This is a genomic window from Affinundibacterium seohonense (genome assembly GCF_014284305.1).
In the GTDB taxonomy this organism is placed as follows: Bacteria; Pseudomonadota; Gammaproteobacteria; order Burkholderiales; family Burkholderiaceae_D; genus Undibacterium; species Undibacterium seohonense.
Map to the genome: position 1 here is coordinate 173,014 of NZ_JACOFW010000001.1, position 57,671 is coordinate 230,684.

51 protein-coding genes and 1 other RNA gene (2 of these 52 only partly in view) are annotated in these 57,671 nt (G+C 45.9%); 38 read left to right on the forward strand and 14 right to left on the reverse strand.

Annotated features, from left to right (window positions below; genetic code table 11):
* A protein-coding gene (locus tag H8K52_RS00740) for an ABC transporter ATP-binding protein/permease (protein ID WP_246464173.1) crosses the window boundary here: on the reverse strand, positions 1–1,297 show its 5' portion. Its footprint begins 599 nt before the window's first position; the window shows 1,297 of its 1,896 coding nt (coding positions 1–1,297); it begins with the start codon at positions 1,295–1,297; its stop codon lies off the left edge, out of view.
* A gap of 504 nt (positions 1,298–1,801) precedes the next feature.
* Between H8K52_RS00740 and H8K52_RS21770 the strand changes: the two genes are divergently transcribed.
* Together H8K52_RS21770 and H8K52_RS00750 are read left to right on the forward strand one after the other, a co-directional pair.
* Positions 1,802–2,920, forward strand: coding sequence for a histidine kinase (locus H8K52_RS21770; protein ID WP_186920601.1), 1,119 nt, complete (start codon positions 1,802–1,804; stop codon positions 2,918–2,920).
* On the forward strand, positions 2,917–3,702 hold the full coding sequence (locus H8K52_RS00750) for a LytR/AlgR family response regulator transcription factor (RefSeq protein ID WP_186920602.1): 786 nt from the start codon (positions 2,917–2,919) through the stop codon (positions 3,700–3,702). The genes H8K52_RS21770 and H8K52_RS00750 overlap by 4 nt, the downstream gene beginning before the upstream one ends.
* A gap of 116 nt (positions 3,703–3,818) precedes the next feature.
* Here the strand turns inward: H8K52_RS00750 and H8K52_RS00755 are convergent, their stop codons facing one another.
* Positions 3,819–4,559, reverse strand: coding sequence for a M24B family metallopeptidase (locus H8K52_RS00755; protein ID WP_186920603.1), 741 nt, complete (start codon positions 4,557–4,559; stop codon positions 3,819–3,821).
* Positions 4,556–5,227 carry an aminopeptidase P N-terminal domain-containing protein gene (locus tag H8K52_RS00760; RefSeq protein ID WP_186920604.1) on the reverse strand — a complete coding sequence of 224 codons (672 nt, stop codon included), beginning with the start codon at positions 5,225–5,227 and terminating at the stop codon, positions 4,556–4,558. Before H8K52_RS00760 ends, H8K52_RS00755 begins: the two co-directional genes overlap by 4 nt.
* Positions 5,228–5,661: 434 nt before the next feature.
* On the opposite strand from H8K52_RS00760, the gene H8K52_RS00765 reads away from it, so the two are divergent.
* From H8K52_RS00765 to H8K52_RS00775, 3 genes are read left to right on the forward strand one after another with little or no spacing between them, the layout of a single operon-like run.
* Positions 5,662–6,669: a tetratricopeptide repeat protein gene (locus H8K52_RS00765; RefSeq protein ID WP_186920605.1), complete on the forward strand. Its 1,008-nt coding sequence runs from the start codon at positions 5,662–5,664 to the stop codon at positions 6,667–6,669.
* Between the two features lie 43 nt (positions 6,670–6,712).
* Positions 6,713–7,153 carry a hypothetical protein gene (locus tag H8K52_RS00770; protein WP_186920606.1) on the forward strand — a complete coding sequence of 147 codons (441 nt, stop codon included), beginning with the start codon at positions 6,713–6,715 and terminating at the stop codon, positions 7,151–7,153.
* A 52-nt stretch (positions 7,154–7,205) separates the two neighbouring features.
* On the forward strand, positions 7,206–8,198 hold the full coding sequence (locus H8K52_RS00775; RefSeq protein ID WP_186920607.1) for a CE1 family esterase: 993 nt from the start codon (positions 7,206–7,208) through the stop codon (positions 8,196–8,198).
* Between the two features lie 200 nt (positions 8,199–8,398).
* Here H8K52_RS00775 and H8K52_RS00780 read toward each other — a convergent pair whose 3' ends face one another.
* From H8K52_RS00780 to wrbA, 4 genes are read right to left on the reverse strand one after another with little or no spacing between them, the layout of a single operon-like run.
* A complete protein-coding gene (locus H8K52_RS00780; protein ID WP_186920608.1) occupies positions 8,399–8,842 on the reverse strand; it encodes a DUF4124 domain-containing protein in 444 nt (147 codons plus the stop codon).
* An 8-nt stretch (positions 8,843–8,850) separates the two neighbouring features.
* The gene (locus H8K52_RS00785) at positions 8,851–10,257 is read right to left on the reverse strand and encodes an FAD-binding oxidoreductase (RefSeq protein WP_186920609.1); all 1,407 of its coding nucleotides are present in this window, start codon (positions 10,255–10,257) and stop codon (positions 8,851–8,853) included.
* A gap of 8 nt (positions 10,258–10,265) precedes the next feature.
* On the reverse strand, positions 10,266–10,667 hold the full coding sequence (locus H8K52_RS00790; protein WP_186920610.1) for a DUF2069 domain-containing protein: 402 nt from the start codon (positions 10,665–10,667) through the stop codon (positions 10,266–10,268).
* Entirely contained in the window at positions 10,664–11,272 is a 609-nt protein-coding gene (gene wrbA, locus H8K52_RS00795; protein ID WP_186920611.1) for an NAD(P)H:quinone oxidoreductase, read from the reverse strand. The genes H8K52_RS00790 and wrbA overlap by 4 nt, the downstream gene beginning before the upstream one ends.
* Before the next feature lie 207 nt (positions 11,273–11,479).
* Here wrbA and H8K52_RS00800 point away from each other — a divergent pair, with 207 nt between their 5' ends.
* The 13 genes from H8K52_RS00800 to H8K52_RS00860 all read left to right on the forward strand — a co-directional run bounded on the left by H8K52_RS00800 (position 11,480) and on the right by H8K52_RS00860 (position 28,090).
* A complete protein-coding gene (locus H8K52_RS00800) occupies positions 11,480–12,733 on the forward strand; it encodes a YihY family inner membrane protein (protein WP_246464177.1) in 1,254 nt (417 codons plus the stop codon).
* 304 nt (positions 12,734–13,037) lie between these two features.
* Positions 13,038–14,345 (forward strand): isocitrate lyase, encoded by a 1,308-nt coding sequence (gene aceA / locus H8K52_RS00805; RefSeq protein ID WP_186920613.1) that lies wholly within the window; start codon positions 13,038–13,040, stop codon positions 14,343–14,345.
* Between the two features lie 155 nt (positions 14,346–14,500).
* Complete coding sequence (locus H8K52_RS00810; RefSeq protein WP_425507518.1) at positions 14,501–15,184, forward strand: phosphoribosylanthranilate isomerase; 684 nt, start codon at positions 14,501–14,503, stop codon at positions 15,182–15,184.
* 17 nt (positions 15,185–15,201) lie between these two features.
* Positions 15,202–16,482 carry a tryptophan synthase subunit beta gene (gene trpB / locus H8K52_RS00815; RefSeq protein ID WP_186920614.1) on the forward strand — a complete coding sequence of 427 codons (1,281 nt, stop codon included), beginning with the start codon at positions 15,202–15,204 and terminating at the stop codon, positions 16,480–16,482.
* Positions 16,483–16,593: 111 nt separating this feature from the next.
* Entirely contained in the window at positions 16,594–17,391 is a 798-nt protein-coding gene (trpA, locus tag H8K52_RS00820; protein WP_186920615.1) for a tryptophan synthase subunit alpha, read from the forward strand.
* Positions 17,392–17,558: 167 nt separating this feature from the next.
* Positions 17,559–18,431, forward strand: coding sequence for an acetyl-CoA carboxylase, carboxyltransferase subunit beta (accD, locus tag H8K52_RS00825; protein ID WP_186920616.1), 873 nt, complete (start codon positions 17,559–17,561; stop codon positions 18,429–18,431).
* 104 nt (positions 18,432–18,535) lie between these two features.
* Entirely contained in the window at positions 18,536–19,837 is a 1,302-nt protein-coding gene (folC, locus tag H8K52_RS00830) for a bifunctional tetrahydrofolate synthase/dihydrofolate synthase (RefSeq protein WP_186920617.1), read from the forward strand.
* 28 nt (positions 19,838–19,865) lie between these two features.
* Complete coding sequence (locus tag H8K52_RS00835; protein WP_186920618.1) at positions 19,866–20,948, forward strand: SPOR domain-containing protein; 1,083 nt, start codon at positions 19,866–19,868, stop codon at positions 20,946–20,948.
* 19 nt (positions 20,949–20,967) lie between these two features.
* Positions 20,968–21,456 carry a CvpA family protein gene (locus tag H8K52_RS00840; RefSeq protein ID WP_186920619.1) on the forward strand — a complete coding sequence of 163 codons (489 nt, stop codon included), beginning with the start codon at positions 20,968–20,970 and terminating at the stop codon, positions 21,454–21,456.
* A gap of 55 nt (positions 21,457–21,511) precedes the next feature.
* Positions 21,512–23,032, forward strand: a complete 1,521-nt coding sequence (purF, locus tag H8K52_RS00845) for an amidophosphoribosyltransferase (protein ID WP_186920620.1) — start codon at positions 21,512–21,514, stop codon at positions 23,030–23,032.
* A gap of 200 nt (positions 23,033–23,232) precedes the next feature.
* Positions 23,233–24,180: an ABC transporter ATP-binding protein gene (locus H8K52_RS00850; protein WP_186920621.1), complete on the forward strand. Its 948-nt coding sequence runs from the start codon at positions 23,233–23,235 to the stop codon at positions 24,178–24,180.
* Positions 24,181–24,242: 62 nt separating this feature from the next.
* Positions 24,243–25,565, forward strand: coding sequence for an ABC transporter permease (locus H8K52_RS00855; RefSeq protein ID WP_186920622.1), 1,323 nt, complete (start codon positions 24,243–24,245; stop codon positions 25,563–25,565).
* Positions 25,566–25,765: 200 nt separating this feature from the next.
* Positions 25,766–28,090: a TonB-dependent receptor plug domain-containing protein gene (locus H8K52_RS00860; RefSeq protein ID WP_343044112.1), complete on the forward strand. Its 2,325-nt coding sequence runs from the start codon at positions 25,766–25,768 to the stop codon at positions 28,088–28,090.
* A 22-nt stretch (positions 28,091–28,112) separates the two neighbouring features.
* Here the strand turns inward: H8K52_RS00860 and H8K52_RS00865 are convergent, their stop codons facing one another.
* The 3 genes from H8K52_RS00865 to H8K52_RS00875 all read right to left on the reverse strand — a co-directional run bounded on the left by H8K52_RS00865 (position 28,113) and on the right by H8K52_RS00875 (position 33,751).
* Positions 28,113–30,899 carry a diguanylate cyclase gene (locus tag H8K52_RS00865; protein ID WP_186920623.1) on the reverse strand — a complete coding sequence of 929 codons (2,787 nt, stop codon included), beginning with the start codon at positions 30,897–30,899 and terminating at the stop codon, positions 28,113–28,115.
* A gap of 184 nt (positions 30,900–31,083) precedes the next feature.
* The gene (gene tfpB, locus H8K52_RS00870) at positions 31,084–32,868 is read right to left on the reverse strand and encodes a type IV pilus assembly ATPase TfpB (protein ID WP_186920624.1); all 1,785 of its coding nucleotides are present in this window, start codon (positions 32,866–32,868) and stop codon (positions 31,084–31,086) included.
* 70 nt (positions 32,869–32,938) lie between these two features.
* Positions 32,939–33,751 carry a spermine/spermidine synthase domain-containing protein gene (locus H8K52_RS00875; protein ID WP_186920625.1) on the reverse strand — a complete coding sequence of 271 codons (813 nt, stop codon included), beginning with the start codon at positions 33,749–33,751 and terminating at the stop codon, positions 32,939–32,941.
* 240 nt (positions 33,752–33,991) lie between these two features.
* On the opposite strand from H8K52_RS00875, the gene H8K52_RS00880 reads away from it, so the two are divergent.
* Entirely contained in the window at positions 33,992–34,450 is a 459-nt protein-coding gene (locus H8K52_RS00880) for an outer membrane lipoprotein (protein WP_246464178.1), read from the forward strand.
* Positions 34,451–34,535: 85 nt separating this feature from the next.
* Here the strand turns inward: H8K52_RS00880 and htpG are convergent, their stop codons facing one another.
* The gene (htpG, locus tag H8K52_RS00885) at positions 34,536–36,449 is read right to left on the reverse strand and encodes a molecular chaperone HtpG (RefSeq protein WP_186920626.1); all 1,914 of its coding nucleotides are present in this window, start codon (positions 36,447–36,449) and stop codon (positions 34,536–34,538) included.
* 335 nt (positions 36,450–36,784) lie between these two features.
* On the opposite strand from htpG, the gene typA reads away from it, so the two are divergent.
* From typA to nusB, 6 genes are all read left to right on the forward strand, one after another.
* The gene (gene typA, locus H8K52_RS00890; protein WP_186920627.1) at positions 36,785–38,620 is read left to right on the forward strand and encodes a translational GTPase TypA; all 1,836 of its coding nucleotides are present in this window, start codon (positions 36,785–36,787) and stop codon (positions 38,618–38,620) included.
* A gap of 145 nt (positions 38,621–38,765) precedes the next feature.
* Entirely contained in the window at positions 38,766–39,656 is an 891-nt protein-coding gene (locus H8K52_RS00895; RefSeq protein WP_222613635.1) for a DMT family transporter, read from the forward strand.
* A gap of 124 nt (positions 39,657–39,780) precedes the next feature.
* Positions 39,781–41,166: a prephenate-dependent tRNA uridine(34) hydroxylase TrhP gene (gene trhP, locus H8K52_RS00900; RefSeq protein ID WP_186920628.1), complete on the forward strand. Its 1,386-nt coding sequence runs from the start codon at positions 39,781–39,783 to the stop codon at positions 41,164–41,166.
* 73 nt (positions 41,167–41,239) lie between these two features.
* Complete coding sequence (gene ribBA, locus H8K52_RS00905; RefSeq protein WP_186920629.1) at positions 41,240–42,361, forward strand: bifunctional 3,4-dihydroxy-2-butanone-4-phosphate synthase/GTP cyclohydrolase II; 1,122 nt, start codon at positions 41,240–41,242, stop codon at positions 42,359–42,361.
* A 79-nt stretch (positions 42,362–42,440) separates the two neighbouring features.
* A complete protein-coding gene (gene ribH, locus H8K52_RS00910; protein ID WP_186920630.1) occupies positions 42,441–42,941 on the forward strand; it encodes a 6,7-dimethyl-8-ribityllumazine synthase in 501 nt (166 codons plus the stop codon).
* Positions 42,942–43,036: 95 nt separating this feature from the next.
* Positions 43,037–43,501: a transcription antitermination factor NusB gene (gene nusB, locus H8K52_RS00915; RefSeq protein ID WP_186920631.1), complete on the forward strand. Its 465-nt coding sequence runs from the start codon at positions 43,037–43,039 to the stop codon at positions 43,499–43,501.
* Positions 43,502–43,663: 162 nt separating this feature from the next.
* Here nusB and H8K52_RS00920 read toward each other — a convergent pair whose 3' ends face one another.
* The gene (locus H8K52_RS00920) at positions 43,664–44,017 is read right to left on the reverse strand and encodes a DUF3224 domain-containing protein (protein ID WP_186920632.1); all 354 of its coding nucleotides are present in this window, start codon (positions 44,015–44,017) and stop codon (positions 43,664–43,666) included.
* Positions 44,018–44,288: 271 nt separating this feature from the next.
* Here H8K52_RS00920 and H8K52_RS00925 point away from each other — a divergent pair, with 271 nt between their 5' ends.
* Complete coding sequence (locus H8K52_RS00925; protein ID WP_343044113.1) at positions 44,289–45,227, forward strand: LysR substrate-binding domain-containing protein; 939 nt, start codon at positions 44,289–44,291, stop codon at positions 45,225–45,227.
* Positions 45,228–45,297: 70 nt separating this feature from the next.
* Here H8K52_RS00925 and H8K52_RS00930 read toward each other — a convergent pair whose 3' ends face one another.
* Positions 45,298–46,248 carry a lytic transglycosylase domain-containing protein gene (locus tag H8K52_RS00930; RefSeq protein ID WP_186920634.1) on the reverse strand — a complete coding sequence of 317 codons (951 nt, stop codon included), beginning with the start codon at positions 46,246–46,248 and terminating at the stop codon, positions 45,298–45,300.
* A 505-nt stretch (positions 46,249–46,753) separates the two neighbouring features.
* Between H8K52_RS00930 and ubiD the strand changes: the two genes are divergently transcribed.
* From ubiD to H8K52_RS00960, 6 genes are all read left to right on the forward strand, one after another.
* Positions 46,754–48,238 (forward strand): 4-hydroxy-3-polyprenylbenzoate decarboxylase, encoded by a 1,485-nt coding sequence (ubiD, locus tag H8K52_RS00935; RefSeq protein WP_186920635.1) that lies wholly within the window; start codon positions 46,754–46,756, stop codon positions 48,236–48,238.
* A 67-nt stretch (positions 48,239–48,305) separates the two neighbouring features.
* Positions 48,306–48,404: signal recognition particle sRNA small type (gene ffs / locus H8K52_RS00940), an RNA gene on the forward strand.
* Positions 48,405–48,722: 318 nt separating this feature from the next.
* On the forward strand, positions 48,723–51,095 hold the full coding sequence (locus tag H8K52_RS00945) for a DNA polymerase III subunit gamma/tau (RefSeq protein WP_186920636.1): 2,373 nt from the start codon (positions 48,723–48,725) through the stop codon (positions 51,093–51,095).
* Positions 51,096–51,175: 80 nt separating this feature from the next.
* Entirely contained in the window at positions 51,176–51,502 is a 327-nt protein-coding gene (locus H8K52_RS00950) for a YbaB/EbfC family nucleoid-associated protein (RefSeq protein WP_186889702.1), read from the forward strand.
* Positions 51,503–51,589: 87 nt separating this feature from the next.
* Positions 51,590–52,186, forward strand: a complete 597-nt coding sequence (gene recR, locus H8K52_RS00955; RefSeq protein ID WP_186920637.1) for a recombination mediator RecR — start codon at positions 51,590–51,592, stop codon at positions 52,184–52,186.
* The gene (locus H8K52_RS00960) at positions 52,186–53,439 is read left to right on the forward strand and encodes a CaiB/BaiF CoA transferase family protein (protein WP_246464181.1); all 1,254 of its coding nucleotides are present in this window, start codon (positions 52,186–52,188) and stop codon (positions 53,437–53,439) included. Before recR ends, H8K52_RS00960 begins: the two co-directional genes overlap by 1 nt.
* 26 nt (positions 53,440–53,465) lie before the next feature.
* Here the strand turns inward: H8K52_RS00960 and H8K52_RS00965 are convergent, their stop codons facing one another.
* A complete protein-coding gene (locus tag H8K52_RS00965; RefSeq protein WP_186920638.1) occupies positions 53,466–54,065 on the reverse strand; it encodes a MarC family protein in 600 nt (199 codons plus the stop codon).
* A 178-nt stretch (positions 54,066–54,243) separates the two neighbouring features.
* On the opposite strand from H8K52_RS00965, the gene H8K52_RS00970 reads away from it, so the two are divergent.
* The 6 genes from H8K52_RS00970 to gspK form a co-directional block, all read left to right on the forward strand.
* Positions 54,244–54,426, forward strand: coding sequence for a DUF1289 domain-containing protein (locus tag H8K52_RS00970; RefSeq protein WP_186920639.1), 183 nt, complete (start codon positions 54,244–54,246; stop codon positions 54,424–54,426).
* Between the two features lie 236 nt (positions 54,427–54,662).
* Positions 54,663–55,124: a type II secretion system major pseudopilin GspG gene (gene gspG, locus H8K52_RS00975; protein WP_186920640.1), complete on the forward strand. Its 462-nt coding sequence runs from the start codon at positions 54,663–54,665 to the stop codon at positions 55,122–55,124.
* Positions 55,112–55,633 carry a GspH/FimT family pseudopilin gene (locus H8K52_RS00980; RefSeq protein WP_315469086.1) on the forward strand — a complete coding sequence of 174 codons (522 nt, stop codon included), beginning with the start codon at positions 55,112–55,114 and terminating at the stop codon, positions 55,631–55,633. Before gspG ends, H8K52_RS00980 begins: the two co-directional genes overlap by 13 nt.
* Before the next feature lie 7 nt (positions 55,634–55,640).
* Entirely contained in the window at positions 55,641–56,036 is a 396-nt protein-coding gene (gene gspI, locus H8K52_RS00985; RefSeq protein WP_246464183.1) for a type II secretion system minor pseudopilin GspI, read from the forward strand.
* Positions 56,026–56,691 (forward strand): PulJ/GspJ family protein, encoded by a 666-nt coding sequence (locus H8K52_RS00990; protein WP_186920641.1) that lies wholly within the window; start codon positions 56,026–56,028, stop codon positions 56,689–56,691. The genes gspI and H8K52_RS00990 overlap by 11 nt, the downstream gene beginning before the upstream one ends.
* Positions 56,688–57,671 carry the 5' portion of a type II secretion system minor pseudopilin GspK gene (gene gspK, locus H8K52_RS00995; RefSeq protein ID WP_186920642.1) on the forward strand. Its footprint extends 93 nt past the window's final position, so the window shows 984 of its 1,077 coding nt (coding positions 1–984); the start codon lies at positions 56,688–56,690; its stop codon lies off the right edge, out of view. Before H8K52_RS00990 ends, gspK begins: the two co-directional genes overlap by 4 nt.

A 57,671-nucleotide genomic window follows, 5' to 3' on the forward strand; every position in this document is an offset into this window, starting at 1 on the left:
CTTCACCTCGTCGCAAGACGAGGCTCAGGTCTTTAATAAGCACACGCTGAGATTGTGGCGGACTTAAGGTGACTGATTCTAATGTGAGCTCAGTACCGGGGCGTAGTTGAATTCGCGCGGATTCAATTTTAGTTGCCGACGCGGGTGTTAGCTTTGGCAATACTAGGTCAGACAAAGCCTGCAGGCGACCAACGCCAGCCACGAAACGGCTCAGGCTCTCAAAGTTTTCCACTATCATCCCTACCGCCCCAAGAACGGCTGTAAATGCGCCGACCGCCTGTGTTGCTCGACCTACCTCAAGCTCGCCCGATAAGACTTGCTGGGCAAGTATCACGACTGGCAACACCAATGTGAGTTGACTGAACGTGCGCTGGTACAAATTGAGTGAACGCTGCTTCTTGATTAGTTTGTCGTAGTTTTGGATGACCCGGCGAAGCTTGCTGTCGATGTGTGTGCGTTCCTGCGCCTCGCCGCGGTAGAACGCAATCGACTCGGCATTTTCGCGTACACGCATCAAGCTGTAACGGAAGTCTGCCTCGCGCCGAAGTTGCCAAAAATTGAGGTGAATCAATGGGTTGCCGTAAGCATAAAGTGCGGTGCCGGTACCGATGAGGGCATACATCACTAATACGCCGACAAGCAAATGGGAAATTGACCATAGCACAGCGCTGAACGCTACTAGTTGCATGGCAGATCCCAAAAAAATAAGCAGGAAGTTGATGGACCTACCAGTAAAAGTATTAATGTCTTCGCTGATGCGCTGGTCTGGATTATCCAAGTTGCGGTTTGCGCTAAGTGCGTAGTATCGACGATTTGTTAGATAGCCGTCGAGAAAACGCCCGCTGAGCCAGAGCCGCCATCGGTTCGCGAATAGGTCGCGCATATAATAGTAGAAAGCGTAGGTCGGCACTGCAAATACCAGCACAATCAGACAGGTTCGCACGGAGGCCCAAAAGCGCACGCCATCTTTTGCCGCCAGTGCCGAGGTCATTTCTCCGGCCTGATCGTTCAGCATCACGGCGAACTTGGTTTCAAATAGCATTAAAAGGATGAGCAGCACCAAGAGGGTCCAAGCTGTCTTCCATTCTCCACCCAGCCAGTATGGTTTGGCGACAGCAATGAATTGTTGCCACGCATGCAGTGACAAGAACGCGGTACGGCGCTTCTTAGGTGGTGGCACACCATCGGGTTCCACATTGGGGCGCATGTCGCTTAAGATAGTCATGGTCAGATTCTGTGGATGGTTCTTCTTCAGTATCGGATCTGGCGTGATATCGTTCTGTGCGGAACCGGACATAGTCCTGCTTAGCCGGATAAAAAAACTGAGCGATTAACGATAAAATTTCGGCACCTCTTATGTCTCTACAAAGCGGAGTGCAGTGACTCCAAAAACATGTTTGTGCACGGCCAAAACCATCGACCACTATCGGACAATCCTGTCGGGTTAGAAACGGTTCCATTGATGCGATACACCATAGATGTAGGTCGATACGCATCCAAGTCAACATGATGCGATTGCTGTTATCCGCCAATATTTGCAAGTAGAATTCGGAATACGGCTGTTACGTAACAATCGATGTTTTAGCTTTAGTGGAAATGGTCTCACAACCGAATCGCGTGCTGATCAGCTCGCTGTCATTCGTCACTGCATAGCGCAATTTGATCAGCGTAAAACGTGACCGGTCAGAGGGAGATAACATTGCCCAAACTAGTCCTATAAGCTGCATCTATACTTTGTTTATTTATCGATTTGGCTTTTGTCTGCATGCCAAATTCTCCTTTGCCTTGAAAAGATACGACCGTGAATAATTCTGATTCATTACCTTTACCACCAATCCAGCCACCCTTATTTGGTTGGCGCCGTGTAAGGGTCGTTTTGTTGGTGAGCCTGATTCTGAGCATCATGATGAAATTCACCTGGGCGGCGTGGTGGATTACGATATTTACGCGTCTAGCCTTAATCGGCATGGTTCAATTGACCGTCTTTGGTGTCTTTGAGCGTTGGCCAAAACGCTTGCCTCGGTGGGTTGCGAGGTGGGTACTTCAAGTTGCAGCAGTGGCGATTGTCGTACCATTTGCGGCTGTACTAGCCTACATACTAACAACCCTTGGTGATGCGACACCGTGGTACGAGAATAAGAATAAATTATCTGGATTTGGTGAAATGATAGGCGCTGGCTTGCTATTTTCACCTTGGATTGCGATGTCGGCGCTGTATCGTCATATCAATGGTCAGGCTCAGAGTCAGGCTCTGTCGTTCGAATTGGAGCGTAGTGAGTTTGCTCGTAATGCACTTGATTCGCGCTTGCGCTTGTTGCAGGCGCAGGTTGAGCCGCATTTTTTGTTCAATACTTTGGCGAATGTTCGAGAATTGGTCGATTCTGGTTCTTCTCAGGCTTCGGCAGTGTTGAATAGCTTGATCGCCTACTTACGCGCTGCTGTTCCGAATCTGAACAATGCGGCCACCACACTGAGACAGGAGCTAGAATTGGTACGTGCCTATCTTGAGTTGATGCACATGCGAATGCCAGACCGATTGCAGTTTTTTATCCATGTAGATGAGGCTGCGTTAAAGATTCAATGCCCACCGATGAGCTTGCTGACTTTAGTGGAAAACGCCGTGCGCCACGGCATTGATCCCAGTGAGGAGGGCGGGCAAATTGATGTGACGGTGCGTCTACATGAGGGGCGCTGCCTCGCGAAAGTCAGCGATACCGGTGTCGGTATGGTGCAAAATGCTCAAGGTGAGCATGGGAGCAAAGGTCTAGGTACTGGCTTGGCAAACTTGCGTGAACGCTTGCAATTGGTTTATGCCGGCGATGCGCAGTTACGCTTGACTGGGCTTGTCCCCCACGGTTTTTGTGCGGAACTCAATTTTCCGATTGCCAACGCATTTTTAGATTCAGGGAGTTCCAAATGAACGCTACACGTCCTACTGCCTTAATCGCTGACGATGAGCCTTTGTTGCGTAGTTCTTTGACGCGTATGCTTGCGCAAGCTTGGCCTGAATTAGACATTGTGGCGCAGGCGCGAAATGGTCGGGAAGCGGTTGAAATGTATGAGACACACAAGCCGACTGTTTGTTTTCTCGACGTTCATATGCCGGGCATAAGCGGCGTAGAAGCGGCACGTCAAATTGGTCGCGGTGCGCACCTAGTATTTGTGACTGCTTATAGCGAATATGCGGTTGAGGCTTTTGCGCAAGGTGCCTTGGACTATCTGGTAAAACCAGTTGATCCAACGCGCTTGGCAGATACCGTAATGCGCCTGCGAGAACGCTTGGGTGCAGCTCAGGAGGCACCCAATATCGAAACTTTACTCGATAAACTAGAGGCGCGTCTGCAAAAAAAGGCAGTGCCAGAGCCTTTGCGTTGGCTTAAAGCTCAGGTGGGACAATCATTACGTATGATCCCAGTCGAGGATATTGACTATTTGCGTTCGGATGAAAAGTATACCTTGATTGCCTGGCGTGACGATGATGGTAAGGCCGGGGAGGCACTGATACGCTCTTCGCTAAAAGAGCTACTTGATCAACTCGATGGCACTTACTTCATACAAGTGCATCGTTCGGTTGTGGTGAATATGAATAGCGTCAGCCATGTCACACGCGGTGAAAATGAAACGGCGACAATCTATATGAAAGGGCGGGATGAAAAATTGCCTGTTAGTCGCAGCTACTTACACCACTTTAAGCAGATGTAATTTTGTTTTAATTCTGACTAGGTTGGATAGCGTTTCCTAATATTTTTTGAAAACTGCTATCCATGCCTTGAACGTCACGTCAGCGATATGGCGTGATGACTAGGTGCTCTACGATATTAATCGCGTTGATTTAATACTGCTTCTAAGCTTTCAACCGTACGTGGCAGTTTGTCACTCAGATTGCGATTTCCATCTGGTGTGACTAACAGAACGTCTTCGATACGGACACCGATACCGCGCCATTTTGCATCGATATCGCGAGCATCTTTCGGAATATAGATTCCTGGTTCTACCGTTAATGCCATCCCCGCTTCAAGAACGCGACTGCCTCCACGCTTACCAGGTTCTTGTTGATAGTTGCCCGTATCATGCACGTCGAGTCCTATCCAATGACTGATGCCGTGCATACTAAAGCGGCTATAGGCAGCACTCTTGTAGACGCTCTCTTTATCGCCAGTAAGAATGCCAAGATCGACTAGGCCATCGCTTAAAACTCGCATCGCGGCATCATAGCCTTCATGATGTTTGCGACCAGGCTTGACTAAATCGATCGCGGCATTTTGTGCTTTCAATACCAAATCGTAGATTGCTTTCTGCTCTTTGGAAAACTTGCCAGAGACCGGCCAGGTGCGTGTCACATCAGCTGTGTAGTAGCCGACTTCGGCGCCCGCATCTAGCAACATTACCGAGCCTTTTTCGATATCGTGATCGTTCGTCAGATAGTGCAGGACGCAGCTATTTGTTCCAGCACCGGCAATGGTGTCATAACCCGTAAAACGAGCACCTAAACGACGCACCGTACCTTGGAAAGCCGCGGCGACTTCCCCTTCGTTGTTCGCCTTAGTGGAAGCCTTCATTGCCGCCAGATGGCCATTTCAGCAGATTGTTTGATCAGGCGCATTTCCGCTGCGAGATTGCGGCCATCGACCAATATGCGTTTATGGGACGCATGATTATTGTCGCTGCCAAAAGGGTAGACCCAATCAAGGACCTTTCGGCGAAACTCTTCATCGAAATTGGATATCAACACGACCCGTTGCGCTTTGTTGACGGCGAGTTTCAATTGCTCTTCAGCAGCGGGAAATGACTCCGCTTTATTCGCGCCGAGTTTTAGTGCGCCTTCAACGCCAAGTCGCACGCCATCATAAGCCTCCCGACGTGGGTCCCGTTTCCTCACATACAGGGAGTACCCCTCGTTACTGTCAGCATCCAAAACCGCAACGGCTTCGGCTTCTTCAACACCGGTGAGATAGTAAAAATCGGAGTCTTGACGGTACATGTGTGTGCTATCACCGTTGCGGTTTTGCTCGGGCATCGATTTAATCACCGCGATTGTGCCAGGGCCCATCTTCTTGAGCTCAGCTAATAGACGAGCGCGGTTTCCTGCAAAAAAACTGGCTGGTAAACGCTTGGCATGGAAACTCTGCTTGGCGACTTCGATTGGTGCGGCCAGGCTGTTCGTGCCAAACGGCGCAAACAACGCGAACATGAAGGCAGACAGAGTGAGTAAGCGGGAATTGGTCATGTAGTCTCCATTTTTTTTGGGGTAGTGCACACATTGATTTAGCTGGTTTGGACATAAAGATGCCAAGGTAGTTTCCCTATCCTACGACAAAAATGGCGATTCATACAAGAAACGCACTCTAGAGGATGAATTTTGCCAAGTGTGTCACGAGACTCTAACATTCAAGAGGTTCGCTAAAGCTGCTTCAATTCCCTCATTAGTCAGCTTTTTCAGCTGTATTTCGATCTAAGTTTACCGCCACTCATGGCTGCTAGACCGTGAGTGATCTCTTTTTGATTGATCCCACTCATGATAAAAATAGACACTTCTTCATCGGCAGCAAGTGAGCAAGAACAAAACAATCTCTAGGTCTTTGTTTCGATGTGCTGAATACAAATTCGTACTTTAAACAGTGTCATTTGCGCTAACTAATCTATTTTTACAAGGAAGTCCCTATGAATAAATTTTCTACCCAATCGCACTTTGTCGGGCGGTCTACGATGATTGCGCTATTTTTTATCTCGATGTTCGGCATGCAGGCGGCAGAAGGGCATGAATACAGCGTCCAAATCAAAGCGAAAAAGTACGTGGAAGTCGAACGTGCGATTAGTGCGAAACTGGCAGTTGATCCTAGCCATGTCGATGCTCTGCTTGCTCAGGTGGATTTGATTTTAATTGAGTCTAAAGTTAGCCGTCTGGATGAGGGCGTCAAAATTGCCGAACAATGTATCGCCAGTCATCCTAAAAATTCGGAGTGCCATGAAGCGCTTGGGAATGTACTTGGGATCAAGGCACAAAAGGGCGGCATGATGTCTGGAATCAGTTCGCTCGGGAGGATTCGTGATTCATTCAAAAAAGCGATTGAATTAGATCCAAAAAATTACAGTGCTGCGCACTCACTCATGACGTTCTATTTGGAGGTGCCCGGCCTGATGGGCGGTAGTAATTCAAAAGCCAAAGAGGTGATTGCCGAAACCCAAAAAGTAAGCCCAGCGGCGGCAAGTCTACTGCAGGCAAAATTTGATCTGAAAGACGATAAGTTTGAGAGCGCGCGAACCACTGCGTTGGCAGCTAATGGGAATACAGTTCCAGCAATAGCACAGTTGCAAAATGATGTTTTGCTGGAGATCGGCCAAACCTTGGTAAAAGAAAATAAGTTGTTGGATGCTGAAAAAATGTTTCGCGAAGTGATTCAGCGCTTTCCCGATTCCTCAGTTGCCTATCTTGGTCTTGGGAGGTCCTTACAAGAATTGGGTAAACCAAAAGAGGCGTTACCACATTTGGAAAAATCCCTTAGTCTTGAGGCGAGTGCGGGCGTGTTTTATCGACTCGGAAAAACTTGGCAAGCACTAGGCGATAAGGCAAAAGCCATTTCTTCGTATGAGAAGTCGCTGGCTTTCGTACCCGAGCTGGGGAAAAAGACGCGTGCTGACGCTGAAGATCAGTTAAAGGTGCTGAAGTAATTCTATCTTGGAAAATCTCAGTCAACAATTTGGAGTAAATGAAATGATTAACACAGTCAACAATACCGATGAAGTTTCGGTGACTCGTTTGTATGTACTACGTGCCATGTACGTGTTGGTCGTAATTGGACTTGGGATTACCTTAATGCCCTATGTATTCTTCCCTAAAAAGCCATTAGCGACTTGGGAATTTTTTCGCGGTGTCGAAACTTGCATGATGGTCGCCTTCTGGTTGCTTTGTGCGCTTGGTATCCGTTATCCTTTGCAGCTACTGCCCGTGCTGATGTGGGAATTGATTTGGAAGACAATCTGGTTACTTGCCGTACCTTTGCCACTCTGGTTGAATGGCACGCTTGATGAAAAATTACTGCCCAATGTATTTGCTATTGGCGCTGTTGTCCTTGTGTATATCGCCATGCCTTGGTCTTATGTTTATCGCCACTACGTAAAGAAACAGGGGAATCAGTGGCGCAATAACACATGATGTGAAACTTTGATCCGCATCTCTTAACATAAACTCAAGCTAAATCTTAATCATGAAAAAAGCGCTGCGATTTTTACGTTACCTCCTATTTTGTTTGCTTGGTTTAATACTGATGATAGGCGGATTGTTCGCTTATTTCATCTATACGCCAGATCCCCAAATACCTGAGTTATCTGGCGCGTTGACGAAAGCAACTATGCAGGTGGACGGACTGACACGAACTTTTCGCACTTATTTGCCGAAGGGATTAGCGAAAGGCGCTCCTTTGCTTTTGGTACTGCATGGCTCGGGGCAAAACGGAGCACAAATTCGACTAGAAACTGGCTATGAATTTGATCGCTTAGCCGACCAGTATGGCTTTGCGGTGGTCTATCCCAATGCCAAGTCTTTTGATTGGAATGATTGTAGTAAGGTGGGCGACTTTAGTGCTGATGGGCGCGAAGTGGATGACGTTAAATTTTTGGAAGTCTTGGTCGACAGCTTGATTGCTGAACATGGATTTGATCAGAGTCGTGTCTTTGCGACAGGCGTCTCTTCCGGCGGCTTTATGTCAATGCGTTTGGCATTGGAATCTTCTAAGCGATTTCGTGCTGTAGCGGCGGTGTCGGCCAACGTGCCCGTAACAGATAACTTTAAATGCAAACCCGCAAACTTGACGACTTCAGTCTTGATTATGAACGGCACGAAAGACCCGCTAGTTCCTTACGCAGGTGGTGATTCTAGTTTGTTCGGTTTGTTTTATAAAGGCGGTCATGTCCGATCGTCGCTGGATTCGGCCATATTTTTTGCTGAGATGAACAAAATTTCGAACGCACCAGCAATGGATTCGACACCGATGACTACGCAAAATAAACAGCAATTCGAGCGTCGGCTTTGGAAAAACGATAGCGTGTTGGAGGTGGAGCTTGTTTCCATATTTGATGGCGGACATGGTATGCCGCAGCCTTACTGGAAACGTCCACGCTTACTTGGCCCGTCTCCGATGGCACCAAATGGACCAGCCATCATTTGGGATTTCTTTGCGCGGCAACGGCCTTTTCTGTGATGACATTGACGGACTCAATCAAGAAAATCAAGCTATTTAAAAAATTAGTGTCGTCGGAAATGTCGATGAAGGATTTGCGATTGACTATTTGGGCGATGATTTTGGCGTTGAGATTTCAATAAAAGGGGCATTCTGCAAGGTATTGCATCAAACTACTCGTGTGCTGATCGATCCATGCAGAATGGCTGTGCCGAAATGTCCTACGATTGTTTGCAAACAAAATCCGCGCGCTCTTGCGCACGTTTGAGTTTTTGTTGTGCTTTCATTTCGCCTTTAGGCTGAGTATTTTTCAGATCTTCTTTAGCCCATTTTGTTTGCAGTTGCTGTGCATCGCAGCGTCTTTTTGCAGCCGCAGCTTGAACGGCGGCTCTACGATTAATAGCATCTTGTTTGGCTTCATCACGTTCCCGCACTTTTTCTAATTTTCGAATCGCAGTGAGTCTTTGGGCATGTTGATGCTGTGCCGCGAGTTGCTCACCTGCGGTTGGTGCGGTCGTTTTGATCCCTACCGCCGTTGATGTTCCAGTCTTGCAAGGATGTTGGCTGAAAATGGTTCTGCCATTGTCTTGGCATTTGTAGGCGTAAGTTTCAGCGAAACTGAGCGTAGTGCAAAGACTGAGCCAAAACAGTACTAGGAATTTCATAAGTTCTCCTACAAAATTTTTCCGGGATTCATGATGTTGTGTGGATCCATCGCACGTTTGATGGTGTGCATAAGCTGTAGTTCCACCGAAGATTTGTAACGGGTCAATTCTTCTTTCTTAAGTGTTCCGATACCATGTTCAGCTGAAATGGAACCGCCATATTGGTGCGTTTTGTCGTGGACGATGCGATTGATCTGGGCTTGATGAGTCAAAAAAAACTCATGCACATCGCCTATTGGCGGCGAAACATTAAAGTGTAAATTGCCGTCGCCAAGATGCCCAAAAGTGACCATGCGGCACCCTGGAAATGCTTGTTCTAAGCATTGTCCTGCGTCGTCAACAAAATCAGCAACGACGGAGATCGGCAGTGAAATATCGTGTTTGATATTTTTACCTTCTTTCGCTTGGGCTGAGGAGATTGACTCGCGTAGCGCCCAACAATTTTTTGCTTGCGCGATTGAATTGGCAATAACTGCATCAGTGATGAATTCAGCCTCAAACGCTGCGGTGATGAGTTGCTCTAGCTGCTGGTATGCTTTTTCTTCCGATTCGTAACTGGATAGCTCTAGCAGCACATAAAATTGGCTCGTATGCTGAAAAATTCTTTGATACTGAGGAAAGTGCTGGTGAACTAATTCTAAACTTACACTGTTAATCAGCTCAAAGCCTGTTAGGTTGGCGTGGCAATGTTGCTTAGCCAAAGTCAGTAATTTGACAGCATGCCCTATGCTAGTGAGACTGATAAATGCGGTGCCATAGCTTCGTGGTTTGGGAAAAAGTTTGAGCACTACACCGGTTATGATGCCTAGAGTTCCTTCAGCACCGATGAATAAGTCTCGCAGGTCATAGCCAGTATTATCTTTGCGTAGTCCGCGTAGTCCATTCCAAATCTCAGCATTCGCCGTAACGACTTCTAATCCTAGGCATAATTCACGGGCATTACCATAGCGGAGAACCGCGGTACCGCCAGCATTAGTCGATAAATTGCCACCGATACTGCAACTGCCTTCAGAGGCTAGTGACAGTGGAAAAAGCATGTCGACTTGCTCAGCTTCGGCTTGAATGTTTTGCAGTAAACAACCGGCGTCTACTGTGATGGTGTTGTTGGCGACATCAATCTGACGTATCTTGTTTAATCGTTGCAGTGATATGACGACAGCCTTGCCGGAGTGATCGGGAATGCTGCCAAACACTAAGCCGGTGTTGCCACCCTGTGGAACGATGGGCACAGCATAATCGATGCAAAGTTGTACCAGTTTAGCGACTTGCTCGGTTGATGCTGGTCTTAGTATGGCTAAGGCTTTACCAACTTCGCGTTGCCGCCAGTCCTGCAAATAGGGCGCTTGTTGTTGAGCATCGAGCAAAACGTTTTCTTCACCAATTGTGGATTTGCAGAGATTTAGAAAGTTTTGCATGCATTCATCTATGAAGTTGATTTGGCTTGATCTGCTTCAGCTTGTTTCTTAGCCGCTTTGGCGATTTGTTTAAAAGGTTTGACGTAATAAATGGTACTCAGAAAAAATACGACGCTAAGGACAATTTCGGCACCCGCAAGCATCCTTGAGATTGGATCTGCATCACTCATGGCACGAACGACGCCCTCGATGAAATAAAACATAATGAACATCGATGCCCATTGCATCGTATAAATATTTTTTTGCAATATTCCGCGTAGGGGGAATAATAATGGTAAAACTTTAATTACCCAAATAGATCCACCTGGTTTGTAGGGGGCAAGCCACATTTCCCATGCAAAGCAAAGCAAAATCAGCATAATTAAGCTTGCTGAGGCGAATCGATACCATAGTGTTTGATGCGTATTCATAGTTTTTGTAATTGCAATGCAGTTTCAGCCAAACGCTTGCCAAGGGCAATTGCCAGTGTGCGTGTTTCTTCGGTGAGCGGTAATTTTCCGTCGAGTCCAGACCAGTGAGTCGCGCCATAGGGACTGCCACCAGATTTTGTACTCATCAACTCTGGATGTGTGTATGGCAATCCTAGAATCATCATGCCGTGATGCATGAGTGGCAGCATCATGGAGAGCAATGTCGACTCTTGACCACCGTGTAGGCTCCCGGTCGACGTGAATACGCAAGCTGGTTTACCACATAGGGTGCCGGATACCCAGTCGGCAGCCGTGCCATCCCAAAAATATTTCATCGCAGATGCCATATTGCCAAAGCGAGTTGGTGAACCAAGCGCTAGACCAGCACACTCTTTGAAGTCGCTCAATTCGACATATGGCGCCCCATCTAGTGGTATCGATGATTCGGTGCTTTCGATAACGGTAGACACTGCTGGCACGGTTCGGACTCTGGCTTCACATCCGGTGACGCTATCGATTCCCTGCGCAATGAGCTGAGCTAATTGGCGGGTACTGCCGTGACGCGAATAATATAAAACGAGGAGGGGAATAGTTTTTGTGCTCATGAAACGAATTATAAAGAACTTCGTGAGTGCGCGCGACTTACCTTTCAGTCATCACTGATTTACTCGACGTACTGGAAGAAATTACTTCGATTACTTTTCTCAACTCTAGGTAAAATGAAGAGCTTCGTGGTCTCTCGAGTTTGGACTGGTTAAAACAAGCGAATGACTAGAGGCCAGAATTGAAAAATGTGAATAATAAGGATGAGAATGAGTGGGTTTATGCGTGGCTTAAGTTGGGCGCAATTAAAGAATTTGTTTCAATTTGCAAATCGTCGTTTGCAAGAGGTGCGTTTGCCGCAGGTGGCTGGCAGTTTAACCTTTACGACAGTGCTGGCCCTAGTGCCGATTTTGACGATCGGTTTGGCAATTTTGACAGCCTTTCCTTTGTTCACCGACTTTAAGGTATCGCTCGAGGCTTACTTTACCCAAAGTCTGATGCCGAAGCAGATCTCGTCTACGGTAATGGGATATTTGACCCAGTTTGCGACTAAAGCCACTCGTCTGTCTGCTGTCGGTGGCGTGGTCTTAATGGTGACCGCACTAGCCACCATGGCAATGATTGATAAAACCTTTAATCAAATCTGGCAAGTGAAACGCTCGCGTCCCTTAGTGCAACGTGTTGTGGTGTACTGGGCAATTGTAACTTTAGGGCCGTTGTTAATCGGTATCTCGATGAGCGCAACCTCGAGCCTATTCACTGCGACTAGTGGGCTGATGAAAACAGTGCCTTTGCTGGGGACGATTTTTTATACCCTAGTGTCCATTGCCTTCACAACCGGGGCATATACGCTTTTGTATTTGACTGTTCCCAATCGTCCTATCGATTGGCGTGACGCTGCTTGGGGTGGTGTTTTTGCGGCGATTGCCTTTGAGATTGCTAAACGATTATTTGCTGTTTTCATTAAGCAGTTTCCAACCTACACCGTGATTTATGGTGCTTTGGCTGCAGTTCCCATTTTTCTGATTTGGATTTATTTGTCCTGGCTTATTACGTTGATCGGCGCGGTTATCGCTGCCTCTCTGCCAGTGGTTAAGTTTGAACGCTGGTGGCATGTGCCTGAGCAGGGTAGTGCCTTCGAGGACGCCATGTCAGTGCTGCGTGTTTTGGCAGAAGCTCGAAGCGCGAGTACCGATGCCGCTGTTGGTGTTTTGCAGATACGCAGTAAAACCCGATTTGGTGTTGATGAAATCGAAGGCTTATTAGAAAAAATGTTGGAAGTGGGGTGGGTTGCCAGACTAGCTAATGATGGCCCTGTGAAAGTTCGTTCATGGTGGCATAAGCACGATGCAGGCGCTGAACGTTGGGTTTTGATTATGAATCCGGCAGCGTTTTGTTTGGCGGATGTGTACAGGCTTTTCGTATTTGATACTAAAGTCAACTCACCGTTGGCAAATCAAGTTCATAAAGTCATAGGTGAAGGCATGTCTGAAAGCCTATTTGAGTATTTTGGGCTGAGTTAATTTAATTTGGCAAAAGCTTGAAAAATGACTTTTAATTCGGAATATCTTGCATTGTGAAAACCTATTTTCACAATGTGAAATCTTCTGGTGTGCTGCATCATGAAATCATTTCATTTTGAGGAAAGTTATTTTGCATCATGAAATTAAAATCATAAGTGATTGATTTATAAGTAAAAAATATTTCTCCTATGTCTTATACAAGACATTGTTGCGGTGCAAGGTTTGTCCTACTATAGATCTCAAGGACGAACACTTTTCTAAGCACTTATTTAAAAACCGCATCAATCACAACAGGAGAAATACCATGACGCAGAAACTCACTCGCGAACAGCAAATTGAAGAAATCCAAAAAGACTGGGATACCAATCCACGCTGGATAGGCATCAAACGTAATTACACCGCAGAAGACGTGGTTCGTTTGCGCGGCTCTTTGCAAGTTGAACATACCATCGCCAAAACGGGCGCATTGAAACTGTGGGATTTGGTCAATAACGAGCCATTCGTCAACGCACTCGGCGCTTTGACCGGCAATCAAGCGATGCAACAAGTTAAAGCAGGCTTGAAAGCGATTTACCTCTCTGGTTGGCAAGTAGCAGGCGATGCAAACGTTGCTGGCGAAATGTATCCAGATCAATCTTTATATCCAGCCAATTCAGTACCATTGGTCGTTAAACGCATTAACAATACTTTGACCCGTGCAGATCAGATTCAATGGTCTGAAGGCTCTGGTGATGTTGATTTCTTCGCGCCAATTGTTGCTGACGCAGAAGCTGGTTTTGGTGGCGTTTTGAATGCTTTTGAATTGATGAAAGCCATGATTGAAGCGGGTGCGTCTGGCGTTCACTTTGAAGATCAATTGGCGTCTGTCAAGAAATGCGGTCACATGGGTGGCAAAGTCTTGGTGCCAACTCGTGAAGCCGTAGAAAAATTGAACGCAGCACGTTTAGCTGCCGACGTCATGGGTACTCATACAGTCTTGTTGGCACGTACTGATGCCGAAGCGGCTGATTTGATTACGTCAGATATCGATGACAACGACAAGCCATTCTTGACCGGTGAGCGCACGGTTGAAGGCTTCTACAAAACGCATCCAGGTTTGCAACAATCCATCTCTCGTGGTTTAGCTTACGCAGAGTATGCCGATATGATCTGGTGTGAAACAGGCAAACCGGATCTGGCTTTTGCTAAAGCATTTGCTGATGCGATTCACGCCAAGTTCCCAGGCAAATTGTTGGCCTATAACTGCTCACCAAGCTTTAACTGGAAAAAGAATTTGGACGACGCAACGATCGCAAAATTCCAAAAAGAATTGGGCGCAATGGGTTACAAATTCCAGTTCATTACCTTGGCCGGTTTCCATGCTTTGAATTACGGGATGTTCAATCTCGCACACGGCTACGCACGCCGTCAAATGTCAGCTTTCGTTGAATTGCAAGAAGCAGAATTCGCAGCAGCAGAGAAGGGTTTTACTGCAGTCAAACATCAACGTGAAGTGGGTACAGGCTACTTCGATGCGGTGACTCAGGTAATTCAGCAAGGTCAGTCTTCAACGACGGCTTTGCATGGTTCTACTGAGGATGAGCAATTTTTCGATGCTAAGAAAGTGGCTTAAATTTCGTTAGCATTGGTTTTCAATTAGAGCGGCAGCATCGAAAGATGCCGCCGCTTTTTTTATTAATGATGGTATTTGGGGGCGAAAAAAGGTTTGATAGGTTAGTATTTCGACTGAAGAATAATTGACAGTAAATCTTTTAAAGAATGTGCTTTATGCTTTTGCCAAATAAAACTCGAACAAAAATTTGCGGAATTACGCGACTAGAAGATTTGCGTGCTGTGGTCGATGCTGGTGCCGATGCCCTCGGTTTTGTATTCTACCCACCAAGCCCGCGTTCCCTGACGCCTGAAGCTGCGGCGCCTTTGATTGCCGCGATGCCACCATTCGTGACCTCGGTCGGCTTGTTTGTGAACGCGAGTCTTGAAGAGCTACAAGCCGTCATCAAACTAGCACCTATACAATTATTGCAATTCCATGGCGATGAATCCGCACAAGAGTGCCATCGTCTCGCCAGTGCAGTGAACCGGCCTTTTATCCGCGCTTTTCGGGTAAAACCTGACACAAGCGCGGCAGATTTGTTAGAATGCGAAATTGAATATCAAGCAGCTAGTCCCTTGTTTCAAGGCTTATTGCTTGACACTTTCGTAGATAGTTTCGGTGGTAGTGGAAAGGTTTTTGATTGGTCTCTCATCCCAAAAGAACTCGCGCCTCGGGTCGTTTTAAGTGGTGGCTTGAGCGTACAAAACGCGACTGACGCGGTCGTGGGTGTACGGCCGTTTGCAGTGGACATCAGCAGTGGTGTCGAGCTGTCAAAAGGCGTGAAGGATGCAGCTAAGGTACGGGCATTTGTGCAAGCAGTGCGTTTGGCCGACAGCATGCAAGACAATCAAAACTAGTTTTCCAAGGAATTCTCATGAAAGAATTATCTTCTCTTGACGCTCATTTCGAACGTCAATCAGTCGGCGCACAAGCGCCAGCAGCGATTTATCATTCCGCAACCTATAATTTTCCCGACGCTAAAGGCCACTTTGGCATGTATGGCGGGACTTTTGTCTCCGAAACTTTGACCCATGCTTTGAATGAGTTGAAGGACGCTTACGCTAAATATCAGCATGACCCGGAATTTTTAGAAGAATTTCGTTATGAACTCAAACATTTCGTCGGTCGTCCATCGCCAATCTACCATGCAAAACGCTGGTCTGAGATCATGGGTGGTGCACAGATTTACTTCAAACGTGAAGATTTGAATCACACTGGCGCACACAAAATCAATAATGTCATCGGTCAAGCTTTGCTGGCAAAGCGTATGGGCAAGCCTCGCGTCATTGCAGAAACCGGTGCGGGTCAACATGGTGTAGCGACGGCGACAATTTGTGCCCGTTTTGGTTTGGAGTGCGTCGTGTACATGGGTTCAGAAGACGTGAAGCGTCAGGCGCAAAATGTGTATCGCATGAAATTGCTTGGCGCGACTGTGGTGCCAGTCGAATCCGGCTCTAAGACTTTGAAAGATGCCTTGAACGAAGCGATGCGAGACTGGGTCGCGAATGTCGATAACACTTTTTATATTATTGGTACCGTCGCTGGACCACATCCGTATCCTATGTTGGTGCGCGATTTTCAATCGGTGATTGGAGAAGAATGCTTATGGCAGATGCCAGAAGTAGCAGGGCGTCAACCTGACGTCGTGACTGCTTGTGTTGGTGGTGGATCGAATGCGATGGGGATTTTTTATCCTTACATCGATTTGAAAGACGTGCAGTTAATCGGTGTCGAAGCTGCGGGCGAGGGCTTGGAGACGGGTAAGCATTCCGCGTCTTTAACGGCGGGATCGCCTGGTGTTTTGCATGGCAACCGCACCTATCTGATGCAGGATGAAAATGGTCAGGTCATTGAAACGCATTCGGTTTCTGCTGGTCTCGATTATCCAGGTGTAGGTCCTGAACACGCATGGTTAAAAGATTCTGGTCGCGCGCAATACGCGACGATCACCGATGAAGAAGCGCTTAAAGCTTTCCATGATTGTTGTCGTATCGAAGGGATTATTCCCGCTTTGGAATCGAGCCATGCTTTAGCCTATGCGGCGAAATTAGCTGCGACCATGCCTAAGGATAAGATCGTGTTGGCGAATTTGTCAGGGCGTGGCGACAAGGATATGCATACGGTCGCGGAACGAGCTGGACTGAAGTTCTATTGAGCATTATCCAACAAGCCTCAGAGACGCTGAAAGTATGGATTTTTTCTTAAATAGGCGATCAGCGTCGCTTTGTCGTTCTAATTTCTTTAGCAATAATTGAGCGTAAAAATTATGTCCCGAATTCAAGCATGTATGGCTGCTTTAGCAGCGCAGAATAAAAAAGGCCTGATCCCATTTATCACAGCTGGCGATCCAGATCCTGAATTAACTTTACCTTTAATGCGTGCCTTAGTCGAAGGTGGTGCCGATATCATCGAACTGGGCGTACCATTTTCTGATCCTATGGCAGATGGCCCCGTGATACAACGTGCTTCTGAGCGTGCTTTGCTCAAAGGGGTCGGTCTGCGTGATGTTTTAGAGATGGTTAAACAATTCCGAAGCACGAATCAAACTACGCCCGTCGTATTGATGGGCTACGCCAATCCTATAGAGCGCATGGGACAGGAACAATTCATTCAGGCAGCTTCCCAAGCCGGCGTAGATGGTGTCTTAGTGGTCGATTATCCGCCAGAAGAATGTGAATATTTCGCTGAAAATATGCACAAAAACGGTATGGATACGATTTTCTTATTGGCGCCGACTTCGACGGATGAACGTATTGCGCAAGTCGGCAAAATTGCGACCGGTTACGTCTATTACGTGTCTTTAAAAGGCGTAACAGGTTCAGGTGCATTGGATTTGGATGCGGTGGCAGCCATGATTCCGCGTATTAAAAAGCATGTAAATGTGCCTGTTGGAGTTGGCTTTGGTATTCGTGATGCCGAGACAGCGAAGGCAATTGCATCTGTATCAGATGCAGTGGTAATTGGTTCTCGTATTATTCAAGAGCTAGAAAATACGCCAAGAGAACACGCTGTAGCGGCAGTGCAAAGTTTTATCACTGAAATTCGTAGCGCTCTTGATAATTAAATCAGCATGAAATTCTCGGAAAATAGGTATTTGACGCTTGTCAAATACCTATCTGAGTCGCAATTGGCGCGGAAATAGAATAGAATACGCGCCAATTGCTGCATTCCCAGAAGAGTGCGCCCCGTTTGATGAATGCAAATTGATCAAATAGATATGAGGAGAGAGCTATGAGTTGGTTAGAAAAATTACTTCCCCCACGTATTCAACGTTCCGAAACGGCTAACCGCCGTTCCATGCCTGAAGGCTTATGGGTCAAATGCCCATCTTGCGAAGCCGTTTTATACCGTTCCGATTTAGAAGCAAATGTTCATGTGTGCTCCAAGTGTAATCATCACTTGCGTATCAGTGCCCGTGAACGCCTCGATGCCTTGCTCGATACGGGCGGTCGCTATGAAATCGGTCAGGAAGTTTTACCAGTCGATACTTTGAAGTTCAAAGACAGTAAAAAATATCCAGAGCGCCTTAAAGACGCCATGGATAGCACCAATGAAACCGATGCTTTGATCGTGATGGGCGGGTCGATTATGTCCGTGCCAGCGGTGGTAGCTTGCTTTGAGTTTGGTTTTATGGGCGGTTCTATGGGCTCGGTCGTTGGTGAGCGTTTTGTGCGCGGCGTACAAGCTGCTTTGGAGCAAAAAGTGCCATTTATTTGTTTCACTGCGACTGGCGGTGCTCGTATGCAAGAGGGCTTATTGTCCTTGATGCAAATGGCAAAAACAACAGCGATGTTGACAAAATTGTCTGAGAAAAAACTGCCGTTTATTTCTGTTTTAACAGATCCGACCATGGGTGGCGTGTCGGCTTCTTTCGCTTTTATGGGCGATGTCGTGGTCGCTGAACCGAAAGCATTGATTGGTTTTGCCGGTCCACGCGTGATTGAAAATACTGTTCGCGAAAAATTACCAGAAGGTTTTCAACGCGCTGAGTTTTTGGTGCAAAAAGGCGCGGTTGATATGATCGTTGATCGACGTAAAATGCGTGAGGAGCTAGCCCGCTTGATGGCACTCTTGCAAAATCAACCAGTGGAAGCCGTTTCTTAATTCCAATGCGATTTAAAGAGCCTGAAGATTTTTGCTGGATCAGCAAATTATCTTCAGGCTCTTTTCATTTTAACCTTCTACAGACTATTCGCCCAAATCCAATCATGAGTATCAACGCTACTGCCAAGCCGACAAATTTGCTCGATTGGTTATCTGTTCTAGAAACCCGCCACTCCAAAGAAATCGACATGGGTTTAGACCGTGTGTCTGGCGTTAAATCCAAGCTTGATATTCAGTATCAGTGTCCGGTGATTATGGTGGCCGGTACCAATGGCAAAGGTTCTACCTGTGCGATGTTGGAAGCTATCTTGATGCAAGCTGGCTATCGAGTTGGTCTGTACAGCAAACCGCATTTTTTAGACTTTAATGAGCGTGCTCGAATCAATGGCGTTCCTGTTGGTGATGCGGATTTTGTAAAGGTTTTTGATGAAGTAGAAGCGGTACGTGGCGATACCTCGTTGACGTATTTTGAATTTACGACGCTGGCAATTTGTAAGCTGCTTGCTGATGCGCCACTAGACGTCGTGATTCTTGAGGTTGGATTGGGTGGGCGCTTGGATGCCGTGAATGTCATTGATGCCGACGTGTCGATTGTAACGAGCGTAGATATTGATCATGTTGATTATCTGGGCGATACGCGCGAGAAAATCGGTTTTGAAAAGGCGGGAATTTTCCGTACCGGCAGGGTTGCGATTTGTAGTGATCCTCAACCGCCACAAAGCCTGATTGATCATGCGATTGAGATTGGTGCGGATTTGCGTTTGTTTGGACGAGATTTTAATTACAACGGCGATAAACAGCAGTGGAATTTTGCCGGACGTGAGCAACGACGCAATTCTCTTGCCTATCCAAGCTTGCGTGGCGCCAATCAATTATTAAATGCTTCCGCTGTGTTAGCCGCACTTGAGGCCTTGCGTCATCAACTGCCTGTCGGCGCACAGGAGGTGCGTACGGGCTTGGTGATGGTTGATCTGCCTGGTCGCTTCCAAGTCCTACCTGGACGTCCGACTGTGGTTTTAGACGTTGCACACAACCCGCATGCTGCAGCAACGCTGTCGCAAAATCTTGATAATATGGGTTTTCATGCCTATACCTATGCAGTGTTCGGTTCTATGCTCGATAAAGACATTGCGGGTGTGATTGGTCATATGAAAGATAAAATAGACCATTGGTGTGTGTGCGATCTACCCTTGCCACGCGCAGCGACTTCTGCACAGTTGTTAGATAGTTTGCACAGTGCTGGTGTGGTTGAGGATAAAGAACATAGTTTGCAAAAATTCAGTAATCCAGCAGATGCTTATGCTTTCGCGATGAGCAATGCAGGGGAAAATGATAGAATAGTGGTCTTCGGTTCGTTTTTGACAGTTGCAGGGGTCATGCGAGCCAGAAAAAACGCTCAATCCTAAGCGACCTACCAAAGAAAATCTATTTGCTATGAGCCTAGACTCGCTATTTAAGCAAAATAATAATAAAAAAAATGATGATGATTTCTCCGAGAATGTAAGCGGAGAGTTTCGCTCGCGCTCCGAAGAGGAAAGTTTAGCTGCTGCCGATTCATCGGCTCCAGGACGAAGTAAGTCAACGAAAACCACTAAGCGTTCTAATTCAAATACTCGTAAAAGTAGTACCGATGATGCCGCCTTACCTGAGAAGAAGCGCGCACGTCGTCGTTTAATTGGTGCTGTTGCCTTGGTGTTGGCAGCGATCATTGGCTTGCCTATGGTGTTTGATTCAGAACCTAAACCAGGTACAGCGAAAATTGCGATTGAAATTCCAGCGAAAGATGGCGAGCAAGGAACAACGCAGCTTGCTCCTGAGACTAATAATGCTGTGCTGAGGGAGCAAACTCCTCAATCGGATTCAAAGCTCGCGGTGAATACAGGAATCAATCAAGGCATTGATAAATCTGAAGAAATCATCTCAGCTCCCACCCCTCAGGTCGCACCAGCATCCGTGGATAAAACGGTAAAGGATGACCGTGCAATCACAAAAGTTTATGCCAACACAAAAGCACCGACACTGGCCTCTGAAAAAATAACAGATAAAAATTCAGACAAAAAGTCTGAACTAGCTGCTGGCAATAAAACTGCTACGAGCAATCCGGTACTCACCGCAAACAAAGTGGCACCAGAGCCTTTGAAGAAAACGGAAGCGAAAGTCGAACCTAAGGCTGAAGCCAAAAAGGAAACGATTGACGATGCTGCACGCGCTCTGGCTTTACTAGAAGGGCGAAGTTTACCTGAGACAGAGAAGTTGGTCGCAAAACCGAGTAAAACAGAAATTTCTACTGGCAGTTTTGTTGTACAAGTGGCGGCATTAAATTCTCCCGCCAAAGTGCGCGAGTTGCAGGCTAAATTGAAAGCAGCAAATATCCAGTCATATACGCAAAAAATTATCACTAAGACAGGTGAAGTGAGTCGAATTCGAGTTGGCCCTTTTACTAGTAAAGCCGACGCAGAAAAGATGCGAGCTAAGTTAGTCAAAATTGGCTTAAGCGGCTCATTGATACCTGCTTAATTTTAAGCGAGGAGATTTCGTGACCTTATTTGATTACATCGTTTTATTGATCATTATTTGTTCGGTGGTAATCAGCACTTTGCGTGGATTGATTAAGGAAATTTTGTCTTTGATTAGTTGGGTCGTCGCTTTGGTTGTGGCAAACGCATTTGGCGCAAATGTTGCGAATTGGCTGCCAGAGATCATACCCGGCCAATTAAGCCGAATGATCGTCGCTTTCTTAGCCTTATTTATCGGTGTGCGTCTGTTGATGGCGTTGTTGATGCGGGCGATTGATGCCATCATTAAAGCCAGTGGTTTAAGCTTGGCAGATCGTGGCTTAGGTGGTTTATTTGGTCTCGCACGTGGTTGCGTTATCGTGATGGCGATGGTTTTAGTGTGCGGTATGACGGCAATTCCTCAGCAGTCGTTTTGGAAGGAGGCGTTGTTGAGTCCGGTTGCCGTTAGCGCAGTGCGTACTGTGATGCCGTTTTTACCTGGTTCCGTGACTCAACACGTAAAGCTGTAATCTGAATTAGTTCGGTTTTGGTTTGTTTTTATTTTCGTTTTTTTAGGAGTCCACCATGTGTGGCATCGTTGGCGTAGTCTCAAAAAATCCCGTTAATCAATTGATCTATGATGCCTTGCTGCTCTTGCAGCATCGCGGTCAAGACGCGGCTGGTATCGCAACTAGTCATGGCAATAAATTTGCAATGCATAAAGCAAATGGATTGGTTCGTGACGTGTTTCGTACTCGTAATATGCGTTCTTTACCGGGCAATATCGGCATTGGTCAAGTGCGTTATCCTACGGCTGGTTCTACTAGCGAAGAAGAAGCGCAACCGTTTTATGTCAATGCACCATTTGGTATTGTGTTGGCGCATAACGGTAATTTGACGAACGCAGCAGAGTTAAAAGTTGAATTATTCAAAAATGATTATCGTCATTTGAATACAGATTCTGATTCTGAAGTCTTGTTAAATATTTTGGCGCATCAAATTCAAGAAGTCGTCAGCGGCTACTCTTTAGATCCAGTGTCTTTGTTCCGCGCAGTTTCCATGCTGCACCGTCGCGTGCGTGGCTCTTATGCCGTAGTCGCCCAAATTGCGGGTCATGGATTATTGGCTTTCCGCGATCCATTCGGTATTCGTCCTTTATGTTTAGGTTCTGCTCATACTGATAGCGGTATTGAATATATGTTGGCGAGTGAATCTGTCGCTTTGGAAGGCACAGGCTTCAAATTTGAGCGCGATGTTGCGCCTGGTGAGGCGATTTTTATTGATCTCGATGGCAAACTTTACAGTGAACAATGCGCAGAGAATCCTAGTTTAAATCCGTGCGCGTTCGAGTATGTGTATTTGGCCCGTCCAGATTCGACAATTGATGGCACTTCCGTGTATCAAACTCGTTTGAATATGGGTAAGTATCTGGCAGAGAAAATTCGTAGTCAGTTTGGGCAAGGCGATATTGATGTCGTGATGCCAATCCCTGATTCTTCTCGCCCATCAGCAATGGAATTAGCTGATTGCTTGAATCTCGATTATCGCGAAGGCTTCATTAAGAATCGCTACATCGGTCGTACATTTATGATGCCAGGACAAGCTATCCGTAAAAAGTCAGTTCGTCAAAAATTGAATGCTATTGCGTCTGAATTCAAAGGCAAAAACGTGTTATTGGTTGATGACTCTATCGTGCGTGGTACGACGAGTCGTGAAATCGTGCAGATGGCACGTGAGTCTGGCGCGCGTAAAGTGATTTTTGCTTCTGCAGCACCTCCAGTGCAATTTCCGAACGTCTATGGGATCGATATGCCTACGCGCAGTGAGCTGATTGCTTATGGCCGTTCGCAAGATGAAATCTGTCGTGAAATTACCGCTGATGCTTTGGTGTATCAGGACGTTGCTGATATGAAGCGTGCGATTTCTGATGCGAATCCTGTATTGAAGAGTATTGAAGCGTCTTGTTTTGATGGTTTCTATATTACTGGCGATGTCACACCGGACTATCTAGATCGTCTCGAAGCGGCACGTAATGGTTCACGTTCTGATAAAGAAGATATGGTGCGCTCGCAGCTGAATTTGAATTTGTCGAGTAGCACTGACTAATTGATGAGTTAATTCTGATTGTGCCTTTAAGAATCGCCGTTAGTGAAAACTAGCGGCGATTTTTTTTGTCGATGTCGCCGACATATGACATTTGTCATTAGAAAATGGTGGCAAACAGTTCTATTCAAGCCAATCACTTTGCCGCAAAATCAAAACATCTTTAAGAATTCTCAAAGCCCAATTTTTGTTAGGACAAAAACATGACACATGCACTGCTTGAAGTAAGGCAAATAACCAAGCGTTTTGCACAACGGACTGTTGTTGATAATGTTTCTTTTTCGGTGCAGGCAGGACAGACCATAGGATTGTTGGGGCCGAACGGCGCAGGTAAATCCACCACCGTTAACATGATCTGTGGCCTATTAGCTGCCGATGAAGGTGAAGTCTTGTTGGCTGGTGAACCAATGACAGCAGGTAATCACAAGGCCAAAATGCAATTGGGTTTGGTACCACAAGAGTTGGCATTGTTTGATGATTTGTCGGCACGTGAAAATTTGAAGTTATTTGGTGCTCTGTATGGTTTAAACGGTAGTCATTTACATGCCCGTTGTGATGCCGTATTAGATTTGGTTAGTCTAAAAGATAGGGCGAAAGATAAACCGTCTAGCTTCTCTGGTGGTATGAAACGACGTTTGAATATAGCCGCGGCGTTACTCCACGATCCGAAGTTACTGATACTTGATGAGCCAACGGTTGGTATTGATCCGCAGAGTCGCAATGCCATCTTCGATGCCCTAGAAGTCCTCAAAGCGCAAGGGCGTGCTTTGATTTATACCAGCCACTACATGGAAGAAGTAGAACGTCTGGCGGATCATATTGTGATTATTGATCATGGAAAAATGATCGCCAATGAGACACCTGCAGAACTCATGCAACGTCTGCCAGCACAAGCAGCACTACATCTAAGTTTGGCACAAGCGATCGCGCCGCAGATACTCAGTCAACTACAACAGCAAACTGGCGTGGGCACTGTGATGGTTAAGGATGACGGTAAGGCTCTAGATGTGGCTTTGTTGACCCAAGATCTGGCACTCACGATATTGAATTTTTTGACGCAACATGGATGCGTGGTGACCCATTTCTCAACCGCCAAGACGAAACTAGAGGACGTTTTTTTGACTTTAACTGGACGCAGTTTACGCGACTAGCGCTGATATCGTCTCATTCAATATTTACTACTACATTAAATTTATGAAAGCGCTGATCAATCATGATTCCCCTATTTGCTCTGATACGTAAAGACATCATTTTATTTTTGCACGACAAACGCGCCTTAGTGCTAACACTGCTGATGCCTATCTTGTTGGCAGCATTCTTTGGTTATCTGACTGGTGGTAGCGGTAAGAAAGACGCGGCAAAAATAGAAATTGCCTTGGTACAAAGTGATCAGCATGTGATCAGTCACAAAATTTCCGCAGGACTGAAAGCCGATACGAGTCTACAAATACAAGAGTTAAGTCTGGAGCAAGCGCAAGAGTTGGTGCGTAAAGGAAAACTGGCGGTGGCGATTGTGTTGCCTGCAGGTTTTGGTGAGGCAGCGGGGGCCGCATTTTTTGGTACGAATGAAAAACCAGATTTGCCACTATATTTTGATCCTTCACAAAGCACAGTATTGGCGATGGTAAAAGGAATTTTGACACAGCATGTCATGCAAAGCGTTAGCGCAGAAATGTTTTCTGGTAGCGGCGGCACCAATATGGTTGCAGATTCACTTGCCAAACTTGAAGCGATGCCAGCACTGAGTAGCGAACAGAAAGAGTTGAAAACTTTTTTGGGTAGTTTGCAACAATTTCAACAACATCAACGCGGCGATGATCGCAAAGTTGAAGCGACTGCCACAAAAGAGCCCCAAAAAGAGGCTGGATTAACAATGCCTTTTCATACTAAGGAAGAGGCTCTCAATGCAAAGAGTGGCATCGCCAGCACTTACAATGGTTATGCCCATTCTTTTGCTGGCATGACGGTGCAGTTTATTTTGTTTTTAGCGATTGATGCGGGTATTGGGGTTCTGCAATCACGCAAACAGGGTTTGTGGAATCGCTTATTGGCGGCGCCTATTGGTATGAATACGCTCATTATCGCTCGCGCTTTGTCTTGCGCATTGATCGCTTTGTTCGTCAGTTGTGTCCTATGTGCGGTGGCGATTTTGGTATTTCAGGTCGAGATATTAGGCAGTGTGCCGGGCCTAATTGGAATCGCGATTAGTTTTGCGCTGATGACAGCAAGTTTTGGATTGCTGATTGCCGCCTTTGGTAAAACGCCCGAAGCCGCTCGTGGCATTGCGACTTTTGCGACTTTAGTTTTGGTGATGCTAGGTGGAGCTTGGATGCCATCGTTTCTCTTTCCACAGTGGTTGCAAGATATGACGATGTTTATTCCGACACGTTGGGCAGTCGATGGCTTTGATGCCATGACATGGCGAGGTTTAGGCATTGAAGCTGCTCTGCCATCGATGGCGGCTTTGTTAGGATTTACCGCAATTTTTGGAACTTTGGCTTTGTGGCGTTTTGGTCGCGAACAAGCTGCGAAATAGACAGCGTTGGTTTTGGATGGCATTCCTCGTATCAAAACGTAACAGAAGACAGACGCTTGTTTCAATCGCATACAAAACAAGTCTCAATAGAGGTCTTACCAATCAACGATTGAAAATATAATGGTGAAAATTTTTTTGAACTTTTCACCATTTTTTTGGCGTTGATCATCCCAATGAGATTCCTTTCTTTTCCCCTTAACGTGACTACTCTCGCCATAAGCGGTGTATTTGCTATTAGTCACGTGTCGATTGCTCAAGAAGTGCAGGAGAAAGCGAAGAACGAAGAGCGGGTGAGTGAACGTCAGGAACCGTCGAAAACCAAGGAGGAGAATCGACGTCGGGCTGTGCAAAATACTTCGCAAAAAAAACTGCAGGCGAATTCGAGTTCAGAAAAACCATCGAGTGTCGATGCTAAAGCTTCGGATACTCCACAAAAAGTGATGGTGAACGGCACTAAGCAATCGGATATGGATTTACGGCGCAATTCGATTGCGGGCAAAATTATTGTTGGCCGTGAAGAGTTGGATCGTGACGGTGACTTCACAGTGGGTGAAATTTTAAAGCGATTGCCTGGCGTGACAACTGGTGGTCGTCCAGGCCGTGGTGGCGACGTGCGTATGCGCGGTATGGGTGGTGGGTACACACAGATCTTAGTCAATGGCGAACGTCCCCCTCGCGGTTTTTCGATGGAGTCTTTATCGCCTGATCAGGTCGAACGTATCGAGGTAATGCGTGGGCCGGTGGCAGAGTTTAGTACGCAGGCAATTGCAGGTACCATCAATATCATTTTGCGTGAAGAGTATCATCCCAAAGACATTGATTTGAAGTTGGCGTTAGGATTTGAGCAGGGCAGGGTTGCACCCAATTTGTCCATTACCTATCCGGGGCAAATAGGTAATCTCAGTTATGCTTTAAGTGGATCAATTTTTCGGAATGGTCAGCATGATTACACCAATTCGGAACGCATAGAACAAACCGACGCAGGATTGGTTCGACTGATACAAGATCAAATAGACCAAACTACACGTCAGTCCACAGGTGTTCATTTGACGCCTAGGTTCAGTTACAAATTTGAAGATGGCGATAGTCTAACGCTGCAACCGTTCTTAATGAACTCCCGCAGCCGTTCTAGAAACACGTCGACGCTGACACAATTTCCAGATGAGCCAGATCGAGAAACGGGGCAGCAGCCTGTCGCACTGGCAAATTCCAACGGGAACGCAGACTCGACTTTATTTCGCTTAAATGCGAATTTCCAGCATCGTTTCGACGATACCTCCAAATTGACATTGAAGATGGGGGGCGGCATTGGTCGCTCAGATAGTGACAGCTTGCGTAGGCAATATGCGAAGAGCGGTGAGCAACTGAACCTCATTAGCGATGTCAATAACACGCGCGATACCTCATTTAGTCAAGGTGGGAAGTACACAACACCGATTGGTGATAAACAGAATCTGGCAGCTGGTTGGGATTTTGAACGCAATCAACGCGAGCAGAAACGTATTTCACTCGATGATGGACAGCCACAGTTTGCCGATTCTGGCGACAATTTGGCAGCATCAACGCGCCGACTTGCAGCGTATGTTCAGAATGAAATTGATATCAATGCACAGTGGTCTGGCTATGCTGGCTTACGTTGGGAAGGGATTAAAACCCTTAGTAGTAAATCCCATCACGTCGTCAACAGTTCGACCAGTGTTTTTAGTCCTATCGTACATGCTGTGTATCGGATACCGGATTTTGGTAAAGATCAGATACGCATGAGTTTGACGAATAGTTATCGTGCTCCAGCCTTAAACGACGTGATCGCGGTACCGGCGATATCGCCTTTAAATGGCCCGATTCGTCCAGATCGCACAGGCAATCCAGATTTAAAACCAGAATTATCGCGCGGATTTGATATCGCTTATGAGCACTATCTAAAGAGTGCAGGGATTATGAGTGTCAATTTGTTTGTGAAAAACATCGATAATTTAATTCGTCGCCGCACTGAAGACGTCATGGTTGAAAATAAAAAACGTTGGGTTAATTCACCGATCAATCTTGGACATGCCGTCGCAAAAGGCATAGAGCTAGAAGCGAAATTTCAGGTGCAAGAATTTTTCCCTGAAGCACCAGCGATCGATGTTCGTGCCAATTACAGCAGATTTTGGTCGAATGTTGATGATGTAAAGGGGCCGAATAATCGCCTCGACCAACAACCTGCACAAACTGCTAATTTCGGACTTGATTATCGTGTGGGTGGCGTACCCTTGACACTAGGCGGCAATCTCAATTGGACCCCAGCCTATGTAAATCAAACTAGCGATACGCAGACGACCAGTACAGGCATTAAACGACAATTGGATATGTATGCTTTGTGGAAGTTGTCAACTAGCTTGAAATTGCGATTGTCCGCTAGTAACTTACAAGCAAACGATTATCTAAGCGGCAGCACCTATGCAGTTAATGGCATCAATTATTTGCAAAGTAGTCGTTCTAAGACTTTTACGGTATTTAATTTGCGTTTGGAATTGAAGATTTAACTGAAGCGCTTAACTCAAGCACTTAACTGGCTCGTATCGATTCATTAAAATCTTCGATTTGATGCGAAATAATTTGAATTAATCCTTGCTCGGCAGCTTGTTGTGGGTGTCGCATTATAAGGTTATAGAAATCATCAACAGTGTCCATTGGCGTATGGCTTATTCCTACACAAGCATTGCGTCCAGATTTTTTGACGATATATAGGCCTTGGTCAGCAAAGTTGACAACTTGTGCCCACGTCATGAGATGTGGCTGTCGCGGTAAGAATGGGAATGCTGCATAGCCAACCGAGCAGGTGCGTGATATTGATATGTCATCCAATAAAATGAATGGCGTATTTGAAACCACTTGTCTGATACGCTCCGCGACAGTAGGCGCATCTTTTCGATTACAAGTGCGCGCAACCACTAAAAACTCTTCTCCACCCCAACGAACAAGATAATCTGACTCTCTGAAAACGCTCTGCAAGCGGTCACGCATTTGTATCAAAACCATGTCGCCGCAGGCATGACCATAAGTGTCGTTGACCGATTTAAAATGATCAAGATCAACCATAAAAAAGACGATGTCGTCGTCAGCAGGATTGCTTAATGGATCGGATGCGTCGCTAATTTTATCTTCATAGGCTCTCAAAGCACGTGCAGCATCGCGTTCAATATTCTGCAATAAAAAACGACGATTTCTGAGTCCTGTTAGAGGGTCAGTGATACTCACTTCCTCCAATTGATTTTGCGTCTCTCGCAGGGCCGCTAAGGTCGCTTGCAACTGTTTATAGGCAGATGCATTGTCAAGTGCAATAGCACCATAAGCCGCCAGCGTACGTAAAATTGAGCGTTCCCTTTCGCCATACACATGGGCACGAGTTGATTGTATTGACATTACACCTAAGAGACGCTCACCTATCATCAATGGCGTATATAACAAACTGAGTGTGGCTACTGTACCTGGAATGATGAAGCGCCCGGTTGCGCCCGGTTCGCGTTCCAATATAATTTCTTGTCGTTCACGGGCACAACGGGCGAAAGATGAGATCGGGTGGTCAAGTGCAGTTTCAAAACTTGGAATCGGTGCGCCGTTTTCTATGCCGAAAACAAAGCGCAAGGTGTTTCCATCTGGTTCTAGCAGAGAAATTCCGAAGCTGGTAGCGTCTAGCAAATCATCAACGTGCCGGTGCAAGGCTTCAAATACCGACTCGACATTGAGATTAGCGGTGAGTTCTCGACCTATTAGCCCCAAAGTTTCAAGGGTATTACCCGCCTCTTGCAAACTTGCAGCACGTTTTGCTTCAGTTTCTGCGATACGTCTGTGATATTCGGCGTCTGCCCGATGGCGCTCATTGTCGTAACGAACTTGCATCGCTGTGGCGCGATTGCGGGCTTCATTCAGGCGGCGATTTTCTTTGGCTTTTGCCGCCAGTCGTGAGTACTGAAATGCTGTTTTGTAATCCTCAATTGCCGCATAGCTATCGGCAATATTATCAAGTAAATCCGCGGGAATATTAATACCTTTGATGGAGTTACATAGAGCCAAGGCTTCGAGCTGGTAGTGCAAGCTTAGATGAGGAAAGCTGTTTATATTTTGCGTCGTGTCGTAATCAAGCGCGGGGAGTTTTTTTGCCAGCTCAGCATAGACACGCAAACACTTAATCTGTTCGTCAATGTTGTGATGCGCTCGGGCTATGTGTAATGCTTGTTTGATTTTTTCTTCTGCTTCGCCTAATTGCTCCAGACGACAAAATGCGATCGCTTGTCCACGCCAGCAGTCTGAAAGAAACACGGGTTCATCATGCGTTTGAATTTTGTCAGCGGCTTGCTCGAAATACTGTAATGCTTGCTCCGGCTCTCCTAAATCTAGTGACAAATCACCGAGATAGGCTAGTGTATGGGCGAACGTGCGGGAGTTGGGAATCTTGCTTTGTATGTTTAACGACTCAATCAATTTCTCTTTGGCATCTTCATGGCGCTCTAGCAGCCTAAGTGCATTGCCTATTTGTAGTAATGCAATCGCGAGTGAGCCCGGCCATTGATTACTGCGAGAGAGCGCCAAGGCAATTCCATTCCATTCCAAGGCTGCGTCTAAATCACCTAGAGTCGCGAAAGAGTCCCCCGCATTGGTTGCGGCAAGAATCGCCAACCGAATTTGGCCAGTCTCGAAGGCGGCGCGATGTGCTTGTATATGTAGGCGGCATGACTCACCCATATCGCCAACTTTATTCGCAATGATCGCTTGCGCACTTGTCAGCCATGCATTGACCTCGGTCGGGTAGCTGAGACTTAGGTCAAAATGCTCATGCAGTAAGGTATTGGTTTTTTGCGGATCACGAATTGCACTATTGTGTAAACTTCGAGCCAAGGCAATTTGATAGCGGGTCGTATCTTGAGCGAGTTTGTACTGATCGATTGCTGCGAGCAAACATGTATCACGTTTCTCGATTTCACCTAAATCCCTATGAATCGAACTAAAGAGAAAATAAGTATCACCAAGTCCTATTGGATCTTGTTCTTGGTCAAATAGATCGTGGGCAAGTTTGGCTTGGTTTTTCGCGATATCAAGATCGCCAACAAGCCAGTGAATTTCTGCTGTTGTGAGGCTAATATAAGCGTTAAACAAGTGAGTTTCACTTGGCTCGCAAGTGCTGCTATTTAGCAGTGCATTTGCTTCTTTGCTGTAAGCTAGAGCTCGAGACGATTGACGTTGACGTAAGTACCATGCCAACGAGACTAGCGTCTCAAGACGAGACGAGCCTGCCAGCGACGTCAAGGTCGCTTCCAGTGCGAAAATTTCTGCGTCTAATGCGTACAAATCCATTCTGGCCTTGCAATGATTCAGCTAACTCGAAATTACAGCGTCAGCGAATTTAACATAAAGACGATGCACTTGAAATACGATTTATCCCGCAAATGTGAAGTGAGTTGATGCTAAGTCAGTTTTCAATGTATTTTGAAAATTTTAAAAAGTCAATTTCGTTTGGTATTGATTCGAACAATATTTATTAGAATAAGGAAGAAGTTACTTTTAATACTTCATCTGCTGTGGTCACGCCATCGATAATTTTGTTGGCCCCCGCAATTCGTAACGGCTTCATGTCATCTTTAATCGCTTGATCTCGTAACGCATGAATGTCTGAATCTTGTTGTATTAACTTACTAAACGTCTGAGACACAGTTAATAATTCGTATAAGCCTGTTCGCCCTTTGTAACCAGTTTGTCTGCATTCGATGCAGCCGACTGGGCGATAAACTGTTTTTGGTTTATCTATTGGCCATTCCTCAACCATTGCTGCCCATACTGGATCCGTAATGTCGCCGTCATCAGCCTTGCAATGCGGGCATAAAGTTCGGACCAGACGTTGCGCTAGAATGCCAACGATGGTCGCTTCTAATAGATAGTAAGGCACGCCCAGTTGCAGCAGGCGCATAATCGCAGATGGCGCATCGTTGGTATGCAATGTCGATAGCACCAAATGGCCAGTCAACGCAGCCTGGATCGCCATCTCGGCAGTCGCTAAATCTCGAATCTCACCCACCATGATGATATCGGGATCTTGTCGCATTAACGCACGTATGCCATCGGCGAAAGATAGGTCGATATTTGATTGAACTTGCATCTGGTTAAACGACGCTTCGACCATTTCGATAGGATCTTCTACGGTACAAACATTGACATCTGGCGTCGCTAATGCTTTCAAAGTTGTGTATAGCGTCGTTGTTTTACCAGAACCAGTTGGCCCTGTGACCAAGATAATGCCATGCGGTTTTTTTGTTAGACCATCCCAGCGCATTGCGTCATTCGTCGGAAATCCCAGCTCAGGCAGGGTTTTTACTACCACTTCTGGGTCAAAAATTCGCATCACTAATTTTTCGCCAAACGCGGTTGGTAATGTCGATAAACGCAGTTCAACTTCTTGTCCATCAGCTGTTTTGGTTTTTACTCGGCCATCTTGTGGTCGTCGTTTCTCGATTACATCCATCCGGCCCAACAATTTGATCCTCGCCGTCATAGCGATCATAACGATGGCCGGCACTTGATACACTTGATGCAGAACACCATCAATACGAAAACGTATGGTAGCCATATCTCGTTTAGGTTCGAGGTGAATGTCTGAGGCACGCTGATCAAAGGCAAATTGCCACAGCCAATCGACGATATTAATGATGTGTTGATCATTGGCATCGACCTGCTTGTTTGACTTGCCTAATTCAACAAGTTGTTCGAAATTATTTCTGAGCGCAATATCATTACCATTTGATTTGCGAGCATCTTTGATGGATTTTGCGAGAGAGAAAAATTGTGCTGTGTATTGTGCTACGTCGAGTGGATTGGCAAGCACCAATCGAATTTCTTTTTTTGTAATACGTGCAATTTCGTCGAGCCACGCTTGGTTGTCATAGGGGTCTGTGGTTGCTATGGTGACGCTATCATTGTTGGCATCCACCGGCAGAATATTAAATCGTGTTGCATAGGTGGATGACATGACATCCGACACTTTTGTAAAGTCGATTTTGAGCGGATCAATTCGATAAAAAGGTAAGCCGGCTTTACGGGCTGCCCATTCTGTTAGCCAGTCTAAGGTCAGCAGCTGCTGAGGGCGTATGGCAGAATAAAGTTTGGCTTGCGCAATCGCAGTGAATGGATGCATGCTTTCGGATCCATTTTTCAAAATGCCACGAGCATGATTGAACGCTGTTTTAGCATCTTCTTTTTTTACAATGCCGTCTTCCATCAGCCAGGTGAAGATTTGCTGCATGCTTAAACTTTTGATTGTTCCGCTAGTCATGTTTGTATGTTCTCTAGTTTTCAAAGTGATGGCGTGCTAGCCAACAGAACGGTCTTTTTATTTCTGCTTACTATTTTTGAGTCGATAGCAGGCCGTCAACCCAGGTCTTGGCTGGCAGCTTGGTGCTGGTCCGAATCTCTTCCGCTCGTGCGTACAAACTTTCTGCATTCAACTTCATGTGAGATTTGAAAGCAATTGCCACGACATTGCCATCATGTACTTCCGGGAGACACAGAACAGTGCCGAATACATAACGTAACACTTTAATGTTTTTTGCAAAGCTCGGGTGATCACCAAACAAATTGACAGTTAATACGCCATCGTCCTTTAAGCATTGTGAGCAGGCCTCGTAAAATTCAGTGCTATCTAAGACAGGCCCGCGTGCAGTTGCATCGTATACGTCGACTTGAATCGCATCAAATTGGGCTTGATGATTGGGGTCGCAAACAAAGTCCATCGCATCCATTTCAATGACATTTAAACGCTCGTCATTTGGTGGTAGCTTAAACATGCTTTCACAAACCATGATGACTGAAGGATTGAGATCGACTGCCGTTACTTTTGCATCAGGAAATTGACGATAACAGAATTTCGTTAAGGCGCCAGTTCCCAATCCTAGTTGAAGCAAGTGTTGAGGCTTATCTAAAAAAAGCATCCATGCCATCATTTGTTGTGCATATTCTAGTTCTAGCCAATCTGGTTTCCGTAAGCGCATAGCACCTTGTACCCATTCGGTGCCAAAGTGTAAATAGCGGACGCCATCAAGCTCCGATATGGTCACTGGAGCGAATTTAGGTTTGCGTGTGGACGCAGTTTTTTTTGCAGCCGTGGGTCCCGAGCGATGATTGCTTTCTGCTTCTACTGATTTTCGTTTGATTAACATATAAAGCGGGTGTTGTTTAACAGGTTGACTGGTAAATCTTGTAAAGATTGATTGTAAGCCCTATGTTGTACTATGTGCCATCAAATTATATCGGGATCGGTCTTCGACGAATGTTATGCGGAATGTCAACTGATTGTTAAATCTTACGTTGTACATTCACAGGTGATGGTAACTATTTGTTTGCGTCGTTTTTTGTTGAATGTATTCTTAAAATCAGATCCAAGAAAAAAGGAGTTTATTTTGAAAAAGTTAATTTTGGTTGCTGCCGTGACGGCGACAATGTTTTCACTGAGTGCTTGCGTGTCAACCCGAACATCAGGCAATGTCTACCGTCCTTACCAAACCCAAAATGAAATGACGGTTCGCATGGGTGTGGTTGATTCTGTGCGTGAAGTCACGATCGATGGTGGTCGAAGTGGTGTCGGCACATTAACTGGCGCCGCTTTAGGTGGTTTGGCAGGGTCTAGTGTTGGCAGTGGTCGTGGTTCCACAGCGACAGGAATTGTTGGTGCTGTCGTGGGTGGAATCATTGGTAATAATATGGAATCTAACGCTAATACCCGTCGAGGCTTGGAAATCACTGTTCGCCTAGAAAATGGCGACTTGAAGGCGATTACGCAAGATGCTGATGAAACTTTCCGTCCCGGTGATCGTGTACGTTTGTTGTCAGATCGTCGTACGACACGCGTAACGCATTAAGACGATTGGTCTTCGCAGAAAACAAAAAACCGGAGTGTGAATTCCGGTTTTTTGTTTTTGGAGGCGATTTACAGGCCTCGTGGGTTTATTTGCTGACGTTTAACAGCATTTCATTTAAACGCTTTACAAATGCGCTTGGATCATCAAGTGTCCCGCCTTCGGCTAAAGCGGCCTGATCAAACAAGATGTGAGACCAGTCATTGAATTTCGCTTCCTCGTATTTCAAACGCTGCACCAAAGGATGATCTGGATTGACTTCCAAAATTGGTTTGGATTCCGGCGCTGCTTGACCTGCGGCTTTCAACATCCGAACCAGATTGCCAGAGAGTTCATTGTCATCAGCAACTAAACAAGCCGGGGAGTCGGTCAAACGGAAAGTGATGCGAACATCTTTAGCCTTATCTGCCAAAGCGGCCTTCATCTTCTCAACCAGATCTTTGAATTGTGTTTCAGTTTCTTCGTGCTGCTTCTTTTCAGCTTCGTCTTCTAGCTTACCTAGATCCAAATCACCTTTAGCAACGGATACTAAATCTTTACCTTCAAACGCAGTCAAGAAAGACAGCATCCATTCGTCGACGCGATCTGTGAGCAACAGGACTTCCACGCCTTTTTTGCGGAAGATTTCCAGATGCGGGCTGTTTTTAGCTGCGGCAAAGCTATCAGCAGTGACATAATAAATCTTGTCCTGACCTTCTTTAGCGCGGGCAATATAGTCAGCTAATGAAACTGTTTGGGTATCGTTGTCATTGTGCGTAGAAGCAAAACGGAGCAGGGCAGCGATACGATCTTTGTTCGCTGCATCTTCACCGATACCTTCTTTTAATACTTGACCGAATTCTTTCCAGAAACTGGCAAATTTTTCTTTCTTGCTTTCAGCTTCATCGCCTTCCGCATTCGCCAAATCTTCCAGCATACCCAGCACGCGTTTGGTCGAGCCTTCGCGGATCGCTTTGATATCGCGTGATTCTTGTAAAATTTCACGAGATACATTCAAAGGCAAATCGTTGGAATCGATTATCCCTTTTACAAAGCGCAGGTATACTGGCATCAATTGTTCTGCATCGTCCATGATAAACACACGTTTGACGTAGAGCTTAATGCCGCCACGTTTATTGCGGTCCCACATATCAAATGGTGCGCGGCTAGGGATGTATAGCAGTTGTGTGTATTCGCTGCGACCTTCGACACGGTTGTGTGTGTGCGTCAACGGTGCGGTGTAGTCGTGCGAAATATGTTTGTAGAATTCTGTGTATTGCTCAGGCGTGATGTCGGATTTGCTGCGCGCCCATAAAGCACTTGCTTGATTCACAGTTTCGAGTTCATCTTTCAGAACTTGTTCTTTTTTCTCATCATCCCATTCTTCTTTTTGCATCAAAATCGGCAAAGAGATGTGATCGGAATAAGTGCGGATGATGGACTTGAGTTTCCATGACGAGAGGAAATCATCTTCACCTTCGCGCAAATGCAAAGTGATGGACGTTCCACGATCTTCTTTGGTAATTTGTTCTACGCTGAAGTCGCCAGCGCCAGCTGATTCCCAGCGCACGCCTTCATTTGCAGCAGTACCAGCACGACGTGATTCCACTGTCATCTTGTCGGCAACGATAAAACCAGAGTAGAAACCAACACCAAACTGTCCAATCATAGCCGCGTCTTTTTGCTGGTCGCCGGACAGTTTAGAGAAAAACTCTTTGGTGCCAGATTTAGCGATGGTGCCCAAGTGATTTACTGCATCATCACGAGTCATCCCGATACCGTTATCGCTGATGGTCAGCGTACGCGCTGTTTTGTCGAAGCTGACTTTGATTTTTAATTCAACATCGTTTTCGAATAGGCTGGCGTCATTAATTGCTTCAAAGCGCAATTTATCCGCAGCGTCCGATGCATTTGAAATAAGCTCTCTTAAAAAAATTTCTTTGTTTGAATACAAAGAATGGATCATCAATTGGAGTAGCTGTGAAACTTCTGCTTGAAATCCCAGGGTTTGTTTTTCTGACATACTTTCCTCGATATTTAAGAATTGAAGGAGTCGAAACGGAGTCGATGAATGAACTTCACTGGGCTTCAAATGTGGTGCTAACTTGATATTTCAAGAGGGCGGTTGGAATTTTTCTATTTTCAATTTGAATGGTTGTCGCGATTTTGCGCCCAAAGATTCGTATCGCGAAAGTTAGTGAGGGTGTGTCGGAAATCCGTCTTTTTGTCATCAATACGTAGTAAGTCTTTGAAATAATGACGAAAATATCTGCTTTGTTTGTGATCAAGACGTAAGTTTTGCATTGCAGCATGCTATAATCGTCGGTTATTCGAATCACCTCCCATATAAATACAATCATGACCAACAATACACGCGCTATTCGCAACATCGCCATTATCGCCCACGTTGACCACGGCAAAACTACGCTAGTGGATCAATTGCTGCGCCAATCTGGTACTTTCCGTGACAATCAACAAGTTGATAATCGCGTTATGGATTCCAACGATATTGAGAAAGAGCGCGGTATCACGATTCTTTCCAAAAACTGTGCAGTTGAATACAAAGGCACACACATCAACATCGTTGATACCCCAGGCCATGCCGACTTCGGTGGTGAAGTTGAGCGTGTCTTGTCCATGGTTGATAGTGTTCTGTTGCTGGTTGATGCGCAAGAAGGTCCAATGCCGCAAACGCGTTTCGTGACACGTAAAGCTTTGGCTTTGGGTTTGAAGCCTATCGTAGTTGTGAACAAGATTGACCGTGAAAACGCGGATCCACAAAAAGCAGTTAACGCAACATTTGAGTTGTTCGACAAACTCGGTGCAACTGATGAACAGTTAGATTTCCCTATCGTTTACGCTTCTGGCTTCAAAGGCTACGCTGGTTTAGAAGATACGGTACGTGACGGTAATATGGAACCATTGTTTGATGCGATCTTGAAACACGTTCCTGCACGTGAAGATGATCCAAATGGTCCATTGCAATTGCAAATCACTTCTTTGGAATACTCTTCTTACGTTGGTAAGATCGGTGTTGGTCGTATCTTGCGTGGTCGCGTTCGCGCTGGTCAAGACGTTGTTTGGATGAATGGTCCAGAAGATAAGCCAAGCAAAGCGCGTATCAATCAAGTATTGACGTTTAAAGGTTTGGATCGTGTATTGGCTGATGAAGCATTGGCTGGCGATATCGTTTTGATTAACGGTATCGAAGAAATCAGTATCGGTTCAACAATTTGCGCACCGGATACACCGGAAGGCTTGCCAATGCTGAAGATCGATGAGCCAACATTGACGATGAACTTCATGGTTAATAGCTCACCATTGGCTGGTCGTGAAGGTAAATTCGTTACGACACGTCAGATCCGTGATCGCTTAGATCGCGAATTAAAATCCAATATGGCTTTGCGCGTTGTGCAAGCTGAGGGTGATGATTCCACTTACGAAGTTTCTGGTCGCGGTGAATTGCATTTGACAATTTTGATCGAAAATATGCGTCGTGAAGGTTTCGAATTGGCTGTTTCTCGTCCACGCGTTGTGTTCAAAATGGTGGATGGCGTGCGCCACGAGCCGTATGAAAACTTGACGGTTGACGTAGAAGAAAACAATCAAGGCGGCGTGATGGAAGAACTCGGTCGTCGTCGTGGTGATTTACAAAACATGGAGCCGGACGGCAAAGGCCGTGTGCGTTTGGAGTACCGTATTCCAGCACGTGGCTTGATCGGCTTCCAAGGCGAATTCATGACATTGACACGCGGTACTGGTTTGATGAGTCACGTGTTTGATGAATATGCTCCTGTTGATAACACTAAAGGTGAAATGGCTGGCCGTCGTAACGGTGTGTTGATTTCTCAAGATGATGGCGCAGCTGTTGCTTACGCGATCTGGAAATTGCAAGACCGCGGCCGTATGTTTGTAGTCCACAACGATCCAGTCTATGAAGGCATGATCATTGGTATTCATTCACGTGATAACGATTTGGTTGTGAACCCAATCAAAGGTAAGCAATTAACTAACGTGCGTTCTTCTGGTACAGATGAAGCGGTGCGTTTGGTTCCACCAATCCAAATGAGTTTGGAATACGCAGTTGAATTCATTGAAGATGACGAATTGGTTGAAGTGACGCCTAAGAGTATCCGTTTGCGTAAGCGTTTCTTGAAGGAACATGAGCGTAAAAAAGCATCTCGCGAAGCTTAATTGATAAGTTGAAGGTTTTGGAGAGACAACTGATACTCAATTTCTAAACCTTGGTAGTGCAAATTATCTGAGTTGCGTAGTATCAACATAAGCCCGCTTGATTTCTTGTCAAGCGGGTTTCTGCTTTCTAAACCGGAGTATGCAGATGCAACACCCCAGCCACAAAATGGCACTCATGTTGATGATCATTGCCCCGACTATGTGGAGTACCGCGGGTGTTCTGTCACGCCAGCTTGAGTCTGCACGTGGATTTGAAGTGAGTTTTTGGCGTAGTTTTTTTGCAGCGATTTTCGTATTTGTGGTGTTGGCTTGGCAGCACAAGTCTAAGCTTGGAGTGAGATTAGTCGGTCTAGGTCGCTATGGGTTGGCATCTGGTTTCATGTGGGCAGCCATGTTCACTTGCTTTATGTTGGCGCTCACCATGACCACGGTTGCGAATGCCTTGATCGTGGAAAGCTTTGCACCTTTATTGACGGCGATTTTTGCATGGATTTTTCTTGCGGAAAAAATTCCAAATCGGACTTGGCTGGCAATCTTCGTTGCGTTCGCTGGTATGCTTTGGATGTTTGTTGATGGCTTTTCCACGCTTGATGCACGTGGTTTGATCGGTGTGATATTGGCACTTTGCGTTCCATTTGCTGTAGCAGCGAATGTGATTATTCTAAAAAAAGGTGGGCAGCATGTGGATCTAATTCCTGCTGTCTTGGTCGGTGGTGTGTTGTCGGCGCTGTTGATGCTACCATTCGCCATGCCATTCTCAGCATCCTTGCATGACGTTCTGATTTTAGCGACCTTAGGTGTATTTCAACTTGGCTTGCCTTGCATGATTATGGTTCATGCTGCAAAAGGTTTGAGCGCGCCTGAAATTTCTTTATTGTCTTTGCTCGAAGTTATCCTTGGGCCATTTTGGGTTTGGTTAGCCATGGGCGAAGAGCCTGCTAGAGCCACTTTGCTAGGTGGTTCGGTTGTATTGAGTGCCTTGATATTTAATGAATTGATGGCTTTTCGAGAAGAGCGTCTATTAAAGGTGCGTTAAATAAATTGAGACGTTTGCCTTAGCGCAGGGTGCGCAAATTTGTTTGTGTAAGAATTACGTAAAATTGATTAACTTAAAGCGTTCTTTTCTTTGATGAGAGCGCGGTTTTTTAGATGGTGTTGTCATGTCAAATCTTTCCACCGCCCCACTGAAGTCACCAGAGCTATTGTTGCCAGCAGGCTCTTTGGAGAAAATGCACGCTGCCTTCGACTTCGGCGCGGATGCCGTGTATGCCGGTCAACCACGCTATAGTTTGCGAGCTCGCAACAATGAGTTTTCTACTCTCGATATTTTGCAGCAGGGCATTGAGGGTGCACATGCGCGCGGCAAATCCTTTTTTGTGGCAAGTAATATTTTTCCGCATAACTCGAAACTAAAAACCTATCTAAATGATATGGAACCAGTCATCGCGATGAAACCAGATGCCTTGATTATGGCCGATCCAGGTTTGATTATGATGGTGCGCGAAAAATGGCCGGAAGTGAATGTGCATTTGTCGGTACAAGCGAATGCTGTGAATTGGGCTGACGTGAAATTTTGGCAAAAAATGGGTTTAACCCGCGTGATCTTGTCGCGGGAGCTATCTTTAGACGAAATTGAGGAAATCAAACAGCGTTGCCCAGAAATGGAGTTGGAAGTGTTTGTGCACGGCGCTCTGTGTATTGCCTATTCCGGTCGTTGTTTGCTGTCCGGCTATTTCAATCATCGAGATCCGAATCAAGGGACATGTACCAATTCCTGCCGTTGGGATTATAAGGTCGAGAACGCGACTGAAAACGAAACAGGTGACTTGCAGCGCGTGCCAGTGGAAACTATTCAGTTTGATTTTAACAAAGCCTTGGAAGAAGCAAATCAATCATTTTCTGCAATGGGTGACATGCCACGTCATCCTTTGGCTGATCGTCCGTATTTGATTGAGGAAGCGGGGCGCCCTGGTAGTTTTATGCCGATCTTGGAAGATGATCATGGGACTTACATCATGAATTCCAAAGATTTGCGTGCGATTGAGCACATCGAGCGCTTGACCAAGATTGGTGTGGATTCCTTAAAAGTCGAAGGCCGTACCAAATCTCTCTACTATGTTGTGCGTACCGCGCAAGCTTATCGCCATGCGATTGACGATGCAGTGGCAGGGCGCCCATTTAATGAACGCTTACTGAGTGAGTTGGATGGCCTTGCAAATCGTGGTTACACCGATGGCTTTTACCAACGTCATCATACCCAAGACCATCAAAACTATATGGAAGGTGTGTCGAAAGCGCATCGCAGTCAGTATGTCGGTAATGTACTTTCTATCGAAGATGGGTGGGCTCAGGTCGAAGTGAAAAATCGCTTTTCTGTTGGCGATAAGATTGAGATTATTCATCCAAGTGGCAATGAAATAATTGATCTGGCGCAGATTCGCAACAAGCACAACGAAGCGATCGACGTGATTGGTGGTGCCGGGCACAAAGTGCGTATTCCGCTCGATGCGAAGTTCGACAAAGCCCTATTGGCACGGATGTTATAGAACTGCCTTAAAATACAGGCTTATAAAAAATGAGTATAGTTGCTCCGCACCTGAAACTGCACAGGAAAATAAAATGAAACTTTCGAATACCCAAGAAATTGTTGATGAATTGCGTGCTGGGCGCATGGTTATTTTGGTTGATGAAGAGGACCGAGAAAATGAAGGTGACTTGGTTTTAGCTGCAGAATTCGTGACACCTGAAGCAATTAATTTTATGGCCAAATATGGAAGAGGATTGATTTGCCTAACTTTAACGGAAGAACGCTGTGAACAACTGAACTTGCCCATGATGTCGACGCGAAACGGCACTGCTTATGGTACGAACTTCACCGTATCAATTGAAGCTGCTGAAGGCGTGACGACAGGTATTTCCGCCGCAGATCGCGCACGTACAATTCAAGTTGCAGTCGATCCAAAAATGACGGCGGATGATATTGTGCAGCCAGGTCACATTTTCCCCCTCAAAGCACAGAAAGGTGGGGTATTGATGCGGGCTGGTCATACTGAGGCTGGCTGTGATTTCGCGGAGTTGGCTGGTTTAAATCCATCTTCCGTCATATGTGAGATCATGAAAGATGATGGAACGATGGCACGCCTGCCTGACTTGATGGAGTTTGCAGAGGCGCACCATTTGAAAATTGGTACCATCGCTGATTTGATTCGTTATCGTAGTCAAAATGAAAGTATGGTTCAACGTGTAGCAGAGCGTGATATGCATACCGTACATGGCATGTTTAAGGCGATTGTCTATCGTGATTTGCCCAGTAATTCAGCGCATTTGGCTTTGATTCATGGCACTATAGATGCGACCGAGGAAGCTTTGGTCCGAGTTCATCAACCAGTGTCAATTTTAGATTTGTTGGAAAATCAGGTTTCTACGCATTCTTGGAATATTGCCAGCGCCTTGGACACGATTCAAAAATCACCATGTGGCGTGATGGTCTTGCTCAATTGTGAAGAGACTGCAGAACGGTTGTTTGCGCAGTTTAATGCTTTAAATACTCCAGAAAAGCGACCACAAGGACGGGCTGCGCGTATGGACCTCCGTACTTATGGGATCGGTGCACAGATTCTTAAAGATGTTGGTGTCGGGCGTATGCGTCTGTTGGCCAATCCACGTAAGATGCCATCAATGACAGGTTTTAATTTAGAAGTCACAGGTTACTTGGACGGACCGAAGAATTCGGTCTCATAGTCACAAATTCACACGAAATCAATCAGTAATTAATTGAACAGAATACTAATCCAGTCGACAAGACTGCGGGGGGAATAATATGACAGTTGGACATTACGAATCAAATTTGGATGGCGTGGGTGTACGTGTGGGTATCGTGCAAGCGCGTTTCAACGAAAATATCGGCGCAGGTTTGTTGGATGCCTGTTTGCAGGAGTTGAAAAATTTAGGCGTGATGGATGAGGATATTCTGCATGTCACTGTACCAGGTGCGTTGGAGGTTCCTCTGGCTTTGCAAAAATTGGCAGCGACGCATCAGTTTGATGCTTTGATCGCTTTGGGCGCTGTGATTCGAGGTGAGACTTATCATTTTGAATTGGTTTCGAACGAGTCTGGTGCTGGTATCAGCCGAGTGTCTTTAGATACTGGTCTTCCAATTGCAAACGCAATCTTAACAACGGAGAACGATGAGCAAGCTGAGGTCCGCATGAAAGAAAAAGGAGCCGATGCCGCCCGTGTTGCAGTGGAAATGGCGAATTTGACTTTGGCATTGGAAGAGCTAGCAGAAGCGACTGAAGGCATTGAATTTGATCAAGAATAAGTGGTTTTGATACGCAGTTCAAGTTGGAAAGTTAATTGCCATGAAGAATCAATGCTCATTGAGGCAAATAATAAATTGTAAAAATAGGAAATAAAATGACATCAAGTACGCAACATGCAAATCCAAGCAAAACTCGCTCACCTCGTCATCGGGCTCGTGAATTCGCTTTGCAGGGTATTTATCAGTGGCTTTTGAATAATGAGGACTCTGGGGTGATTGATGCTCATATCCGGGAAGCGCATGGTTTTGATAAGGCTGATCGTGAGCATTTTGATGCATTACTTCACGGCGCTATCAATCAATCCATTCAACTTCGTGAAGAGTTTTCGCCATTTATCGATCGTGGTGTGGCAGAGTTGTCTCCAATTGAACACGCTGCATTGTTAATTGGCGCGTATGAAATGAAAAATCATATCGAAATTCCATACCGAGTGATTATCAATGAGGCTGTTGAATTGACAAAGTCGTTTGGTGGGCAAGATGGGCACAAGTATGTCAATGGTGTGTTAGACAAACTTGCTACCCGATTACGTGCGACTGAAGTCGATAGTAGGAAGTAATAGCAAATTTCGGTACTCTGTTACTTGTAGTTGCGAATGATGAAAAGCCCCAGTTGATTGATTTGGCTGGGGCTTTTTTACAGCGTATTTTTGATACGTAAATTTTCTCTATAGTTTCGCATAGCAGTAGGTTTCAACTACCCGCCGTGCCCGACGAGTCTTTTACTCGAAGCTATATTCAAGCAAGACTTGAGATGCATCATTGCCGGTTGTGCTCCAGGTGGTTCTTCCATGTCCTTTGATGCCCGTGAAATCACCTGTTCCTGAGCCCGAGACTACATTCAAGGTACTTATCGATTGACCTGATTTCATTGATCCGATGTGCTGCAAAATAAAGCCACCAACCCGATCACCGATTTTTCCGGTCAGATATTCTAGGCCAACAAAATTTGATGTGCCAGTCGTGCCGGCAAACGCCAAGCATTCAAAACGTGACTCCGCTTCGATATCGCCAAGATACAGATGAGTTAGTTTGGATCTGCGCAAACCTGTCGTTAGGTCCAATTTTTCATCCATGCCAAAAAGTTTTACTGTCCCACATGCCAGCATTATTGTTCTCCCCAAGGATTTTCAAAATGTCAATCGGTATATAAATTAACTTTTGAATATGTTTTGTTCTTATTATGTAAATACGAGTTGGACTTCACGTCTCTTATTTGTATTCATGGTTGAGTATTTCAAAATTCAAGTATCATGTCCACTCACAAATTCGCATACTTAATGTGATTTTATTATAGGGTGGTTGCATTTCTGAAATAATTTTAACTTAAACAATATTAATTATATGATGAAATTTAGGCAAATTGAGGCATTTCGTTGCCTTATGGTCTCGGGTACGAGTATCGGTGCAGCTAGAAAGATGAATATTACGCAGCCAGCAATTAGTAGGCTGGTGTCGGATTTGGAGGATAGTCTCGGTTTTCGTCTGTTCAATCGTTCCAAGGGCCGTTTAGAACCAACAACTGCAGGTGTACGTTTTTATCGTGCCGTTGAGGAAAATTTTCTTGGATTGGAACGCTTGAGCCAAGTCGCTAGCAATATTCGTAACGAGACACCTGAGGGGATTTCGGTTGCTTGCCTATTCGTGCTTTCAACGACTTTGATGCCTTTGGTTCTAAAGGAGTTTTTTAAATATCATCCTGATGTACCGGTAACGGTTGATACATGCAATGGTCCCGAAATTTTAGTGCGATTGCAGGATATGAAAGTGGATATGGCAATTGCGCTCGATTTTCCACCATTTGCGGGTATCGAAATTGAAAAGATTTTAAAGGTGAATGTCATGTGTGCGATGCCCGATGGGCATCGGCTAACGCATAAAGAAATTATTTATCCTAGCGATTTAGACGGCGAAAATATGATTGGATGGGTGCCGATTATTTCTCAAAATTATGAGAAAGAACGGAAAAGTTTGGCTGCGGCTGGAAGTGTTCCACGTAATGTGATTAAAACACACACTTCACATACGCGTTATGCAATGGTTGCGAACGGTCTCGGTTTGTCTATTGTCGAGCCATTTGCCGCAAAAATTTGGAAGGCAAATGGCGTGGTCGTCAGGCCATTTGCGGGCAATATTAGCTATGAATATGTGTTGGCATATCCGGGTGGTGGAATTCGTTCGCAACTCATGCATGACTTTCGAGATGCTGTGATTAAAGTCGCGAAAGAGTATGATTTTGGTTTTGATGCGAGGTCTAGTACTGGCGGCGGTATTGCTGTGCTCTAGTGGATATGATGCGTTCGTTGAATCTCTCTGAACGCATCATTCGTAACTGCTTCGACGACTGATTACTGAATTAAATTCCTGCAACTTGGTCGGTATTAATGGCGGAACGCTGAGTAATTTCATCATTGCGTTTTTCAATGATGTTTTCTTGTGGGCGAGCAATCATGGTCGGCTTTGCAGTGGTCGAATAAATTGATACTGATTTACCTGCTGCTACATCTTTCAAACGCTTATATTCAGCCATCACTAAGCTACCATATCCGCCATCGGTTTCATTTTCTGCCGCACCAACATAGCGCTTCAGACCTGCTTCGATAGAGCCGGCGTTAGAAACATATTCTTTTAAAATCATGGCGCCGACTTTAATGTTGGCGATTGGATTCAGTGCTGCTTTAATTCCACCCAAGTCAGAAAATTTTTCATGATGGATTTTTGACATGACTTGCATGAGCCCCTGCGCTCCAACCGGGCTTTCTGAAAAAGGATTGAAACGAGACTCGATAGCAATTACTGATAAAATCAATAATGGATCTAACTTGGTTTCTTTCGCAGTTAAATAGGTTGCTGATACCAACATATCAATCGCCTCATCGGCGACTCTGTAACGTTTTGAGAGCCAGCTTGTGACTAGTTGTTGTTGGCGTTGATTGCCAATGAGGGATCTGCTGACTGCTGCGGTCGTGGGTTCACTATCGCTGCCAATTTCTTGATTGTTGACGTTAGAAATTAGTTGCGGTGAGGCCATCAATAGAGCTAAATCAGGTTCTGTAGTTTTGGTTTCAGAATTGCTGATCACTTCATTGCTGAAGGGCGAAATTGATTGAAATTTGTTTGCAAGTTCTGGATTGAAAAACATGCATGTGAGTGTGAATAGTGCAAGTAGTCCTAAGCCTGAAGTAAACTGTAATGCAGTGGTCAGCGGTGCCACCTTTGTTTTGTTTGCTAATAAGCGCGCCATCTCTTTTTCTGCAGATATGCACTTGCTTGGTGAGCGAGCTGTTAAAATGAAATTGTGAAGCATGCAACCTCCTGAATTGTCGAGAAGTGTCACGCATGTTCACCATTGGCTGGTAATCATGCACATCTGCGAATCAGAAACATCGTCTAGGTAGTGAAAATACGCTATGCCTAAGACGCCGGAGTTTTCCATTCTTTTCGGTCTTGCATTGGCATGGCAGAAAAGAATAAATAACGATATTCGGGTTGGGCTTTCGCCTGATTTGATGTAAGGAGATTTCTTGTCCTTACTCATGAATGAGATCCCGATTCCCATTTTCGTGTTCGAACGTCAGAATTTTTCGTTGAACTCGAATTCGACTTTGAAATATTACTGTAAATCAATTCAGTGGTTTTCAAAGTTGGGCGAATTGTAGGGGGGCATTTATATCAAGTCAATACTATAGAATGAGTTCTTTACTACTTTTGAATCTTATAAATTTGCTGCTATGCAGCAAAACCTAATAAAATCAATCACTTGCCGATGTGTTTTAAGTAAAATCTTTGATTAATCGAAATCGTAAAAAAAGATGAAATATACAGATTTAAGGGACTTTATTTCCCAATTGCAGCAACAAAATCAATTAAAACAAATAGTTACACCCGTCTCGACATACCTGGAGATGACTGAAATTTGTGATCGCACTTTGCGCGCAGAGGGACCAGCGCTGCTTTTTATGAATCCAAAGGATCACTCGATTCCAGTTTTAGGTAATTTATTCGGAACGCCGAAACGGGTCGCAATGGGGATGGGGGCAAGCGATATCACCGAGTTGAGAAAAATTGGGCACGTACTTTCCTCCTTGAAGGAGCCAGAGCCACCGAAAGGATTTAAAGATATTCTTGGACTTGGTTCCCTCGTAAAAGCTGTGTGGGATATGGCTCCCAAGGAGTTGCGCAGCGCGCCTTGCCAGGAAATCGTTTGGGAAGGGAATGATGTTGACCTAAGTCGTTTACCTATTCAGCACTGCTGGCCGGGTGATGTGGCACCATTGATCACCTGGGGCTTGGTGATTACAAAAGGTCCGCATAAAAAACGTCAAAATTTGGGGATCTATCGCCAACAAGTTTTGAGTCGAAATAAAGTCATCATGCGCTGGCTTGCTCATCGTGGTGGTGCCTTGGATTTTCGTGAGCATGCTTTATCATCTAAAGGTCAGCCATATCCAATTGCAGTCGCGCTTGGTGCTGATCCGGCGACTATTCTGGGGGCGGTTACTCCAGTACCTGATAGTCTGTCTGAATATCAGTTTGCAGGCCTATTGCGTGGTAGTCGCACCGAATTGGTGAAAGCAATTGGAAGTGAGCTCAGAGTGCCTGCATCTGCTGAGATTGTATTGGAAGGACACATCTATCCAGATGAATCTCATCCTAGTGGCTATGAACATGCGTTGGAGGGCCCGTATGGGGATCATACTGGATACTATAATGAGCAAGATAGTTTTCCAGTGTTTACGATAGATAGAATTACCATGCGAAGGAACCCTATCTATCATTCGACTTATACTGGAAAACCGCCAGATGAACCTGCGATTTTGGGCGTGGCATTGAATGAGGTTTTCATTCCTTTGCTGCAGAAGCAGTTTCCGGAAATCACCGATTTTTATCTGCCACCAGAAGGGTGCAGTTATCGAATGGCCGTGGTGCAAATTAAAAAATCCTATGCCGGTCATGCAAAGCGTGTGATGTTTGGTGTGTGGAGTTTCTTGCGTCAATTTATGTACACTAAATTCATTATTGTGGTTGATGAAGACGTGAATATCCGTGACTGGAAAGAAGTCATATGGGCGATCACAACACGTGTAGATCCAATTCGCGACACAACGATGGTGGATAACACACCAATTGATTACTTGGATTTTGCCTCGCCGATTAGTGGCTTGGGTAGCAAGATGGGTTTGGATGCAACCAATAAGTGGCCAGGTGAAACCACGCGTGAATGGGGTACGACAATTCAAATGTCGCCCGAGGTCAAAAAGCGCATTGATAATATCTGGCAAGAACTCGGTCTGTAATGGTCGGTCTTTTTTTGAATTTGATTTTTCATTCACGAATGTCGAGCAATGCGTTATAATTTGGGTTGGCGGGCCCCTGCGCATTGCGGCGTGGCCAATCTGGTCAGGTCGGGAACGAAGCAGCCACAGTCATTTCCCGTAAGTGCCGCAGATCAGGCTCGCCTCTTTCTCTTATCTGGACTAGCTCCATACTCGATTTTCGCAATTTGATTCCTTTCCACATTATTGACTGTTAACTGGCAAACAGTTTGTCTAACTAGTTTTTATAGTTGATCCTAAAGTTGATTACTGTGGACTCATCTGGTAAATCTCATTCGTCATGCAAATAGAAGCTGTCAATTTGCGCAAAATTCTTTAGAATGCAGCAGCGATATTATGAGCAGTCCTGTTTCTGATGGAAATGCGATTGACCGCATAATAATCTGCAATGGTTTCTATCATTAGTCGCGACTTTTTGCGCACAAGAATAAGGTAAAATTGCAAGATGTCCTATCAAGTCCTCGCCCGAAAATATCGCCCCAAAAGTTTTGAAACTCTGGTTGGTCAAGAGCACGTTGTGCGTGCTCTATCTCACGCACTAGACCAGCAACGTTTGCATCACGCTTATTTGTTCACCGGGACACGTGGTGTCGGCAAAACGACCTTATCCCGTATTTTGGCAAAATCATTCAACTGTGAAAAAGGTATAACTGCAAAGCCTTGTGGGGTTTGTGACGCGTGTACGTCGATTGATGCAGGACGATTTGTTGATTACATAGAAATGGATGCGGCCTCTAACCGCGGTGTCGATGAGATGGCATCACTGCTCGAACAGGCGATTTACGCACCCTCGAATGCACGTTTTAAAGTCTACATGATAGACGAGGTGCATATGTTGACCAACCATGCCTTTAACTCGATGTTAAAGACTTTAGAAGAGCCGCCTGAGCACGTCAAGTTTATTCTGGCAACGACCGATCCGCAAAAAATACCGGTCACGGTTTTATCTCGTTGCCTGCAATTTAATTTGAAGCAAATGCCGCCAGGGCATATCGTCGGGCATCTTGAAAATATTTTAGGGCAAGAGCATATCGATTTTGAGGTTTCTGCATTGCGTCTGTTAGCTCAAGGTGCACACGGTTCTATGCGCGATGCGCTGTCTTTAACTGATCAAGCTATTGCTTATGCCGCCGGTAAAGTTAGTTTGGATGCCGTGCAGAGTATGTTGGGCGCGCTTGATCAATCGTATTTAATTCGCTTGCTAGATGCGCTCGTCGACGAAGATGGGGCAGCTTTATTGGCTGTGGCTGATGAAATGTCAGCTCGTAGCTTGTCGTATAAAGCGGCATTGCAGGATTTAGGCAGCATGTTGCACCAAATAGCGATTGCCCAAATGGTGCCATCTGCGTTGGCAGAAGATTTGCCCGAGCGCAGTGAGTTGTTGCGACTTGCTCAAAGCTTTAATAAAGAAGACGTACAGTTGTATTATCAGATCGTGGTTCATGGTCGAAATGAAATTGGACTTGCACCTGATGAATATGCGGGTTTTAGCATGACGCTGTTACGTATGTTGGCGTTCAGACCGGCATCGGTCGCTTCTTCCTCGAGTGGCGGTGGTGGCGGTGGTATAAGTCGTCGATCGTCCACAAATTTGGCGCCCAATATGCTGACTAGTACGGTAGCTACCCCTGGGCCAGCAATCGCGCAGCGTGTTTCTCAGGAGTGTCTGCAAAGTCCGGTGAATGCTCCCGCCGTAGTGCAGCCCCTCCAGTCGATGTCGCCAGAGCTTTCTGCTCCTGCATTAGTAGTTGCGCCAGTGGCAACGCCATTAACAAGTGTGGCGCCGGCATCGAAACCGATAAGTCCAGCGATGGCCGCATTAGCAGCAGCGCGGGCAGCTAGTGGTAAAAAGGTAGGCAATCCGACAGCCGCGGCGTCTGCCTCAACTTCAAATGTGATGCCTGCGGCATCGATTGACACCGTCCGAGCCGAAGTGTCGACTGAATCACGAAATGTTGGGATTGCGCCTCTGGTGTCGGTTCCCGAATCGACTCCAAGAGCCACGACAATCGCGCATTCTTCTCATGCCGATAAGATGCCAATACCCACTAGCGATAGCAATATGCCGCCACCTTGGGATGACTTTGAATCTCAAGCATTTGAAGTTCAGGCTTCGCAGCCACATATTGGACGTCATAAAGAGATGCAAGAAACTGACTATTGGAATGAAGATAGTTCTGATGAATTGCCAATGGAAACGTCTCCCGCGCCAGTAGATGTAGGATTGAATGTCCCGGGGCTTGTGGTTACAGCGCCTGCGATGGAAAAGATGCCGTCGATGGCAGATGATCAAGAAAGTCAAATTCTAGCATCGCAAGACAATCTTGCATCAGAGGCGGTGAGTAGCAATATCGCGACCGCGACTATGGAAGTGATGCCGTCTCCAATTGCAAAGCTTTTGCAGTCAATGCCTATGGCGGAAATAAACTGGGACGGTCATTGGCCAAATTTGGCTGCTTCCTTGCCCGTTCGGGGTGTCGCGCAACAATTGGCGCAACAAAGTGAATTGAGGCATTGTGCCGTCAACGGTAACGCCATTCAGTTCAAGTTGTGCGTTCCGTTGCAGACTTTATTATCTGCAGGGAGTGGAGAAAAACTCAGCGCTGCATTGAATGAGCGCTTCGCAGAATTCGGACGTGAAATTCGTATTGATTTTGAAATTGGTGCTGTGGAGCAGACTGCCAATGCGCAAGCGGTAGCCGAACGTGCCGAACGCCAAGTTCAGGCCGAGCAGGCAATTCAATCAGATGGATTCGTGCAGACGCTAATGCGTGAATTTGGCGCTAGCATTTTGACAGGCAGCATACGTCCAATCTAGTAAACATTTTGATTCGTTAGTAAGTGTGACGAACTCGGAACCAAGACTTTATTTATTCGTTTTATTTAGGAGAATTTATTATGATGAAAAATCAATTAGCAGGCTTGATGAAGCAAGCGCAAGCGATGCAAGATAATATGAAAAAAGCCCAAGATCAATTGGCATTGGTTGAGGTTGAAGGGCAGTCTGGTGCTGGTTTGGTGCGGGTTGTAATGACTTGTAAGAATGATGTAAAGCGCGTGACGATCGATCCATCTTTGCTGGCTGATGATAAAGATATGTTGGAGGATCTGGTTGCCGCAGCGTTTAACGATGCCGTGCGTAAAGCAGAGGCGACTAGCCAAGAAAAAATGGCTGGATTGACGGCTGGCATGCCATTGCCACCTGGTTTTAAGATGCCGTTCTAATCGGTCTTGACGATTCATTAGTCTGCTATTTTTTACTATTCCGAAGCGCATCAAATTTTGATGCGCTTCTTTCATTGAGAATGCCGAGTGAAAACATTAAGTAGTTTGGAACAGCTTGCTGAAGCTTTGCGACGCTTGCCCGGTGTCGGTCCTAAGTCTGCTTTGCGTATGACTTATCATTTGTTGCAACATGATAGGGAGGGTGCGGAACAGATCGGGAAGGCGATGCTCAATGCCTTAAATATGGTGCATAACTGTCGTTCTTGTAACACGTTTACGGAGAATGAAGTTTGTGATACCTGTGCAGATAATCAACGTGATTTGTCTATGCTTTGTGTCGTTGAGTCCCCTAGCGATCAATTGATGATCGAACAAACGATGACGTTTAAAGGCTTGTATTTTGTATTGATGGGACGCTTGTCTCCGCTTGATGGTGTTGGTCCGCAGGACATTCATTTAGAAAAATTAATCCAGCGTGCGACGGATGGCATCGTTAAAGAGGTTGTGTTGGCTACCAATTTCAATAATGAAGGTGAAGCGACCGCGCATTACATCAGCGAGACTTTAAAATCACGTGGACTGCACGTCAGTCGACTGGCGCGTGGTGTGCCAGTTGGAGGTGAGTTGGAATATGTCGATCCGGGTACGATAGCGCGGGCGATGTTAGATAGACGGGTGACTTAATGTCGAATGCCGATGTGAATGCAAAAATGGGGCCACTAGCGGGCGTGAAAGTGCTTGAATTGGGGACCTTGATCGCCGGACCATTTTGTTCTCGCATGCTGGCGGAGTTTGGTGCTGAGGTGATTAAAATCGAGGCGCCTGATGGTGGCGATCCTTTGCGCCATTGGCGGGTGTTGAAAGATGGCACCTCTCTGTGGTGGAGTGTGCAAGCCAGAAACAAGAAGAGTATTACGCTCAATATGAAGACGTCACAAGCGCAGCAAATTGCACGTGAATTGGCATTGGATGCAGACATCATCATTGAGAACTATCGACCTGGCGTTTTAGAGAAGTGGCAGCTCGGTTACGATGATTTAAAAGCGATTAATCCAGCCACGATCATGGTGCGTTTGTCAGGTTACGGACAAACTGGTCCTATGCGCGATTTACCAGGTTTCGGTGCAATCGGTGAATCGATGGGTGGTTTGCGTTACGTTTCGGGCCATCCTGATCGTCCGCCTGTGCGGGTTGGTATTTCGATTGGCGATTCTGTGGCTGCTTTGCATGGTGTAATCGGCGCCATGATGGCCTTACGATACCGCGATGTGAGTGGCGGTCGTTGGAATGGAAAGTCCGGGGCTGAGTCAGTCGCGGGGCAGGGGCAAATGGTTGATGTGGCCTTATATGAGTCCGTCTTTAATTTGATGGAATCCTTGGTGCCGGAATTCGATTTTGCTGGCGTCGTGCGAGAACGTACGGGCGGTGCTCTGCCAGGCATCGTCCCATCAAATACTTACACCACAGCAGACGATGAAAATATCGTTATTGCTGGCAATGGCGATGCGATTTTCCATCGCTTAATGTTGGCTATTGGCAGAGATGATTTGGCGCATGATCTTTCGCTACAGAGAAATGATGGTCGCGTTCCGCGCACGGCCGAGATTGATGCGGCGATTCAAGCTTGGTGCTCAACGCAGACAATCGATCAGGCTTTAGTGATTTTGCGTGCCGCCGATGTGCCTGTGGGTAAAATTTATTCAGTACGCGACATGATGAGTGATGCACAATTTCAAGCCCGCGGTATGTTTGAACAGCATCAATTCGCAGACGGTACTTCGGTGAAACTGCCAGCGATTAGTCCCAAGTTATCCGAAACGCCGGGGCAAACACAATGGCTGGGGCCAGAATTGGGCGCTCACACGGAACAAGTTTTGTCCGGGTTGGGGTATACCGAAGCGCAAATCAAAACGTTTAAAGAGCAACAAATTATTTGAACTTGTTGCTCTTACTTATGTGAGATTTATAAAGTTTTCAGATACTCGCGGATACCGGCCAACAACATTTCTACTGCCATTGCCGTCAGGATTAAGCCCATTAGGCGTTCTACGGCGGTCATGGTGCGTTCACCTAGAGCTCTTTGCATGCGTTCAGCGCCCAGTAGTACAGCCAACCAGACTAGGGCGACAGCTACCAAAGCGCCGACATGGATAACAACTTCAGAGTGACTGTCTGACGAAAAAAGCAAAACTGTCGCTAATGACGAGGGGCCGGCCAAGGCGGGAATTGCTAAGGGTACGATAAAAGGCTCACTATCGCCCTCGGTCGCGCCAAATACCCCGCCTTCTTGCGGAAAAACCATACGTAAAGCAATCAGGAATAAGATCACACCGCCACCAATGCGCAGTGCTACTTCTGATAATTGAAGTGCATGTAAAAAGTGTTTTCCGAAAAACATAAATAATAAGAGCAATACAAAAGCAATGGCGCATTCGCGCACAACGACTCGCCAACGTCGTTCAGGGGTGACAGTCGACAGTGCGCTGACGAAAATGGGAATGTTACCGAAAGGATCGGTTACAAGTATCAGTAATATAAAAGCTTGAAAAAAGTCTTGGGTCATAGTGAAGAGTTTTGATTGATTTATTTGGAATTGTTGAAGACGGATTTTGCGGTTGTTTTACACTGCGGTCAATCATTTGTGCCTTTCTCGTGGGCTAAAGAAATAAATCGCTGTATCATGTTGTAAGAAGAGTGTGCGTGATGCCGCATCACCAAGAAATTACATTGAAAAGTTAGGAATGGAAAAAAATAATCGACCAGATACACCCTGTGTTGCCGTGTGTTCGACTACCTTTGACGATGTTTGCCGTGGGTGCGGTCGAACTGTCGCTGAGGTCGCAGATTGGGTGTTCATGACGCAAGAACAAAAAAATGTGGTTTGGGAACGTATATTGGCTGGGGGCTATCCTCGTAGGAACTGATTTGCTGAACTTGACTTTGATAATCTCAATGATTGTCAAACGATAATTTCGAAGCTTGTGCGAGTGACAGAATAATTCCTTTGAATGGAATCGAAATGCTAATTTTTTGCTCTTTTCATGTTAGGATTTCTGCCGTAAGTTTTTGTTATTATCAAGGCGCAATTTGGTAATGATTGTTCGGTGACTATACGTAATGAGTGAAAAATAATTCAACGTAATAATGTAATGAGAATGAAATGAAGAATTTAAGTGTTAAGCAAACAAATGGCCGTCAGCAGATTTTGAACAAAGGGTTCACTCTGATTGAAATTATGATTGTGCTCGTCATCATGGGTATATTGGCTGGCTTGGTTGTGCCTAAATTAATGGGGCGTACAGACGATGCTCGAGTTCTGCAAGCCAAGCAGGATATCTCCACTATGCTGGGTGCGCTCAAGATGTATAAACTAGATAATTTGCGTTACCCAACGACAGATCAAGGCTTGCAAGCTTTGATCACGAAGCCTACTAGCGGTCCTGCCGCGAATGGTTATAAAACGGAAGGCTATATTTCCAAGTTAGCTAAAGATCCTTGGGGCAATCCTTATCAATATATGTCGCCAGGTTTAAAATCAGATATCGAAATATTCTCTTACGGACAAGATGGTAAACCGGGTGGTGCTGGTTATGATGCCGATATCGGTTCGTGGGATCTCTAAATACCGATTACGCTGATTCGGTGTCCGCGCAAATCAAGCGACCAGATCGCACACGTCACTCCGGCTTTACCTTGTTGGAGTTACTGGTGGTCTTGGTGATCATGGGTATCATGCTGGGGGCGGTGTCTTTGAATGCGGTTCAAAGTACACGCCAGCGCTTGCAGACTGATGCACAAAGAATCTCTTTATTACTTCAATTGGCCAGAGAAGAGGCGATTGTACGTAATCGTCAAACTGCATTTGAAGTGTTTGAGCAAGGCTATCAATTCCTGATTTTGAATGATAATAAATGGGAGAAGATCGTCGATCTTGATACTTTGCGTGGACGCGAATTTACTTTTCCCGAAACGAAATTAAGCATTATTTCCAATGATACCGCTGCGGCAGAAAAGCTCAGAATCATTTTTGGGCGCGAACCTGTGAGTCGGCCATTTACGATGATCTTGCGTGTGGGTTCAGATCAAGTTTCAATCAATGCGGATGGTGTTGGCCATTTCGTAGTGGAGTAGGTCGCGTATGCAAAAAATCACATTGCGAGATATGCCGCGCCGCTCACTAGGATTCACGCTGCTGGAGGTTTTAGTTGCCCTAGTGATCGTCGGCACCGTGCTCGGTGCCAGCTTACGCGCTGTTGCCAGTCTCGCGCAAAATAGTAGCGGATTGCGAGCCACCATGATGGCGAACTGGTCTGCGGAGAATCGATTGGCGCAAATTCGTTTAGGTAAGGAGTGGCCACAACTCGGTGAGCGCACTTTTCCTTGTCCCCAAGGTGAATTGAATTTGATGTGTGAAGAGCACGTTTTGTCGACTCCAAATCCTTCTTTTCGACGCGTTGAAGTTTTCGTTTTTGATGCTAGTGACCTTAAACGTCGTCTAGCTAAGCTGACCCAGGTGGTTCCCAATGCACCATAGTAGGCATACCACGTTTAGGAAAGAGTCGGGTTTTACCTTGATCGAGTTATTGGTGGCGATTGCGATTTTAGCGATCATTGCGGTAATGGGTTGGAGTGGCCTCGATAGTATTATTCGCGCCCGCCAGACCTTAAATCGAGAATTGGAGCAAAGTCGAGGTACGCAAATTAGTTTTGTCCAATTAGAAAACGATTGTGCACATTTAGTCAGTGACGCTTTGTTGCCTAGGCGTGAAAATTTACGCGCCTTCGATACGCAATTAATTTTAATTCGTACTGTGTATGAAGATAATCGTGCGCCGCAGTTGCAAGTTGTTGCTTATCGAATGCTTGATGGCGTCTTTACGCGACGAGAATCTGTGGCGACACGTGATCTGAAAATCTTAGACTCGTATTGGCAAAGTGCATTGAATGGTAATGACAATATGCCAGTGGTTAAATTGCAGACTGATGTGGCGATGTTTCAGATGCGAACTTGGAATAATGATGAGAACAGCTGGCGTGTCGCTGGTACCGATATAGCCGCGGGTGCGGTTCCTGTAACTCCTGCCAAGCCGGGTAAAGATGTGCCGCGCAAAACCGGTCTTGAAGTCACCATGCAATTGCTTGGGCAACAAAACCCACTTTTGAAAATTTTCTTATTAGGTGCTGCATGAAGCACCAAAAACAAAGCGGTGTGGCGGTGGTTACAGCACTGTTATTGACGACCTTGGCGATCACCATTGTTGCCAGTTTGTTTTGGCAACAGCAAGTGCAAGTGCGTTCGATTGAAAATCAGCGCTTTCAGATGCAAAAAAAGTGGGTTCTGCGCGGGGCATTAGATTGGGCTGGTTTGATTTTGCGTGAAGACAGACGCATCAGTAAAGTAGATCATCTGGGTGAGCCTTGGGCTGTAAGTTTGGGTGACACGCGATTAGATCAATATGTTGAAAATGGACGCACCGAAGTCGAAGATAGTGATGCGACCTTGTCAGGGCAGATCAGTGATGCGCAAGCAAAATACAATCTGAATAATTTGGCAGTGAACGGACGGGTGGATCCGCGAGAGTTAGCCGTGTTCGCAAAACTGTTGAGCAATCTACGCCTTGATTCTAGTCTGGCGCAGCAAGTTGCCGTGCAGGTTGCACTGACTCAGGAGCGTGTGGTGGTTGGACCATCAAAGCCAGATGGTACCGAAGGGGTTGAAAACCCTGTGCAGCCTAAAAATCCCGGTGATGCTGCTAATGGAGGCGCCGGTGCGGGAGCTAATGGAGGAGCAAATACAACGCCAGATGGTAGTGGTAGTGCTGTTGGTGTGCCGACAGGTTCCAATTCCACAGTACAATTCTTAAAGTTTAGTCAAATCGAAGATTTATTGTCAGTACCCGGATTTACTAGTGCAACGATTATGCGTTTGCGAAACTTTGTTACGGTGTTGCCTGACTGGACAGCAATCAATGTTAATACGACGACAGCGGAAGTGCTTTCAGCGCGATTGCCGCAAGTTAGTATGACCGATGCTGCGCTGATGATTGCAACTAGGGATCGTGCTCACTTCTTAAATCTGGAAAATTTTAAGTTAAATTTCCCTGATAAACTGAAGGATGTCGATCCCAAACATCTGGATTTTAGTAGCAGTTATTTTGTGGTGAATGGA

Excerpts from the sequence above, each read along its gene's own strand:
- H8K52_RS00895 (WP_222613635.1), top strand. The coding sequence starts at position 38,766 with ATGCAACACCCCAGCCACAAAATGGCACTCATGTTGATGATCATTGCC.
- tfpB (WP_186920624.1), bottom strand. The coding sequence starts at position 32,868 with ATGACTAGCGGAACAATCAAAAGTTTAAGCATGCAGCAAATCTTCACC.
- aceA (WP_186920613.1), top strand. The coding sequence starts at position 13,038 with ATGACGCAGAAACTCACTCGCGAACAGCAAATTGAAGAAATCCAAAAA.
- ribBA (WP_186920629.1), top strand. The coding sequence starts at position 41,240 with ATGAAACTTTCGAATACCCAAGAAATTGTTGATGAATTGCGTGCTGGG.
- htpG (WP_186920626.1), bottom strand. The coding sequence starts at position 36,449 with ATGTCAGAAAAACAAACCCTGGGATTTCAAGCAGAAGTTTCACAGCTA.
- accD (WP_186920616.1), top strand. The coding sequence starts at position 17,559 with ATGAGTTGGTTAGAAAAATTACTTCCCCCACGTATTCAACGTTCCGAA.
- wrbA (WP_186920611.1), bottom strand. The coding sequence starts at position 11,272 with ATGAGCACAAAAACTATTCCCCTCCTCGTTTTATATTATTCGCGTCAC.
- H8K52_RS00945 (WP_186920636.1), top strand. The coding sequence starts at position 48,723 with ATGTCCTATCAAGTCCTCGCCCGAAAATATCGCCCCAAAAGTTTTGAA.
- H8K52_RS00925 (WP_343044113.1), top strand. The coding sequence starts at position 44,289 with ATGAAATTTAGGCAAATTGAGGCATTTCGTTGCCTTATGGTCTCGGGT.
- H8K52_RS00865 (WP_186920623.1), bottom strand. The coding sequence starts at position 30,899 with ATGGATTTGTACGCATTAGACGCAGAAATTTTCGCACTGGAAGCGACC.
- H8K52_RS00785 (WP_186920609.1), bottom strand. The coding sequence starts at position 10,257 with ATGCAAAACTTTCTAAATCTCTGCAAATCCACAATTGGTGAAGAAAAC.
- H8K52_RS00965 (WP_186920638.1), bottom strand. The coding sequence starts at position 54,065 with ATGACCCAAGACTTTTTTCAAGCTTTTATATTACTGATACTTGTAACC.
- gspI (WP_246464183.1), top strand. The coding sequence starts at position 55,641 with ATGCAAAAAATCACATTGCGAGATATGCCGCGCCGCTCACTAGGATTC.
- H8K52_RS00810 (WP_425507518.1), top strand. The coding sequence starts at position 14,501 with ATGCTTTTGCCAAATAAAACTCGAACAAAAATTTGCGGAATTACGCGA.
- H8K52_RS00855 (WP_186920622.1), top strand. The coding sequence starts at position 24,243 with ATGATTCCCCTATTTGCTCTGATACGTAAAGACATCATTTTATTTTTG.
- typA (WP_186920627.1), top strand. The coding sequence starts at position 36,785 with ATGACCAACAATACACGCGCTATTCGCAACATCGCCATTATCGCCCAC.
- H8K52_RS00950 (WP_186889702.1), top strand. The coding sequence starts at position 51,176 with ATGATGAAAAATCAATTAGCAGGCTTGATGAAGCAAGCGCAAGCGATG.
- H8K52_RS00990 (WP_186920641.1), top strand. The coding sequence starts at position 56,026 with ATGCACCATAGTAGGCATACCACGTTTAGGAAAGAGTCGGGTTTTACC.
- H8K52_RS00750 (WP_186920602.1), top strand. The coding sequence starts at position 2,917 with ATGAACGCTACACGTCCTACTGCCTTAATCGCTGACGATGAGCCTTTG.
- purF (WP_186920620.1), top strand. The coding sequence starts at position 21,512 with ATGTGTGGCATCGTTGGCGTAGTCTCAAAAAATCCCGTTAATCAATTG.
- H8K52_RS00850 (WP_186920621.1), top strand. The coding sequence starts at position 23,233 with ATGACACATGCACTGCTTGAAGTAAGGCAAATAACCAAGCGTTTTGCA.
- H8K52_RS00875 (WP_186920625.1), bottom strand. The coding sequence starts at position 33,751 with ATGTTAATCAAACGAAAATCAGTAGAAGCAGAAAGCAATCATCGCTCG.
- H8K52_RS00790 (WP_186920610.1), bottom strand. The coding sequence starts at position 10,667 with ATGAATACGCATCAAACACTATGGTATCGATTCGCCTCAGCAAGCTTA.
- gspG (WP_186920640.1), top strand. The coding sequence starts at position 54,663 with ATGAAGAATTTAAGTGTTAAGCAAACAAATGGCCGTCAGCAGATTTTG.
- ribH (WP_186920630.1), top strand. The coding sequence starts at position 42,441 with ATGACAGTTGGACATTACGAATCAAATTTGGATGGCGTGGGTGTACGT.
- H8K52_RS00770 (WP_186920606.1), top strand. The coding sequence starts at position 6,713 with ATGATTAACACAGTCAACAATACCGATGAAGTTTCGGTGACTCGTTTG.
- trpA (WP_186920615.1), top strand. The coding sequence starts at position 16,594 with ATGTCCCGAATTCAAGCATGTATGGCTGCTTTAGCAGCGCAGAATAAA.
- H8K52_RS00970 (WP_186920639.1), top strand. The coding sequence starts at position 54,244 with ATGGAAAAAAATAATCGACCAGATACACCCTGTGTTGCCGTGTGTTCG.
- ubiD (WP_186920635.1), top strand. The coding sequence starts at position 46,754 with ATGAAATATACAGATTTAAGGGACTTTATTTCCCAATTGCAGCAACAA.
- H8K52_RS00780 (WP_186920608.1), bottom strand. The coding sequence starts at position 8,842 with ATGAAATTCCTAGTACTGTTTTGGCTCAGTCTTTGCACTACGCTCAGT.
- H8K52_RS00835 (WP_186920618.1), top strand. The coding sequence starts at position 19,866 with ATGAGCCTAGACTCGCTATTTAAGCAAAATAATAATAAAAAAAATGAT.
- H8K52_RS00775 (WP_186920607.1), top strand. The coding sequence starts at position 7,206 with ATGAAAAAAGCGCTGCGATTTTTACGTTACCTCCTATTTTGTTTGCTT.
- folC (WP_186920617.1), top strand. The coding sequence starts at position 18,536 with ATGAGTATCAACGCTACTGCCAAGCCGACAAATTTGCTCGATTGGTTA.
- H8K52_RS00800 (WP_246464177.1), top strand. The coding sequence starts at position 11,480 with ATGAGTGGGTTTATGCGTGGCTTAAGTTGGGCGCAATTAAAGAATTTG.
- H8K52_RS00755 (WP_186920603.1), bottom strand. The coding sequence starts at position 4,559 with ATGAAGGCTTCCACTAAGGCGAACAACGAAGGGGAAGTCGCCGCGGCT.
- H8K52_RS00760 (WP_186920604.1), bottom strand. The coding sequence starts at position 5,227 with ATGACCAATTCCCGCTTACTCACTCTGTCTGCCTTCATGTTCGCGTTG.
- trpB (WP_186920614.1), top strand. The coding sequence starts at position 15,202 with ATGAAAGAATTATCTTCTCTTGACGCTCATTTCGAACGTCAATCAGTC.
- H8K52_RS00920 (WP_186920632.1), bottom strand. The coding sequence starts at position 44,017 with ATGGATGAAAAATTGGACCTAACGACAGGTTTGCGCAGATCCAAACTA.
- trhP (WP_186920628.1), top strand. The coding sequence starts at position 39,781 with ATGTCAAATCTTTCCACCGCCCCACTGAAGTCACCAGAGCTATTGTTG.
- nusB (WP_186920631.1), top strand. The coding sequence starts at position 43,037 with ATGACATCAAGTACGCAACATGCAAATCCAAGCAAAACTCGCTCACCT.
- H8K52_RS00930 (WP_186920634.1), bottom strand. The coding sequence starts at position 46,248 with ATGCTTCACAATTTCATTTTAACAGCTCGCTCACCAAGCAAGTGCATA.
- H8K52_RS00765 (WP_186920605.1), top strand. The coding sequence starts at position 5,662 with ATGAATAAATTTTCTACCCAATCGCACTTTGTCGGGCGGTCTACGATG.
- H8K52_RS00960 (WP_246464181.1), top strand. The coding sequence starts at position 52,186 with ATGTCGAATGCCGATGTGAATGCAAAAATGGGGCCACTAGCGGGCGTG.